Source organism: Sphingobium sp. PNB, from assembly GCF_019873065.1.
Taxonomy (GTDB): Bacteria; Pseudomonadota; Alphaproteobacteria; order Sphingomonadales; family Sphingomonadaceae; genus Sphingobium; species Sphingobium fuliginis.
This window is the reverse complement of sequence record NZ_JAINEZ010000027.1, coordinates 1-55503: the sequence shown is the minus strand read 5'-3', so window position 1 is coordinate 55503 and position 55503 is coordinate 1. Positions and strand designations below refer to the sequence as shown.

Here is a 55503-nt window from a genome sequence, read left to right as displayed (position 1 = left end):
CTGTCAGCGCCCAGATCGTCGATGAAGCTCGCATCCTCGGTCACCTTTTCGGCTTCGACGCCCAGATGCTCGACGACGATTTTCTTTACGCGATCCGCGGTCTCACTCATGAGTGGTCCTTCTTACTGGGTATCGTTGATGGTTCTGAATATTTGTTAAGGCATGCCCTAGAGGCAAGCCCAACGAGAGGCAAGAGGCAAGAAACAATCGGATGGCATCGCCCCACCTGCATTCGACTCCTCAGCCCCGATGGCACAAGGTTGCCCTTTTGCAAATGCCCAAAATTTTCGGCCGCGATGGAATAAAGCCGCAGCGTGGGACTTTGGGACCGACCGATCCTTCCCCCTCAGATCATCGCCATGCCGCCATTGACGTGCAGCGTCTGGCCGGTGACGTAACCCGCTTCCTTGCTGGCGAGATAGACCACGGCCGCGCCGATGTCCTCCCCCGCGCCCAGATCGCCCGCCGGAATCCTGGCGAGGATCGCGCCTTTCTGCGCGTCGTTCAGCGCGTCGGTCATGGCGGAGCGGATGAAGCCCGGCGCGACGCAGTTCACGGTGATGCCCCGGCTCGCCAGTTCCTGTCCCAGCGACTTGGACATGCCGATGATGCCGGCCTTGGACGCGGCATAATTGGCCTGTCCCGGATTGCCGGTGACGCCCACGACCGAGGTGATGGAGACGATGCGGCCGAAACGCGCCTTCATCATCGGCTTGGCGGCGGCGCGGGCCAGGCGGAAGGCGGCCTCCAGATTGACGGCGATCACGTCCGACCATTCCTCGTCCTTCATGCGCAGGATCAGGTTGTCGCGGGTGATGCCGGCATTGTTGACGAGGATGTCGAGCTTGCCGCCCAGCGCTTCCACCGCTTGGCCCACCAGAGCGTCGACCGCCGCCGGGTCGCCGAGGTTGCAGACGAGCGTCTTGTGGTCCCCGCCCAGTTCCGCGGCGAAGGCCTTCAGCTTCTCCTCATTGCTGCCCGAAAGGGCGAGCGTGGCGCCCTGCGCGGCGAGGGCCTTCGCAATGGCGGAGCCGATGCCCCCCGAAGCGCCCGTCACCAGCGCGGTCATGCCTGTCAGATCGAACATTCTAATCTCCCTTGAAGTTCGGCGTCCGGCGCTCGAAAAAGGCGTCGATCGCCTCATCATGATCCGCCGTCGCATGGGCCAGCGCCTGCATCGCGCCCGCCATTTCCATGATCTGGTTCAATTCCGCCGTCTGCGCCGCGCGCAGCAGCCGCTTGGTCATCCGCGTGGCATGGGGCGGATTGGCGGCGATCCTGTCCGCCACCCTGCGCGCCGCCGCCAGCAGGTCGGCGTCCGGCACCACCTCGCTCACCAGCCCGATCCGCAGCGCCTCTTCCGCGTCGATGGTCTCACCGGTCAGCGCCAGTTCAGTCGCCTTGGAGAAGCCGACGATGCGCGGCAGCAGCCACGCGCCGCCATCGCCGGAAACGATGCCCAGCTTGACGAAGGATTCCGCGAATTTTGCGGATTGCGCCGCGATCCTGACATCGCACATCAGCGTCAGGTCGCAGCCCGCGCCGATGGCCGGGCCGTTGACCGCCGCGATCACCGGCAGTTCGAGCGCCTGGAACAGCAGCGGCAGCCGCTGGATTCCCGCCCGGTAGTTGCGCCGCGTCTGCGCCGGCAGTCCCGCGCGCAGGCCGCCCGCATCGGGGCGCATCGCATTGAGGTCGCCCCCCGATGAAAAGGCGCTGCCCGCCCCGGTCAGGATCGCCACCCGCACCGACAGGTCGCGATCCGCCTGCTCGAACACCGCGCACAGGGCGTCGACCATCGCCGGATCGGAGATCGGGTTGCGCCGGTCCGGCATGTCGAGCGTGACCGTCAGGACGGCTCCGTCACGGCTGGTCAGGACGGGAGCGCTGCTCATGCCGCCGCTCACAGCGCGCCCAGCGCGGCCTCGATATCGTCCATCGTCACGACGCTGCGCACGGTGGCGTCGGGAGCGATGCGCTTCACCATCGGACCCAGCACCTTGCCGCCCAGTTCGACGAATTCGGTGACGCCCGCGTCCCACATGGCGGCGACGGATTCGCGCCAGCGCACGCGGCCCGTCACCTGCTCAACCAGCCGCAGCCTGATCTCGTCCGGATCGGCGATCGCGCTTGCCAGCACATTGGCATAGACCGGCAGCAGCGGCGTGTTGATCGCCGCCTTGCCCAGGGCATCCTCCATCGCCTCCGCCGCGGGCTGCATCAGCGGGCAGTGGAAGGGCGCGGAAACCGGCAGCAGGACGCCGCGCTTGATGCCATGGTCCTTCACCAGCGCGACGGCGCGCTCGATCGCGCCGCGATGGCCGGAAATCACCACCTGCGTCGGATCATTGTCATTGGCGACGGTGCAGACCTCACCCTCGGCAGCCGCCTCCGCCAATGCCTGCGCCTTTTCGATGTCGGCCCCCAGCAGGGCAGCCATCGCGCCCTCGCCCACCGGCACCGCCGCCTGCATCGCCCGCCCGCGCAGCTTCAGCAGCTTCGCCGTGGTGCCGATGTCGAACGCCTCCGCCGCGCAGAGCGCGCTATATTCGCCAAGGCTGTGCCCGGCGACATAATCGCCCTTCTCCGCCAGCGAAAAGCCGCCTTCCTTCTGCATCACGCGCAGGGTCGCCAGCGCATTGGCCATGATCGCGGGCTGGGCGTTTTCCGTCAGCGTCAGGTCGCTTTCCGGCCCCTCCGCCATGATGCGGAACAAATGCTGCGACAGGGCGTCATCGACCTCCTGAAACAGCTCCCTCGCGGCCGGGCTCGCATCGGCCAGCGCCTTGCCCATGCCGACCGACTGGCTGCCCTGACCTGGAAAAAGAAATGCCCTCATCATCCACCTTCTGACATGCGCGCCCCTGCAAAAGCGCAATTTTTCAAAGTCGTTACACTTTGAGACACAAATGCCGTTGAGGCACCCGGCCCATTTCGGCAGTTCTCGTTGGAGGACCGCCTTTAACGATGACGGAGTATAAGGAAAAGGTGCGATATCGCTTTGGATGGATCACGGGAACCGCGCTGGTCCTGTCGGGCTGCGCAGCCGGTCCCGATTATCGCGCCCCTGCCCCCGCAGCGCTCGGCGTGCCGGCGGCCTATAGCCAGGGCGGCGGCGCTCCGCTCGACGAAGCGGAGCTTGGCACCTGGTGGACGCGGCTCGACGATCCGGCGCTGAGCGGCCTGATCGACCGGGCGATCGCCCATAATCTGGACATCGTTCAGGCGCAGGCGCGTCTGCGCCAGGCGCGGGAGTCGCTGCGGCAGGCAAGGGCCGCCTTCCTGCCGCAGGTGAACGGATCGGCCAGCGGCGGGCGCAACTACAGCAGCCGGGATGCGGGCGGGCGGCTGGACCCCAGCGGCAATCCGATCGGCGGCGGCGGCTCCAACTGGTCGAGCAGCTATTCGGTGGGCGCCAGTGCAAGCTGGCAGGTCGACCTGTTCGGTGAACTGTCCCGTTCGGCGGAGGCCGCGCGGGCCGATCTTGCCGCATCCGGCTATGACCTGGCCAATGTGCGGGCGACGATCGTCTCCGAACTCGTCACCAACTATGTGCAGGCGCGTCTGGCGCAGGAGCAGTTGCGCGTCGCGCGGGAGACGCAGGCGATCCAGCAGGACAATTACAACATCGCCAACTGGCGGCTTCAGGCGGGCCTCGTCTCCTCGATCGACGCGGAGCAGGCGCGGGCGCAACTGGCGCAGACCAACGCCACCGTCCCGCAGCTTGAGGCGAGCCTTCGGGGCAGCCTCAACCGTATCGCCGTGCTGACGGGGCAGGCGCCCGGCGAAGCGACCCGAAGCCTTGAAACGCCGGCGCCGATTCCCGCCGCGCCCGCGCAGATCGCCACCGGCATTCCCGCCGACACGCTGCGCCAGCGGCCGGACGTGCGCTCGGCCGAACGGGCGCTGGCCGCCGCGACGGCGCGCATCGGCGTGGCGCAGGCGCAGCTTTATCCTTCCCTTGGCATCAGCGGCAATATCGGCACCACGTCCAACAGTTTCAAAGACCTGTTCAGCCTGGTCACCGGCGGCGTCTTCGCCAATGTGGCGCAGGTCATCTTCGACGGCGGACGCCTCGCCTCGCAGGTCCGTTCGCAACGGGCGGCCACCGACGCCGCCTTCGCCGCCTACAAGCAGGCGGTGCTGTCCGCGCTGGAGGATGTGGAGAATGCCATGGCGTCGCTGTCGAGCGCCCGCGCCCGCAAGACGGAGTTCGCGACCGCCTATGAAGCGTCGAACAATGCCGCGATACTGGCGCGCAGCCAGTACCAGGCGGGTCTGATCGATTTCCAGACGCTTTCCCAGAGCGAGAATTCGCTTTTGAACGCGCGCAACAGCCTTGCCGGCGCGCAATCCGACGAGGTCCTTGGCCTGGCCCAGCTTTACAATGCGCTGGGCGGCGGCTGGCAGAATATGGAAGGCCGTCCCCCCTCATGAGCAAAAAGACGAGCAATGATGTGACCAGCGATCAGGACATCAACGACTTTCTTGGCGCGCGGCCGGAAAAACCGTGGCGCAAATGGGTGGTCCGGGGCGCGGTGGGCGTCGCCCTGCTGATCCTCATCCTGCTGCTTGCGCGCTGCTTTTCGGGCGACGACAAGCCCAATTATGCGACGCGGGAAGTGCGCAAGGGCGACCTTACCGTCTCCGTGTCCGCCACCGGCAATCTGAAGCCCATCAATCAGGTCGATGTCGGTTCCGAACAGTCGGGCAAGATCACGGCGGTCTATGTCGATGTGAACGACCGCGTGACCAGGGGGCAGAAGCTGGCCGAACTCGACACCCGGCGGCTGGTGGATACGATCAACCAGAACCGCGCGCAGCTTTCCTCCTCGCAGGCCAGCGTGGCGCAGGCGGAAGCACAGGCGGCGCTGGCCAGGGCGACGCTCGACCGCCAGCTCAACGTGTTCAAGCTTTCCGGCGGGCGCGTTCCCGCCAGGACGGAACTGGACGCCGCCCGGGCCGACTATAGTTCCGCCCTCGCCAACCTCCGCTCCGCACAGGCGCAGGTTCGCGTTTCCCAGGCGCAGCTTTCCACGGCGCAGACCAATCTTTCCATCGCCCAGATCGTCTCGCCCGTGACCGGCGTCGTCCTGTCCCGCGACATAGAGCCGGGCCAGACCGTCGCCGCCTCGCTCAACGCGCCGGTGCTCTTCACCATTGCGGAAGACCTGACCCAGATGGAGGTCGAGGTTTCCGTCGACGAGGCGGATGTGGGACAGGTGAAGGAGGGCCAGAGCGCCAATTTCTCCGTCGACGCCTTCCCCGGCCGCACCTTTCCGGCGCGGGTGACGCGGGTCAATGTGGGCTCCAACAGCGCCAGCAGCAGCAGTTCCTCCTCCTCGTCGGGCGGCAGCGCGGCCAGCAGCACGACGGGCACCGTCGTCGCCTATACGGCAGTGCTGTCGGTGGACAACAAGGACGAGATATTGCGCCCCGGCATGACCGCGACCGCCGACATCGTGACGCAGGAACTGCATGACGTGCTGCTGGTCCCCAACAGCGCGCTTCGCTTCAAGCCCAGCGCGGGCAACCAGGGCGGCGGCATCACCAGCCAGATCGTCCCCGGCCCCCGCAGGTTCCGGCGCGGCGGCGCGAGCCGGCAGGTCAGTTTCGGCATCGGCAGCAGCCAGACCGTCTATGTCGTGGGCGAGGACGGCAATCCCAAGGCCGTGCAGGTGACCGTCGGCGCCAGCGACGGCGCGCGCACGGTCATCATGGGCGGCGACCTGAAACCGGGCATGCGCGTCATCACCGGGCAGCTTGCGGCGGGCCAGCAGGCGCCGGCGGAGGATCAGGCCGATGGCGGTTCGCAGGGCGGCGGGCCGCGCGACCGCAACCGCCGGACGGAAGGCGGCCGGTCCACCGACGGCAGCCCGGCCACTGTCGGGAAGCTCGGCAATTCGGGCGACGGAAAGGCCGAAACCGCGCCGGTCGCGCCATCGGCGCCGAAGGGCCAGGGCGGCGAGCCGCGCGGCACCGGCCGGCAGAGCGGAACCTGACGCGCATGGCCGCCGATCCGATCATCTCCCTTCGCGGCGTCACCAAGGTCTATGGCTCCGGCCCGACCGCCTTTCAGGCGCTGAAGGGCATCGACCTCGACATTGCGCAAGGCGATTTCGTGGCGGTCATGGGGCCTTCGGGCTCCGGCAAGTCGACGACGATGAACATATTGGGCTGCCTCGACGTGCCCTCCGGCGGGGAGTTCCTGTTCAAGGGCCGCCATGTCGAAACGCTCGACCGCGACCAGCGCGCCCTGCTGCGCCGCCGCTATCTGGGCTTCGTGTTCCAGGGGTTCAACCTGCTGTCCCGCACCACGGCGCTGGAAAATGTCGAACTGCCCCTGCTCTATCGCGGCGAGGACAAGAAGACCCGATATGAGGCGGGCATGGCGGCGCTCGACAAGGTGGGCCTGAAGGACTGGTGGGACCATACGCCCGCCGAACTGTCCGGCGGGCAGCAGCAGCGCGTCGCCATCGCCCGCGCCATCGTGACCCAGCCCGACGTGCTGCTGGCGGACGAGCCGACCGGCAACCTCGATTCCGAAAGATCGGTGGAGATCATGGAACTGCTGACCGACCTCAACCGCAATGGCGGCATCACCGTGCTGATGGTGACGCATGAGCCGGACATGGCGGCCTTCGCGCGGACCATCGTGCATTTCAAGGATGGGTTGGTGGAGCGGGTCGAGCAGGGAGTGACGGCGTGATGGCGATATTTTACCCCGTCATTCCCGCTTCCGCAGGGATGACGGAAATGAACGAAGGCGCGCGCTGAAGATGCTGGGCACCACCGTCATCCTCGCCTTTCGCGCGATCAACCGGCACAAGCTGCGCAGCTTCCTCACCACGCTGGGCATCATCATCGGCGTGGCGGCGGTCGTCACCATGGTCACGCTGGGCAATGGCGCGACCGCCGCCGTGCGCGAACAGATCAGCTCGCTGGGCGCCAATGTGCTGCAACTTCGTCCCGGCCAGGGGTTCGGCCGGGGCGGTGGCGGACCGCGCCCGCCCGACTTCAAGCCCGCCGACCTGACCGCCATCGAGAACCAGCTTACCGGCGTCCGCGCGGTCGCACCGATGGTGCAGTCGAGCGGCACCGCCATCTATGAAGGCAGCAACTGGTCCACCACCGTCTATGGCACCACCGCCGCCTATTTCGAGGTGCAAAGCTGGAAGGCCGACACCGGCCGCCTTTTCATGCCGGAGGAGGAGGAAGCGGGAAAACCCGTCTGCATCATCGGCAATACGGTGCGCACCAACCTGTTCCAGAGCAATGACCCCATCGGCAAGCGCATACGCATCAAGGGCGTATCCTGCCAGGTGATCGGCGCGCTCGCGACGCGGGGCCAGGGCGGCTTCGGGGATCAGGACGATGTGGTGGTCATGCCGATCAAGTTCGTCCAGCGCCGCTTCACCGGCGACCGCGACATCAGCCAGATCATGGTCGCGGTGGACGACGCCTATGACACCAGCACGGTCCAGACCAGCCTGGAGGAGCTGATGCGCGAACGCCGCAAGGTGAAGCCGGGCGCGGAAGATAATTTCAACGTCTTCGACACCAAGCAGATCAGCGACACGCTGACCGGCACCACCACCATATTGACGCAGATCGTGGCGGCGGTGGCGGCGATTTCCCTGCTGGTGGGGGGCATCGGCATCATGAACATCATGCTGGTGTCGGTGACGGAGCGCACCCGCGAGATCGGCATCCGCCTCGCCATCGGCGCGGTGGCTCGCGAAGTGCTGATGCAGTTTCTGGTCGAGGCCATCGTGCTGTCCTGCCTGGGCGGGCTGATCGGCCTGTTCCTGGCGCTGATCGCCTCGGTCGCGATCGCCCCGCTGATGCAGGTGCCCTTCATCTTCGATGTGAAGGTGAATCTGATCGCCTTTCTCTTCTCGGCCGCGATCGGTGTCGTCTTCGGCTATTTTCCGGCCCGCCGCGCCGCCGCGCTCAACCCGATAGACGCCCTGCGCCACGAATAGGCTATCGCTTGTTCATGGCGCAGGCAGGGCGCCGGTTCCGGGTCTGGGACCGGGTCCCGCCTTCGCGGGAAACATTCAATTCCTCCCTGCCCGTTACATTTTCTCACAATTTTTCCGGCTGCCGGCACAGTCCTGCGACAAGCGCCGCCTATCGCTCCCCCATGACGCCCGCAGGGCATTGCGAAAGGGAGATCATGATCAAGACCGCCATTCTGGGCCTATCGGCCTGCGCCCTGCTGTTCGGCCTGGGCGTCGGCCCCTGGGGCGGCGTCCCCGGTCCCCGGCCCGCACCCGTGCTGGAAGGCAAGGACCGTCCGATCCTGCTCCAGCGCATGGTCGTGACGGCAACGCCGCTTTCCGACTGACCTCATCCGCGCCTTCTACCCACCATCCTGCGCCAAAGGGGGTGCCGGCTGGCGATAAAGCAGAGGTGGCGGCAGAAACCTGAAGCGTGCGGCCTGCGTCCGATCCACCTGACGCAGCGCGCTCTGGAACGAAGCCCCGAAGCCCCTTCGGGGCTTTTTCCATGCCATGGCTCAGGCGGAAAATGGAAATACGCCTTCTTCGAAAAACTGAACGGACATTCATGCAAATCACTGGAAAAACAGGAATTATGAACCGATATTCAGACTAATTCCGCACCTGTTACAATTTCCGACATTCTTTGCTGACCGATGGCACAAGCCTGCGACAAATGCGTCCTACTTCTGCTTCAACGCCGGACAGCCGGCGGCAAGATCGAAGAAGAAGGAGCAAGTCCATGTTCAGGAAGTTTCTCGCGGCGCTGACCGCCACCACCATGATCGCAAGCCCCATGGTCGTCAGCCAGGCCCAGGCCGCGCCGCAGCGGGAAGTGCATCAGGTGGTGAAGCATGGCCCCCATGGCCGCACCGTCACCAAGACCACGGTGATCCGCAAGGACAATCATCGCCGCTGGGCCAAGGGCCAGCGTTTCGACCGCCGCCATGCGAGCAACTATCGCGTGATCGACAATTATCGCGGCTATCGCCTGCGCACCCCGCCGCGCGGCTATCATTGGGTTCGTTCGGGCAATGACGCGCTGTTGGTCGCCATCGCCAGCGGCATCATCGCATCGGTCGTCACCGGCGCGATCCGCTAAGGCCGAGACGCCCCGGAGCCGCGCTCCGGGGCGTCCTATACCAGCCCCGTCAGATAATAGACCGCGATCACCACGAAGACGGTGAAGGTCTTGATCAGCGTCAGGGCGAAAATATCCTTATAGGCCTGCCGGTGCGTCAGGCCCGTCACCGCCAGCAAGGTGATGATCGCGCCATTGTGCGGCAGGCTGTCCATCCCCCCGCTCGCCATGGAGGCCACCCGGTGCAGCACCTCGCGCGGGATGCCCGCCGCATCGCCCGCCGCCGCGAACTGTTCCGCCATGGCGGCAAGCGCGATCGACAGCCCACCCGAAGCCGAGCCGGTGATGCCGGCAAGCGACGTCACGGTAATCGCCTCATTGACCAGTGGATCGGGCACGGCCTTCAGCGCTTCCTTCACCGCCAGGAAACCCGGCAGCGCGGCGATCACCGCGCCGAAGCCATATTCGACCGCCGTATTCATCCCCGCCAGCAGCGCGCCGCCCACGGCCGCCTTCGACCCATCGGCAAAGCGCCGCGCCACTTGCGGGAAGGCGAAGAGCAGGATCGTCCCTATGCCCAGCAGCAGGGCGCCCTCCACCGCCCAGAGCGCGGCGACCTGAGCCACCTTCACCACGACGGGATCGGTCAGGCCGGCCAGCGACACGGCCACCTCCTCCCCCGCCACAAGGCGCGGGATCAGCATGGTCAGCGCCAGATTGCCCAATCCCACCACCAGCAGCGGCAGCAGGGCGATCAGCGGATGCACGGTCCGATCGCCCCGATCCGCGGCTTCCGGCTCGTTCACCAGGGTCTCCGGCGCGCCATAGCCCTCCCCCGCCGCCTGCATCGCGCGCCTGCGCCAGCCCAGATAGGTGAGGCCCAGACCCATGATGCAGACCGATCCTGCCAGACCCAGCACCGGCGCCGCCCAGGCGGTCGTGCCGAAGAAGCTGGTCGGGATGATGTTCTGGATCTGCGGCGTTCCCGGCATCGCATCCATGGTGAAGGTGATGGCGCCAAGACCGATGGTCGCGGGTATCAGCCGCTTGGGAATGTCGCCCTGCCGGAACATCTCCGCGGCGAAGGGATAGACGGCGAACACCGCCACGAACACCGAAACGCCGCCATAGGTCAGCAGCGCCGACACCAGCATGATCGCGGGGATCGCCTGGCCTGCCCCCACCAGCCCGATCACGGCGGTCACGATCGCGCGCGAGAAGCCGGAAACCTCTATCAGCTTGCCGAACAGCGCGCCGAGCAGGAATACCGGGAAATAAAGCTTCAGGAAGCTTCCCACCCTTTCCATGAAGACGCCGGAAAAGACCGCAGGCACGGCGGCGGGATCGGTCAGGAACACGGCCAGCATCGCCAGCAGCGGCGCCATCACGATGACGCTCATCCCCCGATAGGCCGCGACCATCAGCAATATCAGCGACAGGGCCGCTATTCCGACCGCCATAAGATACCCCCCTCCGTTCGGGCTGAACCTGTCGAAGCCCCGCCCGTCAATCCTTGCAACCGAGATTAAAGAAGAAAAGGGCTTCGACAAGCTCATCCCCAACGGTAAAATTGCGTGCCCCTGCTGCGCCGATCCGCCCTTGCCTTTCCCGCGCATTTCCGTCATAGGCGCCGCTTCGCACGACCCGGGGTGACTCGCGGTCGCGCGAATCAATGCTTGAGACGACAGCCGGAGGGGCGTTCCACATGGGGTGGGCGTCAGCGATCGGCCAACAGATGAGGCAATACCCATGGCTCTTTACGAGCATGTGTTCCTTGCGCGCCAGGATCTGGCACAGGCGCAGGTGGACGCTCTGGCGGAAACCGCCACCAAGATCGTCGAGGATATGCAGGGCAAGGTGACCAAGGTCGAGACCTGGGGCCTGCGCTCGCTGGCCTACAAGATCGCCAAGAACCGCAAGGCGCATTATGTGATGCTGAACATCGACGCCCCGGCCGGCGTCGTCGCGGAACTGGAGCGCCAGACCCAGATCAACGAAGACATCATCCGCTACATGACCATCAAGGTCGATGAGCTGGAGACCGGTCCGTCGGTCATGATGCGCAAGCAGGAACGCGCCGAACGCGGTCCGCGCGGCGATCGTGGCGACCGCAATGATCGTGGGGGCGATCGCGGCCCGCGCCGCGAGCGCGAAGAAGCCGCCGGCGAATAAGGAGATCTGAACCATGGCACGCCCGTTTTTCCGCCGCCGCAAGAGCTGCCCCTTCGCCGCCAAGGATGCGCCGAAGATCGATTACAAGGACGTCCGTCTGCTGCAGGGCTTCGTGTCCGAGCGCGGCAAGATCGTCCCCAGCCGCATCACCGCGGTGTCCGCCAAGAAGCAGCGTGAGCTGGCCCAGGCCATCAAGCGCGCCCGTCACCTGGGCCTGCTGCCCTATATCGTGAAGTAAGGGAGAAAGACCCATGGAAATCATTCTCCTTGAACGCATCGAGAAGCTGGGCGCCATCGGCGACGTCGTCACCGTGAAGGACGGTTACGCGCGTAACTACCTGCTGCCCAACAAGAAGGCGCTGCGTTCGAACGCCGCCAACAAGAAGGTCTTCGAAGCGAACCGCGCGAAGATCGAGGCCGACAACGCCGCTCGCCGCTCGGACGCCGAAAAGGCTGCCGAAGGCGTGAACGGCAAGCAGATCGTCCTGATCCGCCAGTCGTCGAACGCCGGCCACCTCTATGGTTCGGTCGCCGTCCGTGACGTCGTCGAAGCGCTGCACGCCGATGGCGTCACCAACGTCACCAAGGCGATGGTGGTTCTGGAGCGCCCGATCAAGACGCTCGGCGTGTTCGACGTCAAGGTCGCGCTGCATCCGGAAGTGGCCGTCACCGTCACGGTGAACGTCGCCCGCTCGCCGGAAGAAGCCGAACTTCAGTCGCAGGGCGTCGATGTGATGGCCGACCTGTTCGAAAAGGACGAAAGCGGCTTCACCGAAGATTACGATCCGAATGCGGAACCCGGCGAAATCGCCGTGGAAGCCGAAGAAGCTCCGGCCGAAGAAGCCTGAGTTTTCCTTTCCGGACGATAACAGGAAAGCCGCCCCTCACCGGGCGGCTTTTTGTTGTTGCCGGGCATATGCCTCGAATGGATGAGAGACTTTCCGGGTGGATTGGGAGGTCCGTGGAAACATCGCTTTCCAACCCGATCCGCGACGTGAAGCTCAGCCCCTCGCCTTGCGGTCCGGCGACAGGGCGATGATCGTCACGCCGGCCAGCGCCAGCGTCCCGCCGCCGATCATCACGGCGGTGATGGGGGTTCCGAAATAAAGCGAGGCGAACACCGTCGACATCACCGGCGCCGCCAGCATCAACGGCATGATCGTCGAGATCGGATAGCGCTGGAGCAGCCAGGCCAGCGTTCCCTGCCCGATGATCGTCGACCCAAGGCAGCTGAAGGCGAACCAGGCCGCCGGCACCCATCCGACATGCGCCAGGCCGGCGATGGCCGATCGTTCGAACATCAGCGCGAAGGGAGCGAGGGTCAGGGCGCCCATCAGGCCATTCCAGGCCTGGCCGTTCATCACGCTGACGCCAGCCAGCCTGCGCTGCACCAGCGTGGCGCCGCCCCAAGTCATCGCCGCGCTCGCCATCACCAGCACGGCAGGCACTTCGGTCAGGATGTGCGGATCGAAAACCAGCGCCGCGACTCCGGCAAAGGCCAGCATGACCCCCGCGACCTTGCGCGCGTTGAGCTTCTCCCCCAGCAGCAGCGCGCCCAGCAGCAGGGAGAAAGGCACGCTGAGCTGCCCCGCAATGGCCAGGGCGCCGACATTGGTGGCCATGAACAGCGCGATGTTCAGCAGCAGCAGGAACAGGCCGCCGTTCAGGAACCCGTAGAGCGCCAGCCAGCCCGTCCGCCCGGGCAGCGACCGGATCGCGGGCGCGCACAGCAGGAACACCACCCCCATTCGCAGCGCCACCGACAGCAGCGGCGCGGTGGCGTCCACCACCACCTTCATCGCGATCACGTTGAGCGCGAACATCAGGTTCACCAGCAGGGCCAGGACCATTCCCAGCGGTCCGAAGCGCCGCATGGCCTCTCCACCACCCTCCATCGCATGTCCTTCTTCCGGCCCGATCTTCAATTCCTGTTCAGACTCAGGCTGCTATTTGTTATTTGTGCACACTGGTATAGATTCCAGCCAGTGATGAAGGGAAGAGGATAACTGATGATTTCGAAATTCGTCGCGCTTGCCGCTGCCACGCTGATTGCGAGCCCCGCACTCGCCCAGGCGGGCGACGCCGCCAAGGGCAAGGCGGTTTTCGCCCGCTGCATGGCGTGCCACACGGTCGATCCGGGGGTCAACCGGCTGGGCCCTTCGCTGGCCGGCGTGGTGGGCCGGACGTCCGGCACGGTTCCGGGTTTCGCCTATTCGGCGGCGATGAAGAACGCCAAGATCCGTTGGGACGCAAAGTCGCTCGACGCCTTCCTGGCCAAGCCGACGGCGAAGGTGCCGGGCAGCAAGATGATCTTCGCGGGCCTGCCCAACCCCGCGGATCGCGCCAATCTGATCGCCTATCTCGCCACGGCGGGCAAGAAATGATCTGAAAACTATCCTATAGTGCAAAAATCATTGCGCTAGCCGCCCTGTCCCGCTATCTGTTGAGTCAAGCGATGCAGCAGAACTTCAGGGACAGGAGCGGATGCGATTTTCCGACGACAGGATGATGACGGGAGCGCAGGCATGAACGCCCGCGCTCTCGAAGGGGTGAAGGTGCTGGACCTTTCGCGGGTCCTCGCCGGCCCCTGGTCGACGCAGATCCTGGCCGATTTCGGCGCGGATGTGATCAAGATCGAGCTGCCCGGCCATGGCGACGACACGCGCGCCTGGGGGCCGCCCTATCTGACCGGCGCGGATGGCGAGCCGGAGATCGGCACCAGCGCCTATTATCTGTCCTGCAACCGCAACAAGCGTTCCGCCGCGATCAACCTTGCGACGCCGCAGGGCGCGGACCTCATCCGCAAGCTCGCCGCGCAGGCCGACATAGTGGTCGAGAATTTCAAGGTCGGCGGCCTGAAGAAATACGGCCTCGATTATGAGAGCCTTCGTGGCGTGAACCCGCGCCTCGTCTATTGCTCCATCACCGGCTTCGGCCAGACCGGCCCCTATGCCGATCGTGGCGGCTACGACTTCGTGGCGCAGGGCATGGGCGGCTTCATGAGCATCACGGGGGAAGAGGATGGCGGCCCGCTGCGCGCCGGCGTCGCCATGGCGGACCTGTCGACCGGCATGTTCGCCACCGTCTCCATCCTGATGGCGTTGCGCCATGCCGAACGGACCGGCGAGGGGCAGCAGATCGACGTGTCGCTGCTCGACACCCAGATCGCGATGCTCGCCAATCAGGGCATGAACTGGCTCGTCGGCAATGTGGTGCCCGGGCGTCTGGGCAACCGCCATCCGACCGTCGTGCCCTACAAGACGTTCGAGGTGGCGGACGGGGTGATGATCATCGCCATCGGCAACGACCGGCAGTTCCGCGCCTTCTGCACCGAAATGGGCCATTCGGAACTCGGCACCGATCCGCGCTTCGCCACCAGCGCCCAGCGGCTGATCAACCGCGAGGAAATCGAGGCGAAGGTGCAGGAGATCGTCCGCCCCTTCCCCCGCGACGCGCTGATGGCGCGCTTCGTCGCGGCGGGCGTGCCCGCCGGGCCGGTCAATACGATCAGGGACGTGTTCGAAGACCCTTTCATCGCGGCGCGGCAGACCGTCCACCGCTTCCGCCGGGAAGAGGATGGGGTGGAGATACCGACCGTCGCCTATCCGGGCAAGCTGTCCGCCACGCCCGCCGACTACCGATATTGCCCGCCCCGCGTGGGCGAACATAGCCGTGAGATATTGGGCCAGTGGCTCGGCCTCGACGATGCGGCGCTCGATGCGCTGGCCGCCGAAGGCGCGATCGCCCAGCGCCCTGCCCAGGAGGGAACAGAAGCATGAAACTCGACAATAGCGTTGCCGCCATCGTGACCGGCGGCGCATCCGGGCTGGGCGAAGCGACCGCCCGCGCGCTCGCCGCCAGGGGGGTGAAGGTCGCCCTGTTCGACTTCAACGAGGAGACGGGGAACAGGGTCGCGGCCGAAATCGGCGGCACCTTCTGCAAGGTCGACGTCACCGACGAAGCATCGGTCGATGCGGGATTCGAACAGGCCCGCGCCGCCCATGGGCAGGAACGGATCATCGTCAATTGCGCGGGCACCGGCAATGTCGTCAAGACCGCCTCGCGCGACCGCGAAACCGGCGCGATCAAAGCCTTCCCCACCGACCAGTTCGAACGGATCGTCCAGATCAACCTGATCGGCACCTTCCGCTGCTGCGCCAAGTCGGCGGCGGGGATGCTGACGCTGGAGCCGCTGGAGGACAATGCGCGGGGCGTGATCATCAACACATCCAGCGCGGCGGCGGTGGACGGCCAGATCGGCCAGGCGGCCTATAGCGCGTCGAAGGGCGGCATCGTCAGCCTTACCCTCCCCATGGCCCGCGACCTGATGGGCGAGGGCATCCGCGTCAACGCGATCCTGCCCGGCATTTTCGACACGCCGCTGATGGCGCGGGCGAGCGACAAGGTGCGCGACGCGCTGTCGGCCACGGTCCCCTTCCCCAAGCGCTTCGGCAAGCCGGAAGAGTTCGCCGCCATGGCGTTGGCGATGATCGAGAATGACTATTGGAACGGCGAATATGTGCGGCTGGACGGCGGCCTGCGCATGCCGCCGCGCTGAGGAGAGCGACCATGTCCGAGGAAGTGCAGCCTGAATATGTGACCTACAGGGTCGAGGACGGCGTCGCATGGGTGATGCTGAACCGCCCGCAATATAGCAATGCGCAGAATTACCGGCTGCTTGGGCAGCTCGACGACGCGTTCAAGCGCGCGGTCGAGGATGATGACGTGAAGGTCATCGTGCTGGGCGGCGAAGGCAAGCATTTTTCCGCCGGCCACGACATCGGCACGCCGGAGAAGGACAGCAACATGCCCCGGTTCCGCACGACCCTTTGGTGGGATCACCTCAACAAGGGCGGCGCGGAGCGGCAATATGTGCTGGAGCAGGACGGCTATCTCGGCCTCTGCCGCCGCTGGCAGGAAATTCCCAAGCCGATGATCGCCATGGTGCAGGGCGCCTGCATCGCGGGCGGGCTGATGCTGGCGTGGGTCTGCGACCTGATCGTCGCGTCGGAGGACGCCTTCTTCCAGGACCCGGTGCAGCGCATGGCCCAGCCGGGCGTCGAATATTTCGCCCATGCCTTCGAACTGCCGCCGCGCGTCGCCCGCGAACTGCTGCTGCTCGGCCGCCGCATGCCGGCCCAGCGCGCCTATCAGTTCGGCATGGTGAACGAGATTTTCCCGCGCGAGACGCTGCGCGAGGAAGTCGCGAAGATCGCCGCCGAAATCGCCCAGCATGACCGCTTCGGAATGGCGCTTACCAAGCAGGCGTTCAACTTCGTGGAAGACCTGCGCGGCAAGCGGCAGGCGATGGACGGCGTGTTCCACATGCACCATCTGGCCCATGCGCATAACCAGCTGATGACCGGCAATCTCGTCGGCGGGCTGGACGCCAAGGCGATGGCGACGGCCAACAAGAAGCAGGCCGGCGAAGGATGAGCGCGGCGGTGGAACTGGAAAAGACGGTGCTGGTCCTTCCCAGCCTCCCCGCGCTGCTTTCGGGCGCGGCGGATGCCGCACAGGCCTTCGTCGCCGCCGTCCAACCGCAGGTGAAGGCGCGCATCGCCAACGACAAGGGACAGGTCGACCGCGTGCTGGCCGATGTGGAGCAGCATGTCGTCCACGGCTTCGGCTGGTTCGCCTCCTATGCGGAGATGATGCGGGAGGTCGCCAACTGGGCCGCCCATCTCGACGCGCAGGGCGCGTTCGGGGAGGTCGAGGCGCTGCTCGCCCAACTCCTCTTCGCGGAATATGGCGCGCAGATGCTGGGCGGCATTTCCATGAACCAGGGCGAGGTGATCCGCGCCACCGACCTGACCGACGACCTGTCGACGCTCGACGCGCCTGCTTTCCGCACCCTTGTCCGTGAGGGCGGCGGGCAGGCGGTGAAATCGGCCATCGCCCGCCACCTTATTGCCCGGCGGGGTCATGCCACGCTGGAAAATTGCGGGTTGGACGAGATGTTCGACATGGTGCGCGAGCAGTTCTTCGCCTTTTCGAACGAGAAGGTCGCGCCCTTCGCCCATGACTGGCATCTGAAGGACGAGTTGATCCCCCTGCCCCTGGTCGAGGAACTGGGCGCAATGGGCGTGTTCGGCATGACCATTCCGGAAGCGTTCGGCGGGCTGGGCATGGGCAAGACCGCCATGTGCGTCGTGTCGGAGGAACTGTCGCGCGGATGGATCGGCGTGGGGTCGCTCGCCACCCGATCCGAAATCGCGGCGGAACTGATCCTGACCGGCGGCACCGACGGGCAGAAGGCCCATTGGCTGCCGCAGATCGCCAATGCATCGATCCTGCCGACCGCCGTCTTCACGGAGCCCGACACCGGCTCGGACCTGGGTTCGCTGCGCACTCGCGCGGCGCTGGCCGATGGCGAATATCGGGTGAACGGCAACAAGACCTGGATCACCCACGCCGCCCGCGCGGACGTGATGACGCTGCTGGTCCGCACCGATCCCGGCACGAAGAATTACAGCGGCCTTTCCATGCTGATCGCGCCCAAGCAGCGCGGCACGGTGGCCGATCCCTTCCCCACGCCGGGCATGAGCGGCGGCGAGATCGAGGTGATCGGCTATCGCGGCATGAAGGAATATGAGATCGGCTTCGACGATTTCAGCGTGCCCGCCCAGAACCTGCTGGGGGGCATTGAGGGGCAGGGCTTCAAGCAACTCATGGCGACATTCGAATCCGCGCGAATCCAGACGGCCGCCCGCGCCATCGGCGTGGCGCAGGCCGCGCTCGACATCGGCCTTTCCTATGCGCTCGACCGCAAGCAGTTCGGCCGCCCGATCTTCGACTTCCCCCGTGTCGCCAACAAGCTGGCGATGATGGCGGCGGAGATCATGGGCGCGCGCCAGCTCACCTATTTCGCCGCGCGCCGCAAGGATGAGGGGAAGCGCTGCGACCTGGAGGCAGGCATGGCCAAGCTGATCGGCGCCCGCGTCGCCTGGGCGGCGGCGGACAATGCGTTGCAGATCCATGGCGGCAACGGCTTTGCAACCGAATATCAGGTGAGCCGCCTGCTCGCGGATGCGCGCATCCTGAACATCTTCGAGGGCGCGGGGGAAATCCAGGCGCAGGTGATCGCACGACGGCTGCTGGACGGCGGGAATTGAGAAGGCGGCTCATGGCGAAAGGCGGCGGGGGGCGTAGACTCCCCTGAACCACGGTCCCGGCGGCCCACCCCCCTTTTCGCGAGCGCCTGGGTTTAAAGCCCCAGGCGGCTCCAGAACTCGTCGGGTTTGACCGGCGTCGCGGTTTCGGACGCGCGTTCGGGACGTGTCCAGGAGGAATGGGGGATGTGGATTTGCGGGCTGGAGCCGAAACGGCGTTGCCGGCGGGCACGAGTGGCATTCTGGGTCATCGTCTTCTCCTGTCGAGGAGGAACACGAAACCTTGCGTCGTCGCTTCAGTACCGTGCGCTTTAGCCGTTGGTGACGCGGAGCAAGCTGACATCCTTCAAAAGCCGCGGAGCGTTGCGCTCGGCAATATATCTACCCAATTTGTAGAGAGATGGAAGAAAGCTTTGCTTAAGACGGCGAGACCACAGGTTTCACGATATGGGGGACGCAGAATCCGTCCTGCGGGTGGAAGCGAGCCGTCCGGAACGAGGTAGGACGCCCGTCAGAACGCCACATTATAAAGGAACCAGCCCACGATCAGCAGGCTCGTCACAACACAGAGGCGATCACCAAAAATGTCGATCCGCGACATCGCTTACATCCTTCCTTGGTCGAGCGATCTCCGTCGCTTCGTTCATGAAGGATAAACCATCAGCGGGGACAAAGGAATAGCATAAGTGCGGCAGGCGGAGACATAAAAGCGCCGGATGGAAAAAGCAGAGGCTTGAACCGACGTCGTGCAAAAAGGCCCGGGCGTGGCCAGTTCTGATAAAATTCCAGCAATTCGCCTGAATTCAGGCCTTTACCGAAAATCCGCGCCGCGATGCTTCAGGAAGGAACGGGTCGCTTCCTCCGGTCCCCTATAGGCCTCCTGAAACTCCGCGCTCCAATATTTGAGGTCTTCCAGATCGATGCGCGCCCCGGAAACCGCGCAAAGGACGAACTGTCCCGGACGCACGACCTCAAAATGCGGCGTGTCGTAGTGCAGCACCGCCAATCCCTGAATGTCCGCCATCAGTCGCCGGTCAGGATGCGGTCGACAAGTTGCTTCACGGTCGGCACGAACCCGTTCGAATAGAAGGGGTCCTGCTTGAACTTGTAGGCGCCATGGCCCGCGAAGAGCAGATTCTTGTCGAGGTCGCCGCCATGAACGGCCTCCTGCAGCGATTTCTGGATGCAGAAGCTGCGCGGATCGGCCAGGCGGCCGGTCGAATTGGTCTCGCTGTCCATCCAGCTTGAAAAGGCGCATTGGCTGAGGCAGCCCATGCAATCGGTCTGGTCCTTGCGGATTTCGGCCTTTTCCTCCTCCGTCACGAAGACAAGCGTATTGTCCGGCGTCTTGAGCGCGGAGGTGAAGCCCTGCCCCACCCATTCGCGGGCGCGCAGAAGGTCGCCGCGCGTCACCCAGAAATTCTTGCCCTTCACGCCGGCGTCGAGCTGATGCGTATGGTCGCCGGCCTGTTCGGTGCTGAACGGAATCTGCCGTTCCGATCGGGCTTCCAGGGAGCGCAGGAAGGGATTGCGGACGGCCGAACTGTAGAAGCCGGTCGGCGAGAAGCGGTGGAGCAGCACGTCGCCCGGCTCCAGCTGCATCAGCCGTTCCTTCCACGCCTGCGGGATCGGGCTTTCCTGCGTCAGCAGCGGACGGGTGCCGAACTGGAACATGATCGCGCCCAGTTCCGGATTGTCGATCCAGTCGTTCCAGTCCTTGAGCGCCCAGACGCCGCCTGCCATGACGATGGGCACATCGTCGGAAATGCCCCCCTCCCGCATGGTGGCGCGCAAGTCGCGGACGCGGGGATAGGGGTCCTGCGGCACCTTGGGGTCTTCGGCGTTGGACAGGCCGTTATGGCCGCCCGCCAGCCACGGGTCCTCATAGACCACCGCCGCCAGCCATTCCGATGCCTTGGAATAGGCGCGCTTCCACAGGGCCCGGAAGGCGCGGCCGGAACTGACGATGGGCAGATAGTTGACGCCGTAGGAGGCGGCGATCTCCGACAGCTTGTAGGGCATGCCCGCGCCGCAGGTCACGCCCGCGACCATTCCCTTCGTCTTTTCCAGGACACCGTGGAGGACGCGCTGCGCACCGCCCATTTCCCAGAGCACGTTGATGTTGATCGCGCCCTTGCCACCGGCGATTTCGAAGGCCCGCTTCACCTGTTCGACCGCGCCGTCTATCGCATAGGCGATCAGTTCCTCATGGCGGTCGCGGCGGGTGCGGCCATGATAGATCTGGGGAATGACGTTGCCGAAGCTGTCATAGCTGTCCGCGTTGACCGCCGACACCGTGCCGATGCCGCCGGCCGCCGCCCAGGCGCCGGAACTGGCATGGTTGGAAACGGCTACCCCCTTGCCGCCTTCGACCAATGGCCAGACTTCCCGGCCGCCGTAAACGATGGGCTTCAACCCCTTGAACAACGCAATCTCCCGCGCAAAAATCCCGTGGCCCCCGACCACCTGAACGCCGCCCTATAGCAGCTTTACGGTCGGATGACGAATATTTGGGCGCGCCCTACCGCAAAATATGGGGGCTGGATAGTGCCTGACCGTAAAGGCCGGCATAGGCGTCCACCATGGCGGCTTCGGTGAAATCGCGGCAGGTGCGTTGGCGGTTCGCCTCGCCAAGCCTTTGCCGCAGACCGGGATCGCCGACGAGCGCGCCGAGCGCCGAGGACAGGGCTGCTTCGTCCCGGACGACGAACGGCCGGTTTTCGGGCGCGACCATGGCAGCGACGTCCCCCACATCGGTCGATGCGACGGGCAGGCCCGCCGCCATCGCCTCCACCAGCGAGATCGGGAACTGCTCGCTGTCGGAAGACAAAGCGAAGATGTCGAACAGGCCCATGAAGCGCCACGGTTCCGGCAGGAATCCGGCCATGCAGATGTCGGCCAGTCCGTGATCCCTGGCTTCCGCCGCTATGGCGTCGCGTTCCGGCCCCTCCCCCACCACCACAAGTTGCAGCCGGTCGCGATGCGGCGCGGCGGCGCGGACGAGGCGGCGGATGTTCTTGACCGGGCGCAGGCCCGCCACCGTCCCCACCAGCAGCTTGCCGGCCGAGCGGTCGAGGGCTGGAATGGCGTCCGGCACAGGCGGCAGGGCATAGCGCGCCGTGTCTATGCCGTTGCGGATCAGGTGGACCTTTCGCGGCGGCTGACGCCACACCTCGCGGGCGATGCCGTCGAGCCGGACGGACGGGACGACCAGCGCATGGGCGCGCTGAAGCGCCAGGCGGCGATAGAGGTTGCGCTGCGGCTTGAGGCCGCCCGCCTCATCCGCGTTGAAGCCGTCCTCATGATGGATCAGCGGCGGACCGCCATGGATGCGCCGCGCCATCACCGCATCCATCGCGCCCCAATTATAGCTGAGGATGAGGTCGTAGTCCGACAGGAAGGCCGCAATCGCCCGGAAACGCCCGAGGCCCGGCCTGCCGGCGAGTGGAGGAGGCTGGGGGAAATCGACCGGCGTGGCGGGGTCGATGGCGTCCCGCGCGCTCATCAATTGGGGCGCGGCGCTGACGATGCTGTGACGAGCGCGGTCGCCCCAAAGGTTCATCAGGCGCACGGCCCGCGCCTCCTTCCCGCCAAGCGAGAAGCTGCCGTGGACATGCAGCAGCCGGGGCGGCCCGTCGATCTGCCGAGGCCGGCCCGCGGCGAAACGCTCCATGCCGCTCAAGCCGCTTCAGCCATTCAGGACCCGCGCCAGCAGCCGGTCGATGGCGGCGACGGATTCAGGCTCGTCGAGAACGGGGGCGTGACCGACATTGGAGATGACCGCGCACTCCGCGCCGGGACCGATGTCCTCCACCATGCGGGCGGCGGTGGCCGCGGAGAGCAGGTCGGAGCGCTCGCCGCGCAGCACCAGCGTCGGAATTCCGCGAAAGGCCTGCATGACCGGCCACATGTCGACGCTCGCCTCGCTGCCCGCGACCCGCAGAGGCTCCGCTATGCGCATGTCATAGTCAAGCACGACGCGCCCCGCGCTGTTGAGGCGGTAGAGGCGCTTGGCCATGGCCAGCCATTGGTCGAGGCCATAGCCGGGATAGACGTCGCCGTTGGATTCCTCCAGCGCGCGGGCGGCGTGCACCCAGCTTGGATGCGACTGGCCGATGCCGACATAGGTGCGGATGCGCGCCAGCCCCGCCTCCTCCAGCGTCGGTCCGACATCGTTGAGCAGCGCTCCGGCCAGCCATTCGCGATGGGTCGCCGCGATCAGCATGGTGATGATGCCGCCCAGCGACGTGCCGATGGCGACGAAGCGGGTGATGGCCAGATCCGCCAGCAGGCGGCTGATGTCCTGCAGATAGGTGAGCGGGACATAGGTCATCGGGTCCTTCGCCTGCGCGCTTTCGGCGCGGCCGCGCAAGTCGGGACAGATGAGGCGCCATGGCCCGGCGAGGCGCGCCGCCAGCGGTTCGAAATCGCGGGCGTTGCGGGTCAGGCCCGGCAGGCAGAGCAAGGGAGGGCGGCCATCTTCGCCGCCAGCATAATCGCGATAATGGAGCCTCAGCCCATCGGGGGACCACCAGTATCCGTCGCTATAGCTGCTCAAGCTGCTTGATCCTTCCACCCTGCATCCCCCATATCGCCGCATGCGCCCTGCCCTGCAACCCGCCAAATTCAGCCCCGCGAACGAAATCGCCGCGCTGCAGCCCGATTTTGCCGATCCCGTCGCGGCGGCCGACTTTCCCCGGACCATCCTGCGTTTCCGCAATGACCGCTGGGCGAAGGCCGTGGGCCTGGGCGACCTGAGCGATGAGGAATGGCTGGCGCATTTCGGCCGGTTCCAGCCGCTGGAGGGATCGCTGCCCCAGCCACTGGCGCTGCGCTATCATGGGCATCAGTTCCGCGTGTACAATCCCGACATCGGGGACGGCCGCGGCTTCCTGTTCGCGCAGCTTCGGGACGGGGCCGGCCGGTTGCTCGACCTGGGCACCAAGGGTTCCGGCCAGACGCCCTACAGCCGTTTCGGGGACGGCAGGCTGACGCTGAAGGGCGGCGTGCGGGAGATATTGGCGACGGAGATGCTCGAGGCGCTGGGCGTCAACACCTCCAGGACCTTTTCCATCATCGAGACGGGCGAGGCGCTGGAGCGCAACGACGAACCTTCCCCCACCCGCGCGGCGGTGATGGTGCGGCTCAGCCACTCGCATATCCGCATCGGGTCTTTCCAGCGGGCGGCCTATTTCGACGACAAGGCGCTGCTGGAGCGGCTCGTCGACTATGCGCTGACGAAGCTCTACGGCGAGGCGCCGGGCGACAATCCTCCCGCGCAACTGCTGGGCCGGGTCGTGGAGCGCACGGCCGATCTGGCCGCGAGCTACATGGTGGCGGGCTTCGTCCATGGCGTGCTCAACAGCGACAACATCAATGTGACGGGCGAGAGCTTCGACTATGGGCCCTGGCGGTTCACGCCGCTTTGGGAAGCGGGGTTCACCGCCGCCTATTTCGACCATGCCGGGCTCTATGCCTTCGGACGGCAGGCGGAAGCGATCCACTGGGACGTGGCGCAGCTTGCCGTGTCGCTGCGTCCCCTGGTGGAGGCCGAACCGCTGATCGAGCAGCTGGAGCGCTTTCCGGCGCTCTATGCCGAGGCGATGGCGCGGCGCTTCTGCTGGCGGTTGGGGGTGGCGCCGACGGACGACGCCTCCACCATGATCGAAGCGGCGGTGCGCGGCATGATCGCGACGCAAAGGCCGATCGATCGCTTCTTCCAGGACTGGCGCGGCGGCGATCCCCGCGACGGCGGGCCTTATGCCGGCGAGGAATGGGCGGGATTTCGCGAGGCCATTGCCGGCTTCGAGGCGAGCGGGCCCCAGGATCATGCCTATTGGGCCGATCCGGCGCCCTGCTCCATGCATATCGATGAGGTGGAGGCGATCTGGAGCGGGATTGCCGAGCGGGACGACTGGACGCCGCTGCATGCGAAGGTGGCGGCGATCCGGCGCATGGGCGATGCATTGGGCGGCGCCCCTGATGTGCCCTGAATTCTCCTCCGCTGGCGGGCGGACGGGCTTTCCGTTACGTCGGCTTGCCGTTCCGCTCGCCACGCCCGCTTCCCCCTCCCCGAGGGAGGAGCAGCCGTTTGCCGCCCCTTCCCTAACGCCCCATTATCCTCCATATCGGTGCCATGTCCGCCAAGCTGACTTCGTTCGAACCCGCCACTGGTGCTCTTTTGTGGCAGGGGACTGCCAGCGACGTGGAGGCGGAGGTCGCCCGCGCCTGTGCCGCCTGGCCGAAATGGGCCGCCCAGCCCATCGCCTACCGCATCGAAACGCTGCGCCGCTTCGTCAATGTCGTGCGCGCCAATGAGGAGGCGCTGGCCGACCTGATCGCCCGCGAAACCGGCAAGCCCCTGTGGGATGCGCGGACCGAAGTGACGGCGGTGATGAACAAGGTCGACATTTCCGTCGCCGCCTTTTCCGAACGCACCGGGCAGAGACGGCTTGAAGCGGCGATGGGCGCGCGTCAGTCCGTGCGGCACAAGCCGCATGGCGTCATGGCGGTGCTGGGGCCGTATAATTTCCCGGCGCATCTGCCCAATGGACATATCGTTCCCGCGCTGCTGGCCGGCAATGCCGTCGTCTTCAAGCCGTCGGAAAAGACGCCGGCCGTGGGCGAGATGCTGGTGCGTTTCTACCATGAGGCGGGCGTGCCGGAGGATGCCGTCCGGCTGGTGCTGGGCGGACCCGACGAGGGCAAGGCGCTGGCCGCCCATCCCGATGTGGGGGGCATTCTCTTCACCGGGTCGGCGCAGACGGGCATCGCGATCAACCGGCAGTTCGCGGCCAATCCCGGCAAGATACTGGCGCTGGAAATGGGCGGGAACAACCCGATCGTCGCCTGGGATACGGCCGACATCGCCAGCGCCGCGACGCTGATCGTCCAGTCGGCCTTCCTGTCGAGCGGGCAGCGCTGCACGGCCGCGAGCCGGCTGATCGTCAGGGAGGAGCTGGCCGACACGCTGGTCGGAGAGGTCAAGAGGCTGGCGGACCGGCTGATCGTCGACCATCCCCATGCGGACCCCGCGCCTTTCATGGGGCCGGTGATCGACAATCAGGCGGCGGATCATCTGACGGAGAGCTTCCTCTATCTGATGAGCAACGGCGGCAAGCCCATCAAGCACATGGTCCGCACGACCAAGGGGCTGCCCTTCGTGACGCCGGCGATCATCGATGTGACCCCAATGGCGGAGCGGCCCGACGTCGAGCTGTTCGGCCCCCTGTTGCAGGTTGTCCGGGTGCCGGATTTCGAATCGGCGATCCGGGAGGCGAACAATACGCGCTATGGCCTTTCCGCCGCGCTGATCGGGGGATCGCCGGAACAATATAACCAGTTCTGGGCCAATATCCGGGCGGGCATCGTCAACTGGAACCGGCCGACCAACGGGGCATCCTCCTCCGCGCCCTTCGGCGGGGTGGGCATTTCCGGCAATCATCGGCCCAGCGCCTATTATGCGGCCGATTATTGCGCCTATCCGGTCGTGTCGGTGGAGATCGAGCAGCCGCGCGCATCCATCGGCATTGGCCTGAAGGACGTCGATACCAGCCTGATGGGCGATTGAGCGGCCGGGTGGTCTGGCAGCAGAGCGACGGGGCGACAGGATCAAATCGATCCTCCCCAAATTTTCCTTCGCCCTGGCCAACGCATTCTGAATTGAAACCGCGGGCTGTTTTCGCCATCTGCCCAACATGGCTGAAACTCCCATTGCCACTGTCACCCTTGTCGGCGCCGGTCCGGGCGACCCGGAACTCCTGACGCTGCGCGCCGCGCGGCTGATCGGCGAGGCCGAGGTGATCGTGCATGACGGGCTGGTTTCCGGCGAGATCCTGGCGCTCGCCTCCCCACAGGCCGAACTGATCTCTGTCGCCAAGCAGCGCAGCCGTCATTCGGTGCCGCAGGACGGGATCAATGCCCTGCTGGTCGAACTGGCGCTCGCCGGGCGCAGGGTCGTGCGGCTGAAGGGCGGCGATCCCTTCATCTTCGGCCGTGGCGGCGAAGAAATGGAAGCCTGCCGCGCCGCCGGGGTGCCGGTGGAGGTCGTGCCGGGGATCAGCGCCGCCATCGGCTGCGCCGCGCAGGCGCAACTGCCCCTCACCCATCGCGACGCGGCAAGCGCGGTCAGCTTCGTGGCCGGGCAATGCAAGGGGCTGACCGATCAGGACTGGTCCGGCCTGGCGGGCGCGGGGCGCACGCTCGTCATCTATATGGGCGTGGCGACGGCGACGGACATTGCCGACAAGCTGATGGCCGACGGCGTGTCGCCGGCCATTCCCGTGGCCGTCCTGGAAAACGGCACGCGCGCCGACATGCGGACGCTGCGCACCCTGCTTGCCGATCTGGGCGAGATGGTCGCGCGGGAGAAGGTGAAAAGCCCTGCCCTGATTGTGGTCGGGGAGGTTGCGGCCTATGCGCTGGCGCAGGATGTGCTGGCCGGCTGGGCCGCGCAGGAGACATTTGGGGCGGAGACTGACAAGTGAAGATTTTGACCGGCAATGACCTCGGCACCGGGGACGTGATCTGGTGGGCGGGCGACGGCTGGTCGCGGCAGGTCGGCGATTCCGTCGACGTGGGCGACAAGGGCGAGGATCTGGCCCGGGCGGAGGAAGCCGCGTTGCGGGTCGTGGGCGCCTATGTGATCGATGCGACCGTGACCGCAGAAGGCGTGCGCCCCGCGCATATCAAGGACCGCATCCGCGCGCTGGGGCCGACGGTGCGCCCCGACCTGACGCTGAAACCGAATGACGCCGATGCCGGCAACTGGGTGATCTGAACCATGTATCGTTACGACAGCTACGACCAGTCCATCGTCGACGCCCGCGTCGAGGAGTTTCGCGACCAGACCCAGCGCCGCCTGGCCGGACAACTGACGGAGGACCAGTTCAAGCCGCTGCGGCTGATGAACGGCCTCTATCTCCAGTTGCACGCCTATATGCTGCGCGTCGCCATTCCCTATGGTACGCTGAGCGGCCGGCAGATGCGCAAGCTGGGCGAGATCGCGGCGAAATACGACAGGGGCTATGGTCACTTCACCACACGCCAGAACCTGCAATATAACTGGATCAAGCTGGCCGATGCGCCGGATATCCTTGCCGAACTGGCGACGGTCGAGATGCATGCCATCCAGACCAGCGGCAATTGCATCCGCAATATCTCGTCCGACCAATATGCCGGGGTTTCGGCGGACGAAGTGGCCGACCCGCGTCCCTGGGCGGAACTGTTGCGCCAATGGTCCACCTTCCATCCCGAATTCACCTATCTGCCGCGCAAGTTCAAGATCGCGGTGATCGCGAGCGAGGATGACCGTTCCGCCATGCGCCTGCACGACATCGGCCTGAAGCTGGTGTCGCGCGACGGCCGGACAGGCGCGGAAGTCTATGCCGGCGGCGGCATGGGTCGCACGCCCATGGTTGCGCCGCTTATCAGGGACTTCGTGCCCGAAGATGAGATCGTCTCTTATCTGGAGGCGTGCCTGCGCGTCTATAATCGCTATGGCCGGCGAGACAACAAGTACAAGGCGCGGATCAAGATCCTGGTCCATGAACTGGGCGTCGAGGAATATAAGCGGCAGGTCGAGGAGGAGTTCGCCCATATGCGGACGCTGGGCCTCAACCCGCCGACCGAGGAACTGGACCGCATCCGCGCCTATTTCGCCGGCCCCGCCTATGAAACGGGCCTGGAGGACAGCATCGACCGCAGCGATCCGGCCTTCGCCCTTTGGGTGGACCGTCAGGTCGCGGCGCACAAGCAGCCGGGCTATGCCATCGTCAACATCAGCCTGAAGCCGCGCGGCGGCATTCCGGGCGATGCCTCGGCGGAGCAGATCGCGCTGGTTGCGGACCTGGCCGAACAATATTCGCTCGACGAGCTGCGCGTCACCCATGCGCAGAACCTGGTCCTGCCGCATGTGAGGAAGGCGGACCTCCACGCCATCTGGCAGAAGCTGGACGAGGCTGGCCTTGCCGAGGCCAATCTGGACCTGATCACCGACATCATCGCCTGTCCGGGCCTGGATTATTGCAGCCTCGCCAATGCCCGCTCCATCCCGCTGGCGCAGAAGCTGTCGGAACGGTTCGCCGTGGCGGACCGGCAGAAGGAACTGGGCGAGCTGAAGGTCAAGATTTCCGGCTGCATCAATGCCTGCGGCCATCATCATGCCGGCCATATCGGCGTGCTGGGCGTGGACCGGAAGGGCGTGGAGAATTTCCAGCTTTCGCTCGGCGGGTCGGGCGCGGAGGATGCGAGCGTCGGACAGATCACCGGCCCCGGCTTTTCGGAGGACGGCGTGGTCGACGCGATCGAGAAGGTCACCAACCTCTATCTCGAACAGCGGGAGGAAGGCGAACGCTTCCTCGACACCTATCGCCGTCTTGGCATGAAGCCCTTCAAGGAGGCGATCTATGGTTGAGTTCCTGTCCTTCCGCGAAGGCGAAACCGGCCAGGAACCGGCGGTCACGGTCGAATCCTTCACCGGCCAGTCCAATTCGACCGCCGTCCGGATCGAAGCGGGCGAGGATGCCCGCGAGTTGCTGCCCCATCTGGACAGGCTGTCGCTGGTGGAGGTGAACTTCCCGGCTTTCGGCGACGGACGCGGCTATTCGGCGGCGCGGATATTGCGCGAGGCCGGCTATCAGGGCGAACTGCGCGCCGTGGGCGACGTGCTGGTGGACCAGATCGTCGCGATGCGCCGCTGCGGCTTCGACAGCTTCCGGCCCGACAAGGCGCTGGACGATGCCGCCGTGGAGCGCGCGCTCCATCGTTATGACGACGTCTATCAGAAGACGATCGATGGCCGCCGCCCCATCTGGGCGAAACGGCACCCGGAGACTGTAAATGGCTGAACCCGCCCGCCAGCTCGACGTGATCGACGCCCGCCCCGCCTTTACCCAGGCGGATGCGGATGCGCTCAACGCGCGCTTCGAGGGCGTCGACACGCTGTCGATGCTCAAGACCGTCTTTGCCGAGGGGCTGGCAGGCAATGTCGCCGTCGTCTCCTCCTTCGGCACGGAAAGCGCGGTGCTGCTGTCGCTGGTGGCCAAGGCGGACAGGACCGTGCCGGTGATCTTCGTCGACACGCTCAAGATGTTCCGTGAGACGCTGGATTATCGCGAAACGCTGATCAGCACGCTGGGCTTTACCGACAGCCGGGCGGTCGTGCCCGATGCGGAGGTGCTGGCGAAGAAGGACGAGACGGGGCTGCGCTGGTCCTACGACCCCGACGGCTGCTGCGAAATCCGCAAGGTCGAGCCGATGAACCGCGCCAAGGATGGACTGGATGCGTGGATTTCCGGACGCAAGGCGTTCCAGTCGGTGACGCGCCAGAACCTGCCCCGTTTCGAGGTCGAGGACGGCCGGCTGAAGATCAACCCGCTGGGCGACTGGACGAAGGACGATCTGGAGGCCTGGTTCGAGGCGGAGAAGCTGCCGCGCCATCCGCTGGAGGCGCAGGGCTATCTGTCCATCGGTTGCGAACCGTGCACGTCCAAGGTGCTGCCGGGCGAAGATCCCCGCGCCGGGCGCTGGCGCGGGTGGGACAAGGTCGAGTGCGGCATTCACTCGCCGGTGACGCCGATCCCCTCTCCCGCGGCCGATCCGGACGATCCGGCCAACCAGCCGGTGTTCTGACCGAAAAGGCGGTTGCGTCGAGAATATCCCGACTCGTGGGAATATTGCGCTCTTCCGAATCCTCCCGTTGCGAAAAGAGCGCCCTATGGCCCCGATGATGGGCGCCGGCAGCCAATCCGCCGCCTACGGCAATCGAGACTTATGGCGCGGACCATGCGGGCGCGATATGATCGGCGGTCATGACAAACTGAGCGGAGGACGAGATATGGCCGTCGAGCTGAAGATATTGGCGTGGAGTTGCGTGCTGCTGCTGGTCCACATCTTCGCGGCGGCGCATATCAAGACGCGGCAATATGGCACCAAATGGAACATGGGCGCGCGGGATGAGGAATTGCCGCCGCTCGATCCCGTCGGCGGGCGGCTGGTGCGGGCGCAGGCGAATTTCCTCGAAACCTATCCGATCGCGATCATCGTGCTTCTGGGCGTGGTGATCGCGGGGAAAACCAGCGGAACGACAGCCCTTGGCGGGTGGCTCTGGCTGGGGGCGCGGGCGGTTTACCTGCCGCTGTACGGCATGGGCATTCCCATGGTGCGGACCATTGCCTATCTCGTCAGCCTGGTGGGGCTGGCGCTGGTGTTCCAGGCTTTTGTTTCGGGCTAGGATGTGTGGGGATGCAGCCATTGGCAGGCTGCAAATGGCGGTTTTCCGAGATTCCGGCGGTCACATATTTTTAGCACGCTGCGGCTTGTAAAGACCCCTGGTTCTATTCGTAATCCTCCAGATAGCTGCCCTCCGCCAGGTCGGAAAAGCGGGTGATCTTCGCGTCGAACTTCATGCGGATGCGCCCGGTCGAACCATGGCGCTGCTTGGCCACGATCACCTCGGCCAGGCCGTAGATGCGCTCCATTTCCTGCGCCCATTCCAGATGTTCGGGGCTTTCCTTGTTCCCCGGCTCCTTCGCGGCGACATAATAATCCTCGCGGAAGACGAACCAGACCATGTCCGCGTCCTGTTCGATGGAGCCCGATTCACGAAGGTCCGATAGCTGGGGCCGCTTGTCCTCGCGCTGTTCGACGGCGCGGCTGAGCTGGGACAAGGCCAGAACCGGGCAGTTAAGTTCCTTCGCCAAGGTCTTCAGACCACGGGAAATTTCCGAAATCTCGTTGACGCGATTGTCGCCCTTTCCGGTGCCCTGGAGCAGTTGGAGATAGTCGACCACGACGAAGCCGATGTCATGCCGCCGCTTCAGCCGGCGGGCGCGGGTGCGCAGCGCGGCGATGGTCAGGCCCGGCGTGTCGTCAATGAACAGCGGCAGTTCCTGCAATTCCCGCGCCGCACGGGAGAGGTTCTGGAAATCGGCGCGGCTGATCTTGCCCATGCGCAGCGCTTCGCCGCTGATGCCCGACTGTTCGGCCAGAACGCGGGTGGCGAGTTGGTCGGCGGACATTTCCAGGCTGAAGAAAGCGGTCTTCGCGCCCATATTCTTTTCCGGCGGAATGCCGTCGGCATTGTCGCGCAGCCAGCGCGAGGCGGCATTATAGGCGATGTTGGTCGCCAGCGACGTCTTGCCCATGCCCGGACGACCCGCGAGAATCATGAGGTCCGAATTGTGCATGCCGCCGATCTTTTCGTTCAGGCTGTTGATGCCGGTGGTGATGCCCGAAACATGCCCGCCGCTATTGAGCGCGCGCTCCGCGATCTGGACCGCCATGGTGGTGGCCGTGGCGAAGCTCTTGACCGACCCGGTCTCCCCCTCCCCCTCCGACACCTTGTAAAGCGCGACCTCGGCCTGCTCGATCTGTTCGCGGGGGTTTACGTCCTCGCTGGTATCCAGAGCGTTTTCAACGAGTTCGCGGCCGACATGGACAAGCTGTCGCAGCAAGGCAAGGTCGTAGATCTGCGTGGCGAAGTCGCGGGCGCCCAGCAGCGCCGCGCCATTGCCCGTCAGTTGCGCCAGATAGCCGACGCCGCCCAGTTCCTTGAGCGCCGGGTCCTGCTCCAGCATCGGTTTCAGCGTCACCGGGTTGGCGACCATGTCGCGCTCGACCAGCTTCATCACGGATTCGTAGATGCGGCCGTGCAGGGGCTCGAAGAAATGCTCCGGCTTGAGCTTGAGCTGCACATCCTCGGCAATGCGGTTGTCGATCATCAGCGCGCCCAGCAGGGCGGCCTCCGCCTCCACATTGCGGGGGAGTTCGGTGATGCCGGCTTCTGCGGCGGGGGTGATTTGCACGAGTTCGACCATTGTCCCCTCATCGCGCCGAGCAACCGCCCTTGCAAGGCGGAACGTTGAAAGCATTCGGAAAAGCTGTGGACAAGAGTCCCCCTTGCTTTTCGGCGCGTGTCGCCGCACTGACCATAGCGTCCATGGCCGATCCGCGCATCATCGATATCACGCTCGACGAGCGGACGATCCTCTGGCGCAATGCCGATGTGGAGCAGGAACGGCGCATCGCCATCTTCGATCTGCTGGAGGACAATTATTTCGAGCCGCAGCGCAGCCATGAGGACGGCTATGCCGGCCCCTACAAGGTGCACCTGCGTGTCGAGGAAGGCCGGCTGGTCATAGAGATACGTCGGGAAAATGGCGATCCGCTGGAGGCGATCATCCTGAGCCTGGGCCGGTTCCGCCGCCCGATCCGGGACTATTTCGCGATCTGCGACAGCTATTACCAGGCGATCAGCAACGCATCGCCACAGCAGATCGAAACGGTGGACATGGCACGCCGGGGCATCCACAATGCCGCCGCCGAGACGCTGATCGAGCGGCTGGACGGCAAGATCAAGGTCGATTTCGATACGGCCCGTCGCCTGTTCACGCTGATCTGCGTCCTGCACATCAAGGGGTAAGGGGCATCCGTATCATCAGTGCCGGCCATTTCATGGCCCGTTTTTGCTTGTTTCTTGCCGTCCTGGGTCTGATGGCCCTGGGCGGATGGCTCTATGCGCGCGAATGGGCGCCGGATCGGGAGGCGTTTCCGACCCAGGGCGTGTCGGTATCGTCGGACAATGGCTCCATCGACTGGGGCACGCTGGCGGCGCAGGGGGCGGATTTCGCCTATATCCGCGCCTCGCGCGGCGGGCGCTTGCGCGATCCGGCCTTCGAGGCGAACTGGGCAGGCGCGCGGGCGGCCGGGCTGCGCTATGGCGCGGCGCTGGATTTCAGCCTGTGCGCCAGGGCTTCGGAACAGGCGACAGGCTTCTTGACCATGGTTCCGCGGGACAATGCCGCGCTGCCGCCGGTGATCAGGCTGGCGTTCGAGCCGGGCTGCCGGGCGCGGCCGGGGCAGGACGCGGTGCTGTCGGAACTGAATACGCTGATCAACCTGATCGAGAGTCATGCGGGCACGCCGGTCCTGCTCAACGTCAGCGACGATTTCGACGCGCAATATGCCATTGCATCGGGGATCAACCGGACCTTATGGCTGGACCGCAATTTCTTCGCGCCCGATCGCGAGAAGCGCAAATGGGTGATGTGGACAGCCAATGATATGCGGCATATCGACGGCATCGACGGACCGGTGCGATGGGATGTGATGGCGCGATGAATGCGACGGAAAAGCTGATCGGCGCGGCGCGGACGGCGATGCGCCATGCGCACGCGCCCTACAGCCGCTTCGCCGTGGGCGCGGCGGTGCGGCTGACCGACGGGCAGATCGTGACCGGCTGCAATTTCGAGAATGCGAGCTACGGCCTGTCGCTCTGCGCCGAAACGGTGGCGCTGGCGGCGGCCAACGCGCAGGGCCGCCTTGCCGATGTGGAAGCGATCGCGGTCGTGGGCGGCGCCATCGGGCCGGACGGCTCCGTATCGGGAGACGCCATCGTCACCCCCTGCGGCCGGTGCCGCCAGATCATGAACGAAGCCGAGCAGATGGCCGGGCGCACGCTTGCCATTTACTGCGCGGCGCCGGAAGGAGACGCGCTGGCCGAACATCGCGTCGCTGAACTCCTGCCCCATGCCTTCGGCCCTGCCGATTTGGGCATCACCCCCAGAAAGAGCTGAACAGCCATGTCGATATTGTCGGATAAGTGGATTCGCGAACAGGCCCGGACCAGCGGCATGATCGAGCCGTTCGTGGAAAGCCAGCGGCGCGACGGCTGCATCAGCTATGGCCTCTCCTCCTACGGCTATGACGCGCGGGTGGCGGACGAATTCAAGATCTTCACCAATGTCGACAGCGCCGTGGTCGACCCCAAGGATTTCGCCGCCAACAGCTTCGTCGACCGCAAGACCGATGTCTGCATCATCCCGCCCAACAGCTTCGCGCTGGCGCGGACGGTCGAATATTTCCGCGTGCCCCGCGACGTGCTGGTGATCTGCCTTGGCAAGTCCACCTATGCGCGTTGCGGCATCATCGTGAACGTGACGCCGCTGGAGCCGGGCTGGGAAGGGCATGTGACGCTGGAATTTTCCAACACCACGCCGCTGCCCGCCAAGATCTACGCCAATGAGGGCGCGTGCCAGTTCCTGTTCCTTAAGGGCAACGAGCCGTGCGAGACCAGCTATGCCGACCGCGCGGGCAAATATATGGGGCAGCAGGGCGTCACATTGCCGCGCCTGTAACGCTGTGCGACAGTGGCGGCATGATGTGTGAGGCAAGCCCGCCATGCTGATGCCGTTCCGCAGGCGGAAGGCGCGGGACGATGCGCCCTCCCCCAGCGTGGGCGGTGACAGGCGCGTCTATGCCATAGGCGACATTCACGGCCGCGACGACCTTTTCGCCCAATTGCTGGACCGGATCGCTCTGGACGAGGCGGAGCGCGATCCCCTGCCCCGGCTGCTGGTCCTGCTGGGCGATCTGGTCGACCGGGGCCCGCAGTCGCGGCAGGTGGTGGAAAGGGCGATGGGCCTGGCGCGCTCGACCGGCGACGTCTGCTTCCTCAAGGGCAATCATGAGGAGATGTTCATTGCAGCCGCCCGCGGAAAGGCGCAGGCGGCGCGCCTCTTCCGCCGATATGGCGGGGTGGAGACGCTGGCCAGCTACGGCCTGGGGGCGGAGGACAGCGCGCTTATGAGCGACGAGGCGATGGTGCGGTGGATGCTGGCCCATGTCCCCCGCGATCATGTCGATTTCCTGGACGACTTTGCCGATATGCTGCCGCTTGGCGACTATCTCTTCGTCCATGCGGGGGTGCGGCCTCGCGTTGCGCTTGATGCCCAGATTCCTGCCGATCTGCGGTGGATCAGGGGCGATTTCCTGAACCATGGGCGACATTTCGGCAAGATGATCGTGCATGGCCACAACATCAGCGAGGATGTGGATGTGCAGCCCAACAGGATCGGCATCGACACCGGCGCTTTCCGCAGCGGCCGATTGACCGCGATCGGGTTGGAAAAGGACCGGCGCTGGTTTCTGCAGACCAGCGCCTGATCCGGGCTGAGCGCCATTTGTAATATTATGATAAGATAATCTCATTTCCCGCTGATTTCCTGATCCTTTATCGGTCGCATCCGATCGTTCCTGTCCGCCGCTCCGGAATGGATGGCGGGTCGGAACCTTTTCTTCGTTGGAAGATGTCGGAACGGCAAAAAGCCGTCTGCAACAGGGGAACAATCGATGCGCATTCGCCATGCACTGGCGGGGTTCGCCCTCGCCACATGCCTTGTTTTGCCCACGGAGCTGATGGCATCCTCGAAAATGGACGCCACCCTGTCGCAGCGGCACAAGTTCGACATCGCCCCGCAGCCGCTGAGCAGCGCCCTGCGCCAGCTTTCGACCCAGTCGGGCGTGCGCATCCTCTTCCCCTATGACGAGGTCGCGTCGATCCGCAGCCGGCGCGTGCAGGGCTGGCTGTCGACCGAAGACGCGCTGGAACGGCTGCTGGCCGGAACCGCGCTCAAGCATAGCGAGGCGGGCGTCGGCGTCATCGCCCTCGCCGTGCCGGCCAGCCGCACCGTCGCCCATCGCAGTCCGCTGGCGGTCCAGCTTGCGCAGGTCGGCGTGGCGGGGGCGTCGGCGGCCCCGGTTGCCATGGCGCCCGCCGATGGGGACGATGCCTCGGCCCCGATCATCGTCACGGGAACCCGCCAGACCACGCGCACCGTCGCGGAGAGCCTGGCGCCCATCGACGTGCTGAGCGCCAGGGACCTGGAGGCGAGCGGCAAGCAATCGGTGCGCGACCTGCTGGGCACGCTGGTGCCGTCGATCAACGTGTCGAACAGCGGCGCGGGCGCCAGCTTCGCCGTCAAGACGCTGTCGCTGCGCGGCCTTGCGGGCGACCAGTTGCTGGTGCTGGTGAACGGCAAGCGGCGCCACAATACGGCGACCCTGTTCATCAACGGCACGACCCAGAACGGCCAGTCGCCGCCCGACCTGGACCTTATCCCTTCCTCCGCCATCGAGCGGATCGAGGTGCTGCGCGACGGGGCGTCGGCGCAATATGGGTCCGACGCGATCGCAGGCGTGGTCAACATCCTGCTGAAGAACGATGCCAGCGGCAGCGCGTCCTTCCTGGGCGGGGCCACGGCGGACGGCGGCGGCGAACAGGGCCGGTTCCAGATCAGCAAGGGCTTCGGCATCGGGGACGGTGGCCATGTCCATTTCACGCTGGACGCCTTCCTTCAGGGCCGCACCTATCGCAGCGCGCCCAATCCGGGCCAGTTCTATGCGCGGGTGGGCCAGCTCTATTCATCGGCCACGGGTGCGCTCGACCCGCGTGAGGCGACCGTCGATCGCGACGTGAACCGGGGCGGGCAGCCGCAGGTGTCGGGCATCAACTTCGCCTATGACCTGTCGCTGCCGGTGAGCGATCAGGTCGAACTTTACCTGTTCGGCACGGCGTCGCGCCGGCATAGCGACGCCTGGCTGACCTATCGCTTCCCCGACGCGCCGAACAACATCCCCGAACTGTTCCCCAATGGCTACAGCCCGCATCTCCACATCTATGACGAGGACTTCCAGACTGCGGCGGGGCTGCGCGGCGACCTGTCCGACACATTCCATTACGATCTGTCCAGCAGCTTTTCCCGCAACTGGGTGAAATATCGGGAAAGCTCGGTCATCAACGCCTCGCTCGGTCCGGCCAGCCCGACCGACATGTATATCGGCGCCGTCACGTCGAAGGAGTGGACCACCAATCTCGACCTTCAGAAGACGGTCGATCTGGGCCTGGCCGAACCGTTGCTGGTGGCGCTGGGCGCGGAATATCGCTGGAACGGCTATGCCATCGGTGCGGGCGACCCCGTTTCCTATATCGACGGCGGATACCGGTCGACCACCGGCCCCAATGCCGGTGTGCTGCGGACATCCGGGTCGCAGGGGGTGACGGGTTTCCCCCTCTCCTCCGCCGGGAAATGGAGCCGCGACAATTGGAGCGCCTATCTGAACCTGGAACAGCAGGTCGTGGAGGGGTTCGAGGTCGCGCTGGCCGGGCGGCATGAGGATTATTCCGACTTCGGCACCACCGACACCGGCAAGGCGTCGGTGCGGATCGAGCCGGTGCGCGGCCTGGCGCTGCGCGGCACGGCCAGCACCGGCTTCCGCGCGCCGACCCTGCAACAGCAGCATTATTCCTCCGCCAGCACGATCAATGTCAGCGGCGTGTTGCTGCCCGTATCCGCGCTGCCGGTCGATTCCGCCGCGGCCGTCGCGCTTGGCGCCACGGCGCTGAAGCCGGAAAAGTCCAGAAACCTTTCGGCCGGCATCGTCCTCACGCCGACACCGCGCCTCAACATCACGGTCGACGCCTATCAGATCAAGATCAGGGACCGCATCCTGCTGTCCGAAACCCTGCAGGGACCGCTCGTGCGCAGCGTGCTGGCGGCGGCGGGCATCACATCCTCGGCGGGCGGCTTCTACTTCTCCAACGCCGCCGACACCCGGACGCGGGGGCTGGACGTGGTCAGCACCTGGCGGGCGGCCCTGGGCGACTGGGGCAATGCGCTGTTCAGCCTGTCGGCCAATTTCAACAAGACCGTCTTCACCCATGTCGATGCCGTGCCGCCGGTACTGGCCAATTCCCAGCTGGTGCTGATCGGCCGGTCGAAACAGGGCGACTTCACCAAGGGCACGCCGCGCGACAAGTTCATCGCCAACATCCTCTGGACCAAGGGCCCTGCCAGCCTGAACCTGCGCGCCACGCGCTACGGCAAGGTGACGATGGCCCATCCGAACACGCCTTCCCTGGATGCGGAAATCGATCCCAAGGTCATCTTCGACCTGGAACTGGGGATGGAACTGCGCAAGGGCATCAAACTGACGGCCGGGGCGAACAATCTGTTCAACAGCTATCCCGACAAGCTGCCCACTTTGCTACAGGGCAACGGCTTTTCCCTTTACAACCAATATTCGCCCTATGGGACCAGCGGCGGATTTTATTATGGGCGGTTGAATTTCGAGTTTTGAGCGAAGCGGCCATGGGGATGCGTTAGCCTGTTCTTGCGGTGCCATTGGGGCCGGCTTTGGCCCTTTTAAGGCCTTCCTCCTCCCTTGAGGAAGAAGGACAGGAAACCTTGGCGAAGAAGGGGGCTGGGTTGATTGGCAAGGGGAAAGCGGGCCTGCTGCCCGCGCGATCCCCTGGATCGCGACCCCCTCACCCAGCTACGACTAGGCAGCAAGCTGCCAAGTCTGCGCAGCCCTCTCCCTCAAGGGAGAGGGATAAAGCGGGTGTCCGATACCACCCTTCCTTCAGCTATCCTATTGCCACCGCCTGTCCTTCGCCGCCTTCTCCTGCGCGGCATCGAGGGGGGAGCCGTCCATCAAGGCATCGACAGTCGCCATAAGACGCGCATCGCCCGAGGATGCCTGCCGATAGGCCCCTTCCCGTCCCGCGCCCGGCACGAGCTGCTGCACCTGCCAGCCTTGCCCCTCGCGGCAGGCGACGCCCGACAGGGCCTGCCCTTCGAAGCTGCGGCACCATCCTCCGCCCTTGCGCCGGAAGCTGAGGCCGATGCGGATCGGCGCTTCCTCCTGCGCGGAAGCGAGCTGGGTTTCGAGCGCCGACGCCAACTCGCCCTGTGCGACCATCGTGCCCCGCTCTATTGAAATCGGACCGTCGCTCCCGCCGGAAAAATGCCCGACGCCAAGCCCCAGCAGCAGGCTCGCGGCGATGGCGCCGCCCATGGCCCAGACGCGCCGACGCGCCTGGACCGGACGGGCGAACGGGACGACCTTCGCATCCTCCTGCAACAAGGTCCGCATCGCGGCCGGCACAGGCTCGGCTTCGATGGGCGCATAATGACCGGCCAACCGCTCCCGCAGGCGAACATGCATGTCGAGCCGCGCGGCCAGCGCCGGATCTTCCGCCACGGCACGTTCGACGCGCCGCCGGTTCACCTCGTCCAGTTCGCCGTCGACAAAGGCGATCAGCATGGCTTCGTCCATGTCCGTCATGCCGCTTCCCCCAGCAGTTCGATCAAAGCGCCGCGCCCGCGCACCAGCCGCGAGGTCAGCGTGCCCATCGGAATGTCCAGCACCTCCGCCGCCTCCCGGTAGGACAGCCCCTCCACCAGCACGAGCGCGATAGCCTCCCGCTGCTCGTCGGGCAGGCTTTGCATCGCGCGGTCGACATCGGACAGCATGACATGCGCCTCCACATCGCGGTCGCCCGCATGGCCGACATGCTCGCCCGCCTCCTCCGGCGCGAAGGTGCGGGCGGCGCGCTGCCGGGAGCGGCCCTCGTCGATCCACAGATTGCGCATGATCCGATACATCCAGCTATCCAGTCTCGTCCCCGGCTGCCATTGATCGCGTGCCCGGAGCGCCTTTTCCAACGCCGCCTGGCAGAGATCGTCCGCATCGGCGCGATGCCGCGACAGGCTGGCGGCAAAGCGCCGCAGCCGGGGCAGGATCGCCAACAGATCGCTTTCGAACGACATCCGGTCTCCATTCAGCTTCCTGAAGGATGAAACGGCTGCCGCCGCACGTTTCATCCCTGAGCATGGATCTTGTATCGGAAATTTTTTCGCAATGAATCATTTTGAGAGCGAAAGGACCGGAAGGCAGTCTGATGGTGGAAGTGCCGGCGGTGGAGAGGTCGAGATGAAATTCGCGCGTCGATGGATCGTTGCCGGCCTGCTTCTGACCGCACCGGGCGCGCAGGCCCAGTTGCTGCCTTCCCCGAGCAGCACCCTGGGTCAGGTGAGCGGCCAGGCAGGCGGCATCGTGCCGCATGTGATGGATCGGGTGGAGGGAACGCTGGACCAGGCCGGGCTCGACCGGCTGCCGCCTGCCCGGCTGGCCGACCGGCTGTTGGCGGCGCGGGCGGCGCGGATCGACGATCTGGTGCGGCGGCATGCCGATTCGGTGGAACTGGACGATCGGCGCGAACCGGCGCGGCGCGGCGTCATATTGCTGACCGGGGCGCGGCCGGAAAGCGTCGCCGCGCTGCGTTCCGCCGGCTATGGCGTGGAAGATGCCGCCATAGAGGGGCTGGACCTTGCCGTGACCCGCCTGACCGTGCCGCAGGGCCGCAGCCTGTCGCGTGCGTTGAAGCAGGTCCGGTCCCTCGCCCCGGAAGCGCAGGCCAGTGCGGACAATCTCTATTTCCCCAGCGGCGCTTCCATGGGTCTTGCCGCCGCCGCGCTTGCGGAAAACGCGTCGGTGCGGGGCAAGGCGGCGGGGCTGATCGACGGCGGGGTGGCCCGGCACCCCAGCCTGACCGGCCCGGTCGAACAGCGGGGTTTCGCCCGAGGGGCTCCCCGCGCCAGCGCGCACGGGACGGCGGTCGCCTCCCTCATCAGCGGCACGGGCAGCATAAGGGGCGGAGCGCCCGGCGCGCCCTTGCTGGTGGCCGATGTCTATGGCGACGACCCGGCGGGCGGCAGCGCCTTCGCAATGGCGCGGGCGCTTGGCTGGATGGCGGCGCGCGGGGCCGATGTCGTGACGGTGAGCCTGGTGGGCCCGGACAACCCCCTGCTGGCCGGCGCCATCCGACTGGCGCGGGAACGTGGCGTGTCCGTGGTCGCGGCGGTCGGCAATGACGGGCCGGCCGCGCCGCCCGCCTATCCGGCATCCTATGCCGGGGTGATCGCCGTCACCGGCATTGACGGGCGGGGCCGCGTCCTGCCCGAGGCGGGGCGGGCCCGTCATGTGGATTTCGCCGCACCAGGGGCGGACATGAATGCGGCCCGGGCCGACGGCGGCAAGGGTAAGGTCCGCGGTACATCCTTCGCTGCGCCGCTGGTGGCGGGACGGCTGTTCGCCAAGGGCAGCGTGGCGGCCCTGCGGGCGGAGGCGAAGCGGGGCTCCGGCCTTAGCATCATTTGCGGCAATTGCAGAAATAATGATTGATTTTCAACGATTTGAAAGTTTTTCCGACATTTTGGGATTAAATCCGATCGCCGTCGCGTTGTCCTGTCATCGGATCGACAACGAACAAGGAGACGATCGATGAAAGTCAAGTTCCTGATTGCAACCGCCGCTCTTGCCGCCCTGACGGCCGCGCCCGCCTCTGCCCAGTTGCTGGGCGGCGGTGGCGGCGGCATGCTGGGCGGTGGCCTGGGCGGCGCGCTGGGTGGCGCGGGCGGATCGTTGGGCGGCACGCTCGGCGGATCGGGCGGCGTCGGCCTCGACCGCAGCATCGACCTGGAGAATGGCCGCGTCGGCGCCAGCGGTTCGGGCCATGGCAGCGGCAGCGGTTCCGCCTCCGGATCGGTCAGCCGCCATGGCAAGAGCCGCAGCGGCAGCGCTTCGGGCTCCGCCAGCGGATCGGCAGGCGGCAGCCTGACGGCCGACACGCTGGGGACAGGCGATGTGCGCAATGCCGTGGGCGGCCTGCGCGACCAGGCCGGCAACACGGCCGGCGCGGCGCGGGACCGGGCCGCTGGAACCGTCGCCGAAACCAAGGACCGCGCCAGCGCCACCGCAGGAGCAGCGCGGGACCGCGCCGCCAACGCGGTGAACCGGACCCGTTCGGCAGCAGGCAATGCCGCCGGCAGCGCCGCGGGCGCGGCCAACGGTGCGGCGAACGGCGCGAGCGGCCTGGGGTCCGTCGATGCTTCCGGACAGCTTTCGGGCAGCGGACAGGCTTCGGGTTCGGCCAGCTCGGCCGCTTCGGATCAGGCGGCCAACTGACCTCGCCCGGAGGCGACATATCCCCGACCGGCTTTCAGCCGCATTGCCGCCTCACCGCCTGATCGAAGGCCGGCGACCCTTATCGGGCCGCCGGCCTTCCCTCTTTCTGAACGAAACACTAAAAGCCTTTGATATAAATGGTTTAAGATGATGGCGCTTTTCATGGCGCGCCTGAATGTCTACACCGTCATTTCATATGGGTCCGGCCGGCAGTGCCGAATGGAGCCAAGGGTCGCCATAGGTGCGTCGCGGCACCAGATATTGAAGAGATACGGGACTGAATGTCCGTTTCGGATTCCGATTTCGCCTCCAAGCGGCTGCATGACCGCCAGCGTCGGCTGCTGAAGGCGCGCATGCGTCATCCGGATTATGGCGAGATCGACATCCTCGTTCGCGACGTGTCGGAAATGGGCCTTGGCGGGCGGTGCGAGCTCGACCTTGCCGTGGGGGAAAGCGTCGTCATCCTCCTGCCCGACTGCCGACCGGCGCAGGGAAAGATCGCATGGCGGAAGGGACAGAGCTTCGGCGTGCATCTGGAGGCGCAGATCAATCCGGAGGTGGTGAAAAGTCGCACCCCCGCCGATCGCCCGGCTGAGGGGTATCAGGTGCCCGAGGCGTTCCGGCCATCGGCGGAGACGAAGCGGCCCGGATTCCGGACGCGGTTACAGGGGCCGGACACCAACAATAAATGGCGGTGATTTCGCTTCTGCCCTGAGCAGACGATCGGCATTCGGCCGTTTGGATGGCGTGACGCTCATTTGCCCGAAAGCATTGAGCGGCGTTTCTAGAGCGGATTCCGATCCGATTGCGTCGGCTCGACTGCTCTAAGTTTTTGTTTTGTCGCGTTTTCCGAGTCAGCAGATGATTCCATCTGCTTGGAAAACGCTTCAGGAGCCCGTCCCATAGAGGCGCAAAAAGGAAAAAGGCCGCCAATCCTGTCGGGATCGCCAGCCTTTTCTTCCTGTGGCAATGGCTCGGATCAGGCGACTTTGGTCGCGAATTCCTCTGCCTCGTCCGGATCGCGCAGCACATAGCCGCGGCCCCAGACGGTTTCGATGTAATTCTCCCCACCGCAGGCCAGCGCCAGCTTCTTGCGCAGCTTGCAGATGAAGACATCGATGATCTTGAGTTCGGGCTCGTCCATGCCGCCATAAAGGTGGTTCAGGAACATTTCCTTGGTCAGCGTCGTGCCCTTGCGGAGCGAAAGCAGCTCCAGCATCGCATATTCCTTGCCGGTCAGGTGGACGCGGTTGCCGTCCACCTCCACGGTCTTGGCGTCCAGGTTGACCGCCAGCTTTCCAGTGCGGATGACCGACTGCGAATGGCCCTTGGACCGGCGCACGACCGCATGGATGCGGGCGATCAGTTCCTCGCGGTGGAACGGCTTGGTCACATAATCGTCGGCGCCGAAGCCGAAGGAGCGGACCTTGCTGTCCATTTCCGCCACGCCGGACAGGATCAGCACCGGCGTCTGCACCTTCGCCGCGCGGAGCTTCTTGAGCACGTCATAGCCATGCATGTCCGGCAGGTTCAGGTCCAGGCAGATGATGTCGTAGTCGTAGAGCTTGCCGAGGTCGAGACCCTCTTCGCCAAGGTCGGTCGTATAGACGTTGAACCCCTCCGTCGTGAGCATCAGCTCGATCGCCTTCGCGGTCGTCGGTTCGTCTTCGATTAGCAGCACGCGCATGTGAAGCCCCTTTGCGTAGCAGTCCCGTTCACCCCCAGAGAACGACGGCCGCTCCAATTCATTAACCAAAAAACTTCTGAAGGACAAAGGTTAATTTTTCGCTAACCGGCAGGAATCCGCGAGTCGTGGGATTTTGAATCTGTTTTCAACATTTTGCAGCCGAAATGATTCAGATGGAGTCAAGATGGATTCACCTGTGGAACGAGTCCTCAACAGCCATGATGGCGGGTAAGGAAATCGAGCACGGCGTCCACCCGGGCCGGCCGCAGACGCGATGGCGGCGTGACCAGGTGGATGCCGAATGGCGGCGGCCGCCAGTCGACCAGAATCTCCTCCAGTTCGCCTGACGCAAGCGCGTCCCCGACAATGAAATCGGGCAGCCGGGCAATGCCGACGCCGGTGCGCAGCGCGGGCAGCATCGCCTCTCCGCTGTTGACCGTCAGCCGGGCGCGCACCTGCACCACGACATTCTGCTGGCCGGGGCCGGAAAAGCGCCAGACGTCGGGCGTCGGGGTATTGGAATAGCAGAGGCAATCATGGCTGCCGAGGTCGGACGGATGGGTGGGGCGCCCCCTTTCCGCCAGATAGGCGGGCGACGCCACGACATGCAGCTTGACGTCGGCCAGGCGCCGGGCGCGGAGCGAGCTGTCCGGCATGTCGGCAATGCGGATGGTCGCATCCAGGCCCATTTCCACCAGGTCGATGCGCGCATCGGACAGGTGGAGGTCGATGTCCACCTGCGGGTTCTGCTTCGTGAATTCGGCGACCAGCGGCGCGACGCGAAGCAGGCCGAAGGTCATCGGCGCCCCCAGCCGGACCGTGCCGGAAAGTTCGGCCGTTTCGTCCCTCGCCGCTTCCTCCGCCGCCTGCCCTTCCGACAGGATGCGCGCCGCATGCTCGGCCAGCCGCTTGCCGCTTTCGGTAAGGGCCAGGCGGCGGCTGGTGCGGCTGAACAGGCTGGTATCCAGATGCTGCTCCAGCCGCGTCACCGCCTTGGACACGGTGGCCTTGGAAACGCTCAGCGCCTTGGCCGCGTCGGTGAAGCTGCGATGCTCGACCACGGCGGCGAACATCGCCCATGCCTCGAAATCGGGAAGACGCATAAGGAAACAATCCGTTTCAATGCTGCTTATTCAAGAAACGATCCTGATCGCTAGATTGGCGGAAAGCAAGCCGGAACCTTCCGGCAACGCAATCGAAAGGCCTGAATATGAGCACGACAGTCGGGAGCCGCATCGAACGCCGCCCCTTCGCGTCCCTCGGTCATGCCGACCATGGCTGGCTGAATGCGCGGCACCATTTTTCCTTTGCGGACTATCATGATCCCGCCCGCATGAACTGGGGCGCGATCCGGGTCTGGAACGATGATGAAATCGGCCCCCGCTCCGGCTTTCCGCCGCATCCGCATGCGGACATGGAGATCATCACCTATGTCCGCAAGGGCGCGATCACCCATCAGGACAGCCTGGGGAACAGGGGCCGGACCGAGGCCGGCGACGTCCAGGTGATGAGCGCGGGCACCGGCATCCGCCATGCCGAATATAATCTGGAAGAAGAGACGACGACGCTCTTTCAGATCTGGGTCATGCCCCGCCGTCGCGGCGGCCAGCCGAGCTGGGGCGCCAAGCCCTTTCCGAAGGGCGACCGGTCCGGCAAGCTGGTGGTCCTGGCAAGCGGCCATGCCGAGGATGTGGAAGCGCTGCGCATCCGCGCCGACGCCCGTCTGCTGGGCGGCACCGTCAGGGCGGGCGAGAGCGTGACCTACGACAGTGCCGAAGGACGTCATCTCTATCTGGTTCCGGCGACCGGCCGGATCGAGATCGACGGCCAGATCTTCGAGGCGCGTGACGGCGCTGCGATCATCGGCGGCGCGCCCATCACCATCAAGGCGATCGAGGACGCCGAAATCGTCCTGGTGGACAGCGAATAAGGTCCGTCCCCTTCCCCGGACGGGCCGAAAGGCCGCCCGCGCTTCTCCCCCCTCCCTCTGCGCGGGCGGCCGATTTTTTCGAAACCTTTTTACGATCAACGCATTAGACGAAATGGAGATACTCATGGCAAAGGTTCTGGTTCTCTACTACTCCTCCTACGGCCACATCGAGACGATGGCGAAGGCCGTGGCGGAAGGCGCGGCGGCTGCCGGCGCGCAGGTCGACATCAAGCGCGTGCCGGAGACGGCGCCGCTGGAAGTGGCGCAAGCCGCTCATTTCAAGCTCGATCAGGAAGCGCCGGTCGCCACTGTCGCGGAGCTGGCGGATTATGACGCGATCATCATCGGCACCGGCACCCGTTTCGGCCGCATGTCGAGTCAGATGGCGGCCTTCCTCGACCAGGCAGGCGGCCTTTGGGCGCGCGGCGCGCTGAACGGCAAGGTAGGCGGCGCTTTCACCTCGACGGCCAGCCAGCATGGCGGGCAGGAGACCACCCTGTTCTCGATCATCACCAACCTGCTGCATTTCGGTCTGGTGATCGTCGGCCTGGACTATGGCTTTGCCGGACAGATGGGCGTCGACAAGGTCCGCGGCGGATCACCCTATGGCGCCACCACGCTGGCGGATAGCGACGGCAGCCGGCAGCCTGGCGAGGAAGAACTGGAGGGCGCACGCTATCAGGGCCGGCGCGTTGCGGAAACGGCACTGAAACTGCACGGATAACGCATCGCTGCGCCGTCTGTACGGTGCAGTCGTTGAGAGCCTTGGGTCGCAAGGCATCAACGCAAATGGGGGGCCGGCGCATGGGACTGCGCGCCGGCTCCCTTTATTTTCGGGTTTTGCGGGAAGTGGCCAGTGCAAGACCTTCCTTCTCCCTTGAGAAGGATAGGAAGGCTTGGCGACGAAGGAGTTCAGGCGGATCTGGACGAGGGGGAGCGGGCCTGCGGTCCGCGCGATCCCCTGGATCACAACCCCCTCACCCAGCTATGACTAAGGCAGCAGGCTGCCAAGTCTGCGCAGCCCTCTCCCTCAAGGGAGAGGGCTAAAGTGGGTATCCGCTTTCCACCCTTCTGCTCGCTCAGTCTTCAATAAGGCTAGGCGACCTCGATCGGCGCGACCTCATAGCCCACTGCCCGCAGGGCGGCGATCAGGCGTTCCAGATGGGCGCCGTCCCGCGTCTCGCATTCCACGTCGAGGCTGAGGCCCTTGGCAGGCAGATTGGTGAATATCCGCTGGTGCGACAGTTCGAGGATGTTGACCGCTTCTTGGTCGAAGATCCGCGCCACATGGAACAGCGCGCCCGGCCGATCCTGCAGGATGATGCGCAGCCGCGCCAGCCGGCCCGAGCGCGCCAGGTCGCGCAGCAGCACATTGGCCAGCAGCCGCGTATCGATATTGCCGCCGGTCAGGATCAGCCCGACGCTGCGCCCGGCGAACAGTTCCTTGTGCGTCAGCAGCGCCGCGAGGCCGGCGGCGCCCGCACCCTCCACCACCGTCTTCTCGATCTGGAGCAGCAGGCTCACCGCTTCCTCCAGATGGCGCTCGCTGACCAGCAGCACATCGTCCGCCAGCCGCTCGACGAAGCGGCGGGTGAGTTCGCCCGGTTCCCTGACGGCAATGCCCTCCGCCAGCGTATCGCCGTCACAGGGCAGGTTGGCGCCCTTGATATAGTCGTACATCGACGGATAAAGCTCCGCCTGCACGCCATAGACCTTGATGTCGGGCTTCATCGCCTTGGCCGCGGTCGCCACCCCCGAAAACAGGCCGCCGCCGCCGATGGGCACGATCAACGTGTCGATCTCCGGCGCGTCCTCCAGCATTTCCAGCGCGACCGTGCCCTGCCCCGCCATGATGTCGGGTTCGTCGAACGGATGGACGAAGGTCAGGCCCTGCTCGACCTCCAGCAGCCGCGCATGGGCATAGGCGTCGTCGAACTTCTCGCCGAACTGGACGACGGTGGCGCCATGCCCCTGTGTCTGCGTGACCTTCACCGTGGGCGTGGTGTTGGGCATGACGATGGTGACCGGCACGCCCAGCCGCTTGCCGTGATAGGCCAGGCCCTGCGCGTGATTGCCCGCGGACGCCCCGATCACGCCCTTCCGCTTCGCCTCCTCATCCAGCTGGAGCAGGCGATTGAGCGCGCCGCGTTCCTTATAGGCGGCGGTGAACTGGAGATTTTCGAACTTCAGATAGACTTTGCAGCCGAACATGGCCGACAGCGTCTGGCTGACCAGCGTCGGCGTATGCACGACGGAGCCGGAAATTCGCACCCGCGCCGCGAGGATGTCGTCGACGGAAATGGGCAGCGGCACGGCGCTCTCTATCTTGCTCAGCGTGTTCATGGCGCGCCACCTAGCTTAAAATTGCTTCGGAAGGAACTGGCACTGACCGAAAACTCTGCCTATGGCTTGCGGGCGCGCATCCAACTGATCGAGGCATATGGCTAAAATCGCGTTTATCGGCCTGGGCGTCATGGGCGGCCCGATTGCGGGGCATCTGGCGAAGGCGGGGCATGAGCTGACCGTCTACAACCGTTCCATCGGCAAGGCGAAGCGTTGGGCGGAGGCCTATGGCGGCGCCGTCGCGGTCAACCCGGCCAAGGCCGCGGAGGATGCGGAGATCGTCATCAGTTGCGTCGGCACCGACGACGATCTGAGCCAGATCACCCTGGGCCGCGACGGCGCCTTTCGCTCGATGAAGCCGGGCGGCCTGTTCATCGACCATACGACGGTGTCGGCGCGGATCGCGCGGCAATTGTTCGTGGAGGGCGAGAGCCGGGGGCTGCATTGCGTCGACGCGCCGGTGACTGGCGGTCAGGCCGGGGCGGAAAAGGGCAGCCTTGCAGTCATGTGCGGGGGCAGCGAGCCCGCGGTCGCAGCCGCCCGGATCGTGATGCAGGCCTATGCGCCGCGCATCGTCCATGTCGGGAAGGCAGGCGCGGGGCAGACCGCCAAGATGGTGAACCAGATCTGCATCGCGGGCGTTGTGCAGGGCCTGGCCGAAGCGCTGCGTTTCGCGCAGGCGGCTGAACTGGACCTCGACACATTGTTCGAGGCGATTTCCGGCGGCGCGGCGCAAAGCTGGCAGATGGACAAGCATTGGAAGACGATGGCGGCGGACAGTTTCGATTTCGGCTTTGCGGTGGATTGGATGCGCAAGGATCTGGGGCTGGCGCTGGAGGAAGCGCGGGCCAATGGCGCCACCCTGCCGGTGACGGCGCTGATCGATCAATTCTATGCCGACGTGCAGGCCATGGGGGGCCACCGGCAGGACACCAGCGCGCTCGTTCGGCGGATCACGCGGGCATGAACAAGGCCGGCATGACCAGCAGCGCCGTCCGCCCCGGGCTTGACCCAAGGACAATGCGCCGCGGCGGCAAGCGCCGCGCGAACGGATGCAGGATTGCCGTCGCCCTTGCCCTGACGCTGCCCGTCCCTGCGCTGGCTTCGGGCATCATCGACAATGTGAACGGCATCGCGCTGGATGCCAATGGCCGCGTGGTGCGTTTCCGGGCGCTCACCATCGACGATGAGGGCAAGGTGGATAAGCTGTTGCCCGACCGCTATCGGGAGCCGGAGCAGCCGCGCCCCCGGAAGCGGAAGAAGAACGAGCCGGAGCAGGCACAGCCCAGCCGCCCCGACTTCAAGCTGGACGCGGGCGGCAAGACGCTGATCCCCGGGCTGATCGACGCCCATGGGCATGTGATGGGCTATGGCCTGTCGCTGATCACGCTGGACCTTTCGGAAACCAAATCGCTGGCGGAGGCGCAGGCGAAGATCAGGGCCTATGCCGCCGCCAATACGGGCCGGAAATGGATCATCGGCAAGGGCTGGAATCAGGAGCTTTGGGGCCTGGGCCGTTTTCCGACGGCGGCTGAGCTGGATGCTGCGGTCAGCGACGTTCCGGTCTGGCTGGAACGGGTCGACGGCCATGCGGGCTGGGCCAATTCGCTGGCGATCAAGGCGGCGGCCGTCACCGCGGCGACCAAGGCGCCACCCGGCGGCCGGATCGAAATGGCGGCGGGAAAGCCTGCGGGCGTGTTCGTCGACAAGGCGATGGATTTGATCACGCGCGTCGTGCCCCCGCCGGCGCCCAAGGATCGCGACATCGCGCTGGAGAAGGCGCAGCAGGCGCTGCTGCGGCAAGGCATTACCGGCATTGCCGACATGGGCACCAGCATCGACGACTGGCAGGCCTTTCGCCGTTCGGCGGACCGCGGCGCGCTGCGGGTGCGGATCATGTCCTATGCCTATGGCCTTGAGAATATGGTGCTGATCGCCGGGCCTGAGCCGACGCCCTGGCTCTATGACGATCATCTGCGCATGGGCGGGGTCAAGCTGATCCTGGATGGCGCGCTTGGATCGCGGGGGGCCTGGCTGAAGGCGGACTATGCCGACGCGCCGGGACAGCGCGGCCTGGCGATGATCCCGTCCACCCAGCTTCGCAACATCATGAGCCGGGCGGCGATGGACAATTTCCAGATCGCGGTCCACGCCATCGGCGACGCGGCGAACAGCGAAGTGCTGGATGCGGTGCAGGAACTCAGCGAAACCTACAAGGGCGACCGGCGCTGGCGCATCGAGCATGCGCAGATCGTCGATCCGGCGGAACTGCCGCGCTTCGGGCAATATGGCATCGTCGCGTCGATGCAACCGGTGCATCAGACCTCCGACTGGCGCATGGCCACGGCGCGGCTGGGCGAGGCGCGGCTGAAGGGCGCCTATGCGTGGAAGGCGATGCTGGACAATCGCGTGCCGCTGGCCTTCGGGTCGGATGTGCCGGTGGAAAGCCCCAATCCCTTCCCCGGCATCGCCGCCGCCATGACACGGGAAGATGCATCGGGGCAGCCGGCGGGCGGATGGATACCGGAACAGCGGGTAAGCTTCGAGGCGGCGCTGGACGGTTTCACCAGGACGGCAGCCTATGCGGGCTTCGCGGAAAAGCGCTTCGGCAGTCTGGTGCCGGGGCAGCGGGCGGATTTCCTGCTGATCGACCGGGATATTTCCACGTCAAGTCCGGTCGAGCTTCGCGGGACGCAAGTGCTGGAGACGTGGATCGGCGGCAAGCGGGTCTATGTGAAGGGGCAGTAGCGGCGGCCAACATGGCGTCATCCCGTTCAATGCCGGCCGTTCAATACTCGCCGCTCAATGCTGGGACGACGACAGGATCAAAGCACAGCCCCCGCCGCGTTGAACGCTTCTTCCTCCGTCTCCGGCAGCGGCGGCTGGACCGGCTTGTCGCAGCCCTCTTCCTTCATATGCGCCCGCAGCGCGTCCTTGCGCCCCAGATTCCATCGCGCCAGCGGTACGCCAAGGGGCCGGAACTCCGCGCGGTCGAACAGCTCCACCACATAATTCCTGCAGAGATTGTCCACCTGCTCGAGCGTCAGCATGCCGAGGTTCATCACCATCGGCTTGCCCGGCACGCCGTTGCGTCCCCGCACCAGGTCCGTCACGTAAAGCCCGCCGCGCGGGTCGACCAGCACGACATCGGCCCTGGAAGCGTCGATCATCCTGTGGCTTGCGGCATAGGGCGCAACGAAGCCGTGCGTCCGCCACACGAGAAAGGCGCTGCTGAGCAATGTTATGGCCGCGCCCAGGAACATGGGGCGCATGGCGCCGGTCCGGAAACGCGCCCAGCCAAGGCCCGCCAGCAGGCAGAAAGGCCCGATGAAGCCATGGGCGTAGCGATAGCCCCAGCCATAGCCCTGCGCCAGGGCGAGGGCGCATCCGGCGAAGCAGCCCAGCGCCAGCGGCAGCGCGATCTCCTGCCCCCGGATCGCCTTGCGCCAGCGCATCGCGAAGACGCCCAGCGTCGCCAGCGGCACCATCAATATATTGTTCCAGGCGGCAAAGCGGCTGAGATTCACCAGCGGCTGCCAGCGGTCGCCCAACCGCTCGAACAGGCTGCCCACCTTGTCCGCCACGCCTGCGGAAGGACGCACGTCGGTCGGCTGCCCCAGCACATGCGTCAGGAAGGCGGGCCATAGCTTCGCCCAGACTATGACGATGGCAGCCAGCACGAGGATGTGGAAGATCGCGACCTTCCACCGTTTCCCAAGCAGCATCCAGAGAATGAAGGGCGCGATGAAGATCGGCGGGAAATGCCATTGGTGCAGCCCCGCCGCCGCCAGCGCGACCACCCCGGCGCTCAGATGCCCGATCAGCCCGCCGCGCAGCACCAGCGCCAGCCAGATCATGTTGAGCGCGAAATGCCCGGTCATGGCGTAGGGCGTCATCGCCGTGACCCAGAGCTGTGCCGAAGACAGGCCCAGCAGCATCGTCACCCAGACCGCGTCGGGCCTGTCGGGGAAAAGGTGCAGCGCCACCCGCCACAGCGCGAACAGCCCCGCCATCAGCAGCACCGGCCCGGCCAGATTCGGGTCGCCCAATTGCCAGAACAGCGCCTGGATCGCGCTGTTCACCGGCAGATAGGCCGCGGTCCAATAATCCGCCGCGCCGAAGGGGGAGAAAAATTCGGGCATGATCGCCCGGCGATAGGCCTCCCACTCCATCGGGATCGGGCGGGCCAGGAAACCCTCCCGCATATAGGCGGCGGCGAAGCGGGCGACCTCCTCGTCGCGGGAGATGGAATAGTCCTGGAACAGCCAGTAATGGCCCGCCCAGGCGATCAGGCCGAACAGCAGCACCAGCGGCACCATTATGCGCGCGCGCGGCGCAGGCAGGCGCCAGCCCAGACCCTCCGCAAAGGGGGCGGCCAGCGTCAGCAGCAGCAATGCGCCCAGAAGCGCCGGAAAATCCTGATCGAGGAACAGGATGACCGCCAGGCTGATGCCCTGCCTGTAGGTCACATGCCAGAGGAAGGTCGCGCCCAGCCAGAGCGTCAGCCCGATCGCGCCCGCAAGGAGCAGACGGGTGGCACTGATGGGGCGCAACCGATTGAACATCAGCCTTCCTGCGGCAGCAGCGCCCGATTGACGAAAATGCCGTCCATCTCGACCAGCAGGGGGAAATGCCCCTTATTGTTGGCGAAGAAGGCGGAGGGGACGAAGCCATGCTCCGCCAGCCAGTCGATCATCGCGCGATAGCCGGTCCCGCCTTCATAGATCGGCCGGACCCCGAGTTCGGTCTGCACCCCCGCCATGTCGTGGAGCGCATCGCCTGCGCCTTCGCAGACGGACAGGTCATGCCCCTGCGTATCCATCTTGAGAAAGGGTCGGGTGAAGCCATGGGCGCGCTTCAGTTCGGGCAGCAGGCTTTCCAACCGGCGGCATTGCATGTCGACCGAGCGCGTCACCCTGTTGCGTTCGGCGAAGATCGCGTCCTGTTCCCCGGACGGCGTCTTCAGCGAACTGAACTGGTCGGCCGCCATGATGTTGAAGCTCGCCATGCCGTCGAAATCCGACAGGGCCATGTTGAACACATGCCATTTACGGTCGGACGAGGCATTCCGTTCCAGTTCGGAGAAGATGTCCGGATTGGGTTCGAAGGACAATATCGTGCCGTCGAAGCCCGCATCCTTGCGCAGCATCGTCGCATATTGGCCCCGGTTGGCGCCGACATCGAACACGCAATCGACCGCAAAGGCGCTCAGGAAACGGCGCAGCGCCTGGATTTCCGGATATTGATGCACCCGTCCCGCCAGCGCCAGCCGCACCGCCAGCGCCCGGTCGCGCAGTTCCCGGACATGGCGGCTCATTTCCCGGTCACGCTGCGGTAGATGGCGATGGTGGCCAGCGCCATGTCCTTCCAATTGCCCATTGAATCTCCATAGGTGCGCGCGCGCGCTCCCAAAGCCTGCCTGATGGCCGCGCTTTTTACGAGGGGCAAGAGGGCTTGCGCAAGCGCGGGCGCATTTCCCGCCGGGGTCCTGACGGCGACTTCCTCCGGCAGGCCGGCGAACATGCCTGCGTCCGACGTGACCATCGCCTTGCCATGGTGCAGGGCCGACAGGAAAGCGCCGCTGCTGTCGATATGCCGATAGGGGAAGACCAATATGTCCGCCTTCGCCATATGGGCGTCGAGCCGTTGTTCGGTCAGGAAAGCGAGATCGGCGATCAGCCGCTCGCCAAAGCCGGCGGCATGGACGCTGTCGAGCAGCGGGGCGATGTCCATGAACGGCTTGCCCGCCAGCACCAGTTCGAAACGATGCCCGGCGCGCCAGAGCGACAGGCACGCCTGCAGCAGCAGGTCGACGCCCTTATAGGGGCGGATCGTGCCGAAGAAGAGCAGGCGCGGCAGGACAGCGTCGGGCACCTGCGCCAGATCCTCCGTCCCGGCCGTCGCAAGTCGCATCGGCGGATGCGGCGTCACATGGATGCGTTTCGGATCGATGCCCTGCCGCTCCAGCGCGGTCCGCGTCGTCCCGCCATGGACGATCAGCGCGTCGAACATGTCGAGCAGGCCGCGATAGCCCCTGCCCTGCACCCCGGCGTCGGCATGATAGGCATCGGCATTGTGCACGGTATGGACCAGCGCGGTCCTGCCCTTCAACCGCCGCAACATGATCCGGTCGGCGGGCGCAAGCGGCAGCCATTGCATGTGCGCCACATCGGCCCTGGCCAGTGGGGCAAGGTCGCCCAGCGCGCAGCTGAGCCCATATTCCGCGGCCTTGAGCAGGCGGAAGGCCCGACCTTCGCCGATGCGCTGGCGCAGGGTCTCGCTCCGGCGGAAGAAGCGCGGCTCATAGCGATAGCCCTGCGGCACGATGGCATCCGTCTCCCGCATCGGTCGACCGAGCAGGGTGACGTCCACGCCCTCTGCCGCCATAGCCGCGCAAAGGCTGTCGTCATAGCGGCCGGTGAAGAGCGACGGATCGCACATCGCGACCTTCATGCGCGCTTCCCCATCAACTGGCGCAGGGAAAGGCCGTGGATGAATGCGGCGGCGAACAGGGTCAGCGTGTAGAGGATCAGGAACAGCAGGTCGAACCGCTCCGGCGCGAATATCCGGGCCAGCGGCACGCTGAGCAGCGAACCGGCGAGGAAGGGCAAGGACCGGCCGAGCAGCAGCGTGAACCGTCCCAGCGCGCCCTGCACATAGACGGACACGCAGATCAGGGCGAGCGCCAGCAGCGCCCCGCCGATCAGCAGCAGGTCGATCCGGTCGATCGCCGCGCGGCCGTCGAACAGCTTTGCGAACAGCCATTCGCCCAGCAGCAGCAAGGCCGCCGAAGCGGCGAGCGCGAAGAAAAGCGCCGCGCCAAGCGCCCGCACCATCAACTGACGCAGCCTTACGCCGTCGCCTGCATGAAAAGCGCGGGTGATCCGGGGCAAGGCCGCCTCCACGGTCGCCCTGACGAGCATGGAAAGCGAGCGGGACATCTTGAAGAAAAAGTCGAAGATCAACATCGGCCGCGCATCATGGGTCGCGGCGGCGATGGTGAAATAAGGCGCGTTATAGGCGAGGATTTCGGAAATGGTGAAGGCAGCCGATGCGCCGATGTCCCGCAGATAATGGCGCCTGACATGGCCGCCACCGACCCTGAAGGACAGCCAGTGCCGCGCCTCCATGCCGAGGCGCCGATGCACCAGGGCGATGGCATAGCCGATCACCGCCGCACTCACGCAAAGTTGCAGGGCGACGGAGACGCGCGGGTCCAGTCCTTGCAGGATGAACAGCAGCAGCGCGATGGTCATTACCCGGCGCAGGCAATCCAGCGCTTCCCAGAGGAAATTGCCGTCCACCGCCGCAAGCGCCCTTTTGGCGAGCAGCGCCGGCAGGTTGAGACAGGCGGAGAGGAAGAAGAGCAGGAACAGCAGCGGCATGCCCGTGCGCAATCCGCCCGCCGCCAGTGAAACCGACAGGATCGCCAGGCCGCCGACGATCAGCAGGCCAAGGAACAGGAACAGGACGCCCATTTCCTCCAGCCGGAATCCGCCCGCCCCGTCCTGGCCCGGTCTTGAATTCCCCGGCCCCAAATTCGCCGGCCCCAGATTCCCCGACCCCACATTCCCCAACCAATGCCGCCG

At 65.6% G+C, this 55503-nt stretch carries 56 protein-coding genes (1 of these 56 only partly in view); 35 read left to right on the top strand and 21 right to left on the bottom strand.

Translation table 11 applies throughout. The annotated features are described in order from the left end of the window. From K7W03_RS11460 to fabD, 4 genes are all read right to left on the bottom strand, one after another. Positions 1–110, bottom strand: partial view of an acyl carrier protein gene (locus K7W03_RS11460; protein ID WP_007689016.1) — the 5' end (the start) only. 124 nt of this gene lie to the left of the window's left edge; only the first 110 of its 234 coding nucleotides appear in the window; its start codon is at positions 108–110; the stop codon falls past the left edge of the window. 236 nt (positions 111–346) lie between these two features. Then, entirely contained in the window at positions 347–1087 is a 741-nt protein-coding gene (gene fabG / locus K7W03_RS11455) for a 3-oxoacyl-[acyl-carrier-protein] reductase (RefSeq protein WP_025549370.1), read from the bottom strand. A gap of 1 nt (position 1088) precedes the next feature. Beyond that, complete coding sequence (locus tag K7W03_RS11450) at positions 1089–1895, bottom strand: crotonase/enoyl-CoA hydratase family protein (protein ID WP_037482652.1); 807 nt, start codon at positions 1893–1895, stop codon at positions 1089–1091. An 8-nt stretch (positions 1896–1903) separates the two neighbouring features. Beyond that, the gene (fabD, locus tag K7W03_RS11445; protein ID WP_222886363.1) at positions 1904–2839 is read right to left on the bottom strand and encodes an ACP S-malonyltransferase; all 936 of its coding nucleotides are present in this window, start codon (positions 2837–2839) and stop codon (positions 1904–1906) included. A gap of 128 nt (positions 2840–2967) precedes the next feature. Here fabD and K7W03_RS11440 point away from each other — a divergent pair, with 128 nt between their 5' ends. The 6 genes from K7W03_RS11440 (at position 2968) to K7W03_RS11415 (ending at position 9105) form a co-directional block, all read left to right on the top strand. Beyond that, positions 2968–4437: an efflux transporter outer membrane subunit gene (locus tag K7W03_RS11440; protein ID WP_222886361.1), complete on the top strand. Its 1470-nt coding sequence runs from the start codon at positions 2968–2970 to the stop codon at positions 4435–4437. Then, positions 4434–6002, top strand: coding sequence for an efflux RND transporter periplasmic adaptor subunit (locus tag K7W03_RS11435; RefSeq protein WP_099185886.1), 1569 nt, complete (start codon positions 4434–4436; stop codon positions 6000–6002). Before K7W03_RS11440 ends, K7W03_RS11435 begins: the two co-directional genes overlap by 4 nt. A gap of 5 nt (positions 6003–6007) precedes the next feature. Next, positions 6008–6709: an ABC transporter ATP-binding protein gene (locus K7W03_RS11430; RefSeq protein ID WP_025549375.1), complete on the top strand. Its 702-nt coding sequence runs from the start codon at positions 6008–6010 to the stop codon at positions 6707–6709. A 70-nt stretch (positions 6710–6779) separates the two neighbouring features. After that, a complete protein-coding gene (locus K7W03_RS11425) occupies positions 6780–7985 on the top strand; it encodes an ABC transporter permease (RefSeq protein WP_025549376.1) in 1206 nt (401 codons plus the stop codon). Positions 7986–8179: 194 nt separating this feature from the next. Then, on the top strand, positions 8180–8350 hold the full coding sequence (locus K7W03_RS11420; RefSeq protein WP_193666756.1) for a hypothetical protein: 171 nt from the start codon (positions 8180–8182) through the stop codon (positions 8348–8350). Positions 8351–8745: 395 nt separating this feature from the next. Next, positions 8746–9105 carry an RcnB family protein gene (locus K7W03_RS11415; RefSeq protein WP_025549377.1) on the top strand — a complete coding sequence of 120 codons (360 nt, stop codon included), beginning with the start codon at positions 8746–8748 and terminating at the stop codon, positions 9103–9105. A 35-nt stretch (positions 9106–9140) separates the two neighbouring features. Here the strand turns inward: K7W03_RS11415 and K7W03_RS11410 are convergent, their stop codons facing one another. Next, positions 9141–10544 carry a GntP family permease gene (locus tag K7W03_RS11410; RefSeq protein ID WP_025549378.1) on the bottom strand — a complete coding sequence of 468 codons (1404 nt, stop codon included), beginning with the start codon at positions 10542–10544 and terminating at the stop codon, positions 9141–9143. Between the two features lie 289 nt (positions 10545–10833). Here K7W03_RS11410 and rpsF point away from each other — a divergent pair, with 289 nt between their 5' ends. From rpsF to rplI, 3 genes are read left to right on the top strand one after another with little or no spacing between them, the layout of a single operon-like run. Further along, entirely contained in the window at positions 10834–11256 is a 423-nt protein-coding gene (gene rpsF, locus K7W03_RS11405) for a 30S ribosomal protein S6 (RefSeq protein ID WP_025549379.1), read from the top strand. Positions 11257–11269: 13 nt separating this feature from the next. After that, a complete protein-coding gene (gene rpsR / locus K7W03_RS11400) occupies positions 11270–11494 on the top strand; it encodes a 30S ribosomal protein S18 (RefSeq protein WP_004212076.1) in 225 nt (74 codons plus the stop codon). Between the two features lie 13 nt (positions 11495–11507). Next, on the top strand, positions 11508–12104 hold the full coding sequence (gene rplI, locus K7W03_RS11395) for a 50S ribosomal protein L9 (protein ID WP_025549380.1): 597 nt from the start codon (positions 11508–11510) through the stop codon (positions 12102–12104). Between the two features lie 153 nt (positions 12105–12257). On the opposite strand, the gene K7W03_RS11390 is transcribed toward rplI, so the two are convergent. Beyond that, on the bottom strand, positions 12258–13130 hold the full coding sequence (locus tag K7W03_RS11390; RefSeq protein ID WP_226870069.1) for a DMT family transporter: 873 nt from the start codon (positions 13128–13130) through the stop codon (positions 12258–12260). A 135-nt stretch (positions 13131–13265) separates the two neighbouring features. On the opposite strand from K7W03_RS11390, the gene K7W03_RS11385 reads away from it, so the two are divergent. The 5 genes from K7W03_RS11385 to K7W03_RS11365 all read left to right on the top strand — a co-directional run bounded on the left by K7W03_RS11385 (position 13266) and on the right by K7W03_RS11365 (position 18371). Beyond that, positions 13266–13640, top strand: a complete 375-nt coding sequence (locus K7W03_RS11385; protein ID WP_025549382.1) for a c-type cytochrome — start codon at positions 13266–13268, stop codon at positions 13638–13640. 141 nt (positions 13641–13781) lie between these two features. Then, entirely contained in the window at positions 13782–15035 is a 1254-nt protein-coding gene (locus K7W03_RS11380; RefSeq protein ID WP_025549383.1) for a CaiB/BaiF CoA transferase family protein, read from the top strand. After that, positions 15032–15814: an SDR family NAD(P)-dependent oxidoreductase gene (locus K7W03_RS11375; protein ID WP_044661898.1), complete on the top strand. Its 783-nt coding sequence runs from the start codon at positions 15032–15034 to the stop codon at positions 15812–15814. Before K7W03_RS11380 ends, K7W03_RS11375 begins: the two co-directional genes overlap by 4 nt. An 11-nt stretch (positions 15815–15825) precedes the next feature. After that, positions 15826–16692, top strand: coding sequence for an enoyl-CoA hydratase (locus tag K7W03_RS11370; protein ID WP_222886360.1), 867 nt, complete (start codon positions 15826–15828; stop codon positions 16690–16692). Further along, positions 16689–18371, top strand: coding sequence for an acyl-CoA dehydrogenase family protein (locus tag K7W03_RS11365; RefSeq protein ID WP_222886359.1), 1683 nt, complete (start codon positions 16689–16691; stop codon positions 18369–18371). The genes K7W03_RS11370 and K7W03_RS11365 overlap by 4 nt, the downstream gene beginning before the upstream one ends. Before the next feature lie 92 nt (positions 18372–18463). Here the strand turns inward: K7W03_RS11365 and K7W03_RS11360 are convergent, their stop codons facing one another. The 5 genes from K7W03_RS11360 to K7W03_RS11340 form a co-directional block, all read right to left on the bottom strand. Continuing rightward, positions 18464–18619, bottom strand: a complete 156-nt coding sequence (locus K7W03_RS11360) for a hypothetical protein (protein ID WP_167706572.1) — start codon at positions 18617–18619, stop codon at positions 18464–18466. Positions 18620–19179: 560 nt separating this feature from the next. Continuing rightward, complete coding sequence (locus tag K7W03_RS11355; RefSeq protein WP_061936289.1) at positions 19180–19392, bottom strand: DUF2093 domain-containing protein; 213 nt, start codon at positions 19390–19392, stop codon at positions 19180–19182. Then, entirely contained in the window at positions 19392–20795 is a 1404-nt protein-coding gene (locus K7W03_RS11350; protein WP_025549388.1) for an NAD(P)H-dependent flavin oxidoreductase, read from the bottom strand. The genes K7W03_RS11355 and K7W03_RS11350 overlap by 1 nt, the downstream gene beginning before the upstream one ends. Positions 20796–20889: 94 nt before the next feature. Further along, positions 20890–22041, bottom strand: coding sequence for a glycosyltransferase family 4 protein (locus tag K7W03_RS11345; protein ID WP_222886358.1), 1152 nt, complete (start codon positions 22039–22041; stop codon positions 20890–20892). A gap of 15 nt (positions 22042–22056) precedes the next feature. Beyond that, the gene (locus K7W03_RS11340; RefSeq protein WP_025549390.1) at positions 22057–22926 is read right to left on the bottom strand and encodes an alpha/beta fold hydrolase; all 870 of its coding nucleotides are present in this window, start codon (positions 22924–22926) and stop codon (positions 22057–22059) included. Positions 22927–22966: 40 nt separating this feature from the next. On the opposite strand from K7W03_RS11340, the gene K7W03_RS11335 reads away from it, so the two are divergent. The 8 genes from K7W03_RS11335 to K7W03_RS11300 all read left to right on the top strand — a co-directional run bounded on the left by K7W03_RS11335 (position 22967) and on the right by K7W03_RS11300 (position 30600). Next, on the top strand, positions 22967–24361 hold the full coding sequence (locus tag K7W03_RS11335) for a protein adenylyltransferase SelO (protein ID WP_222886357.1): 1395 nt from the start codon (positions 22967–22969) through the stop codon (positions 24359–24361). Between the two features lie 143 nt (positions 24362–24504). Then, positions 24505–25938, top strand: a complete 1434-nt coding sequence (gene astD, locus K7W03_RS11330; RefSeq protein ID WP_222886356.1) for a succinylglutamate-semialdehyde dehydrogenase — start codon at positions 24505–24507, stop codon at positions 25936–25938. Between the two features lie 127 nt (positions 25939–26065). Beyond that, the gene (gene cobA, locus K7W03_RS11325; protein ID WP_044661891.1) at positions 26066–26854 is read left to right on the top strand and encodes a uroporphyrinogen-III C-methyltransferase; all 789 of its coding nucleotides are present in this window, start codon (positions 26066–26068) and stop codon (positions 26852–26854) included. Next, positions 26851–27147: a DUF2849 domain-containing protein gene (locus tag K7W03_RS11320; protein ID WP_044661890.1), complete on the top strand. Its 297-nt coding sequence runs from the start codon at positions 26851–26853 to the stop codon at positions 27145–27147. The genes cobA and K7W03_RS11320 overlap by 4 nt, the downstream gene beginning before the upstream one ends. A gap of 3 nt (positions 27148–27150) precedes the next feature. Beyond that, complete coding sequence (locus K7W03_RS11315; protein ID WP_222886355.1) at positions 27151–28782, top strand: nitrite/sulfite reductase; 1632 nt, start codon at positions 27151–27153, stop codon at positions 28780–28782. Beyond that, complete coding sequence (locus K7W03_RS11310; RefSeq protein ID WP_044661888.1) at positions 28775–29215, top strand: DUF934 domain-containing protein; 441 nt, start codon at positions 28775–28777, stop codon at positions 29213–29215. Before K7W03_RS11315 ends, K7W03_RS11310 begins: the two co-directional genes overlap by 8 nt. Next, positions 29208–29999, top strand: coding sequence for a phosphoadenylyl-sulfate reductase (locus K7W03_RS11305; RefSeq protein ID WP_025549397.1), 792 nt, complete (start codon positions 29208–29210; stop codon positions 29997–29999). The genes K7W03_RS11310 and K7W03_RS11305 overlap by 8 nt, the downstream gene beginning before the upstream one ends. Before the next feature lie 205 nt (positions 30000–30204). Beyond that, positions 30205–30600 carry an MAPEG family protein gene (locus K7W03_RS11300; RefSeq protein WP_025549398.1) on the top strand — a complete coding sequence of 132 codons (396 nt, stop codon included), beginning with the start codon at positions 30205–30207 and terminating at the stop codon, positions 30598–30600. A gap of 103 nt (positions 30601–30703) precedes the next feature. On the opposite strand, the gene K7W03_RS11295 is transcribed toward K7W03_RS11300, so the two are convergent. After that, positions 30704–32185 (bottom strand): replicative DNA helicase, encoded by a 1482-nt coding sequence (locus tag K7W03_RS11295; protein WP_025549399.1) that lies wholly within the window; start codon positions 32183–32185, stop codon positions 30704–30706. Positions 32186–32307: 122 nt separating this feature from the next. Between K7W03_RS11295 and K7W03_RS11290 the strand changes: the two genes are divergently transcribed. The 6 genes from K7W03_RS11290 to K7W03_RS11265 all read left to right on the top strand — a co-directional run bounded on the left by K7W03_RS11290 (position 32308) and on the right by K7W03_RS11265 (position 38285). Then, positions 32308–32790, top strand: coding sequence for a UPF0262 family protein (locus tag K7W03_RS11290; protein ID WP_025549400.1), 483 nt, complete (start codon positions 32308–32310; stop codon positions 32788–32790). 32 nt (positions 32791–32822) lie between these two features. Then, positions 32823–33488, top strand: a complete 666-nt coding sequence (locus K7W03_RS11285) for a glycoside hydrolase family 25 protein (protein ID WP_222886354.1) — start codon at positions 32823–32825, stop codon at positions 33486–33488. Next, complete coding sequence (locus tag K7W03_RS11280) at positions 33485–33943, top strand: cytidine deaminase (RefSeq protein WP_025549402.1); 459 nt, start codon at positions 33485–33487, stop codon at positions 33941–33943. The genes K7W03_RS11285 and K7W03_RS11280 overlap by 4 nt, the downstream gene beginning before the upstream one ends. 6 nt (positions 33944–33949) lie before the next feature. Then, positions 33950–34504, top strand: a complete 555-nt coding sequence (gene dcd / locus K7W03_RS11275) for a dCTP deaminase (protein WP_044661884.1) — start codon at positions 33950–33952, stop codon at positions 34502–34504. A 43-nt stretch (positions 34505–34547) separates the two neighbouring features. Continuing rightward, positions 34548–35312, top strand: coding sequence for a metallophosphoesterase (locus K7W03_RS11270; protein WP_222886353.1), 765 nt, complete (start codon positions 34548–34550; stop codon positions 35310–35312). A gap of 186 nt (positions 35313–35498) precedes the next feature. Continuing rightward, complete coding sequence (locus K7W03_RS11265; RefSeq protein WP_222886352.1) at positions 35499–38285, top strand: TonB-dependent receptor plug domain-containing protein; 2787 nt, start codon at positions 35499–35501, stop codon at positions 38283–38285. Between the two features lie 291 nt (positions 38286–38576). On the opposite strand, the gene K7W03_RS11260 is transcribed toward K7W03_RS11265, so the two are convergent. Both K7W03_RS11260 and K7W03_RS11255 read right to left on the bottom strand, forming a co-directional pair. Continuing rightward, positions 38577–39272 (bottom strand): anti-sigma factor family protein, encoded by a 696-nt coding sequence (locus tag K7W03_RS11260; RefSeq protein ID WP_044661881.1) that lies wholly within the window; start codon positions 39270–39272, stop codon positions 38577–38579. Then, on the bottom strand, positions 39269–39757 hold the full coding sequence (locus tag K7W03_RS11255) for an RNA polymerase sigma factor (RefSeq protein WP_222886351.1): 489 nt from the start codon (positions 39755–39757) through the stop codon (positions 39269–39271). The genes K7W03_RS11260 and K7W03_RS11255 overlap by 4 nt, the downstream gene beginning before the upstream one ends. 91 nt (positions 39758–39848) lie before the next feature. Between K7W03_RS11255 and K7W03_RS11250 the strand changes: the two genes are divergently transcribed. The 3 genes from K7W03_RS11250 (at position 39849) to K7W03_RS11240 (ending at position 42652) form a co-directional block, all read left to right on the top strand. Further along, the gene (locus K7W03_RS11250; RefSeq protein WP_222886350.1) at positions 39849–41171 is read left to right on the top strand and encodes a S8 family serine peptidase; all 1323 of its coding nucleotides are present in this window, start codon (positions 39849–39851) and stop codon (positions 41169–41171) included. A 99-nt stretch (positions 41172–41270) separates the two neighbouring features. Next, positions 41271–41954: a hypothetical protein gene (locus K7W03_RS11245; protein ID WP_099185902.1), complete on the top strand. Its 684-nt coding sequence runs from the start codon at positions 41271–41273 to the stop codon at positions 41952–41954. 281 nt (positions 41955–42235) lie between these two features. Continuing rightward, positions 42236–42652: a hypothetical protein gene (locus K7W03_RS11240; protein WP_048575340.1), complete on the top strand. Its 417-nt coding sequence runs from the start codon at positions 42236–42238 to the stop codon at positions 42650–42652. Between the two features lie 281 nt (positions 42653–42933). Here the strand turns inward: K7W03_RS11240 and ctrA are convergent, their stop codons facing one another. Both ctrA and K7W03_RS11230 read right to left on the bottom strand, forming a co-directional pair. Beyond that, the gene (gene ctrA, locus K7W03_RS11235) at positions 42934–43641 is read right to left on the bottom strand and encodes a response regulator transcription factor CtrA (protein ID WP_025549663.1); all 708 of its coding nucleotides are present in this window, start codon (positions 43639–43641) and stop codon (positions 42934–42936) included. A gap of 209 nt (positions 43642–43850) precedes the next feature. Continuing rightward, a complete protein-coding gene (locus K7W03_RS11230; RefSeq protein WP_044661877.1) occupies positions 43851–44744 on the bottom strand; it encodes a LysR family transcriptional regulator in 894 nt (297 codons plus the stop codon). Between the two features lie 107 nt (positions 44745–44851). Between K7W03_RS11230 and K7W03_RS11225 the strand changes: the two genes are divergently transcribed. Together K7W03_RS11225 and wrbA are read left to right on the top strand one after the other, a co-directional pair. After that, positions 44852–45571, top strand: a complete 720-nt coding sequence (locus K7W03_RS11225) for a pirin family protein (protein ID WP_222886349.1) — start codon at positions 44852–44854, stop codon at positions 45569–45571. Positions 45572–45695: 124 nt separating this feature from the next. Further along, positions 45696–46295: an NAD(P)H:quinone oxidoreductase gene (wrbA, locus tag K7W03_RS11220; protein WP_061936259.1), complete on the top strand. Its 600-nt coding sequence runs from the start codon at positions 45696–45698 to the stop codon at positions 46293–46295. A 371-nt stretch (positions 46296–46666) separates the two neighbouring features. On the opposite strand, the gene K7W03_RS11215 is transcribed toward wrbA, so the two are convergent. Then, a complete protein-coding gene (locus K7W03_RS11215; protein ID WP_044661875.1) occupies positions 46667–47914 on the bottom strand; it encodes a threonine ammonia-lyase in 1248 nt (415 codons plus the stop codon). A gap of 97 nt (positions 47915–48011) precedes the next feature. Between K7W03_RS11215 and K7W03_RS11210 the strand changes: the two genes are divergently transcribed. Both K7W03_RS11210 and K7W03_RS11205 read left to right on the top strand, forming a co-directional pair. Beyond that, positions 48012–48881 carry an NAD(P)-dependent oxidoreductase gene (locus K7W03_RS11210; RefSeq protein WP_222886348.1) on the top strand — a complete coding sequence of 290 codons (870 nt, stop codon included), beginning with the start codon at positions 48012–48014 and terminating at the stop codon, positions 48879–48881. Between the two features lie 53 nt (positions 48882–48934). Next, the gene (locus tag K7W03_RS11205; RefSeq protein ID WP_222886362.1) at positions 48935–50662 is read left to right on the top strand and encodes an amidohydrolase; all 1728 of its coding nucleotides are present in this window, start codon (positions 48935–48937) and stop codon (positions 50660–50662) included. Positions 50663–50739: 77 nt separating this feature from the next. Here the strand turns inward: K7W03_RS11205 and K7W03_RS11200 are convergent, their stop codons facing one another. From K7W03_RS11200 to K7W03_RS11185, 4 genes are all read right to left on the bottom strand, one after another. Continuing rightward, positions 50740–52479 (bottom strand): MFS transporter, encoded by a 1740-nt coding sequence (locus tag K7W03_RS11200; protein ID WP_222886347.1) that lies wholly within the window; start codon positions 52477–52479, stop codon positions 50740–50742. After that, on the bottom strand, positions 52479–53231 hold the full coding sequence (locus K7W03_RS11195) for an FkbM family methyltransferase (RefSeq protein WP_222886346.1): 753 nt from the start codon (positions 53229–53231) through the stop codon (positions 52479–52481). Before K7W03_RS11195 ends, K7W03_RS11200 begins: the two co-directional genes overlap by 1 nt. Further along, positions 53228–54367 (bottom strand): glycosyltransferase family 4 protein, encoded by a 1140-nt coding sequence (locus K7W03_RS11190; protein WP_222886345.1) that lies wholly within the window; start codon positions 54365–54367, stop codon positions 53228–53230. The genes K7W03_RS11195 and K7W03_RS11190 overlap by 4 nt, the downstream gene beginning before the upstream one ends. After that, on the bottom strand, positions 54364–55503 hold a 1140-nt coding region (locus tag K7W03_RS11185), incomplete at its 5' end, for a hypothetical protein (protein ID WP_226870067.1). The genes K7W03_RS11185 and K7W03_RS11190, both read right to left, overlap by 4 nt.

Excerpts from the sequence above, each read along its gene's own strand:
- K7W03_RS11365 (WP_222886359.1), top strand. The coding sequence starts at position 16,689 with ATGAGCGCGGCGGTGGAACTGGAAAAGACGGTGCTGGTCCTTCCCAGC.
- K7W03_RS11190 (WP_222886345.1), bottom strand. The coding sequence starts at position 54,367 with ATGAAGGTCGCGATGTGCGATCCGTCGCTCTTCACCGGCCGCTATGAC.
- K7W03_RS11270 (WP_222886353.1), top strand. The coding sequence starts at position 34,548 with ATGCTGATGCCGTTCCGCAGGCGGAAGGCGCGGGACGATGCGCCCTCC.
- K7W03_RS11420 (WP_193666756.1), top strand. The coding sequence starts at position 8,180 with ATGATCAAGACCGCCATTCTGGGCCTATCGGCCTGCGCCCTGCTGTTC.
- K7W03_RS11360 (WP_167706572.1), bottom strand. The coding sequence starts at position 18,619 with ATGACCCAGAATGCCACTCGTGCCCGCCGGCAACGCCGTTTCGGCTCC.
- fabG (WP_025549370.1), bottom strand. The coding sequence starts at position 1,087 with ATGTTCGATCTGACAGGCATGACCGCGCTGGTGACGGGCGCTTCGGGG.
- K7W03_RS11245 (WP_099185902.1), top strand. The coding sequence starts at position 41,271 with ATGAAAGTCAAGTTCCTGATTGCAACCGCCGCTCTTGCCGCCCTGACG.
- fabD (WP_222886363.1), bottom strand. The coding sequence starts at position 2,839 with ATGAGGGCATTTCTTTTTCCAGGTCAGGGCAGCCAGTCGGTCGGCATG.
- K7W03_RS11380 (WP_025549383.1), top strand. The coding sequence starts at position 13,782 with ATGAACGCCCGCGCTCTCGAAGGGGTGAAGGTGCTGGACCTTTCGCGG.
- K7W03_RS11280 (WP_025549402.1), top strand. The coding sequence starts at position 33,485 with ATGAATGCGACGGAAAAGCTGATCGGCGCGGCGCGGACGGCGATGCGC.
- K7W03_RS11230 (WP_044661877.1), bottom strand. The coding sequence starts at position 44,744 with ATGCGTCTTCCCGATTTCGAGGCATGGGCGATGTTCGCCGCCGTGGTC.
- K7W03_RS11430 (WP_025549375.1), top strand. The coding sequence starts at position 6,008 with ATGGCCGCCGATCCGATCATCTCCCTTCGCGGCGTCACCAAGGTCTAT.
- K7W03_RS11425 (WP_025549376.1), top strand. The coding sequence starts at position 6,780 with ATGCTGGGCACCACCGTCATCCTCGCCTTTCGCGCGATCAACCGGCAC.
- K7W03_RS11260 (WP_044661881.1), bottom strand. The coding sequence starts at position 39,272 with ATGACGGACATGGACGAAGCCATGCTGATCGCCTTTGTCGACGGCGAA.
- K7W03_RS11305 (WP_025549397.1), top strand. The coding sequence starts at position 29,208 with ATGGCTGAACCCGCCCGCCAGCTCGACGTGATCGACGCCCGCCCCGCC.
- K7W03_RS11415 (WP_025549377.1), top strand. The coding sequence starts at position 8,746 with ATGTTCAGGAAGTTTCTCGCGGCGCTGACCGCCACCACCATGATCGCA.
- K7W03_RS11200 (WP_222886347.1), bottom strand. The coding sequence starts at position 52,479 with ATGTTCAATCGGTTGCGCCCCATCAGTGCCACCCGTCTGCTCCTTGCG.
- dcd (WP_044661884.1), top strand. The coding sequence starts at position 33,950 with ATGTCGATATTGTCGGATAAGTGGATTCGCGAACAGGCCCGGACCAGC.
- K7W03_RS11195 (WP_222886346.1), bottom strand. The coding sequence starts at position 53,231 with ATGAGCCGCCATGTCCGGGAACTGCGCGACCGGGCGCTGGCGGTGCGG.
- rplI (WP_025549380.1), top strand. The coding sequence starts at position 11,508 with ATGGAAATCATTCTCCTTGAACGCATCGAGAAGCTGGGCGCCATCGGC.
- K7W03_RS11370 (WP_222886360.1), top strand. The coding sequence starts at position 15,826 with ATGTCCGAGGAAGTGCAGCCTGAATATGTGACCTACAGGGTCGAGGAC.
- K7W03_RS11385 (WP_025549382.1), top strand. The coding sequence starts at position 13,266 with ATGATTTCGAAATTCGTCGCGCTTGCCGCTGCCACGCTGATTGCGAGC.
- K7W03_RS11355 (WP_061936289.1), bottom strand. The coding sequence starts at position 19,392 with ATGGCGGACATTCAGGGATTGGCGGTGCTGCACTACGACACGCCGCAT.
- wrbA (WP_061936259.1), top strand. The coding sequence starts at position 45,696 with ATGGCAAAGGTTCTGGTTCTCTACTACTCCTCCTACGGCCACATCGAG.
- K7W03_RS11225 (WP_222886349.1), top strand. The coding sequence starts at position 44,852 with ATGAGCACGACAGTCGGGAGCCGCATCGAACGCCGCCCCTTCGCGTCC.
- K7W03_RS11295 (WP_025549399.1), bottom strand. The coding sequence starts at position 32,185 with ATGGTCGAACTCGTGCAAATCACCCCCGCCGCAGAAGCCGGCATCACC.
- rpsR (WP_004212076.1), top strand. The coding sequence starts at position 11,270 with ATGGCACGCCCGTTTTTCCGCCGCCGCAAGAGCTGCCCCTTCGCCGCC.
- ctrA (WP_025549663.1), bottom strand. The coding sequence starts at position 43,641 with ATGCGCGTGCTGCTAATCGAAGACGAACCGACGACCGCGAAGGCGATC.
- K7W03_RS11435 (WP_099185886.1), top strand. The coding sequence starts at position 4,434 with ATGAGCAAAAAGACGAGCAATGATGTGACCAGCGATCAGGACATCAAC.
- K7W03_RS11215 (WP_044661875.1), bottom strand. The coding sequence starts at position 47,914 with ATGAACACGCTGAGCAAGATAGAGAGCGCCGTGCCGCTGCCCATTTCC.
- K7W03_RS11410 (WP_025549378.1), bottom strand. The coding sequence starts at position 10,544 with ATGGCGGTCGGAATAGCGGCCCTGTCGCTGATATTGCTGATGGTCGCG.
- K7W03_RS11265 (WP_222886352.1), top strand. The coding sequence starts at position 35,499 with ATGCGCATTCGCCATGCACTGGCGGGGTTCGCCCTCGCCACATGCCTT.
- K7W03_RS11205 (WP_222886362.1), top strand. The coding sequence starts at position 48,935 with ATGCGCCGCGGCGGCAAGCGCCGCGCGAACGGATGCAGGATTGCCGTC.
- cobA (WP_044661891.1), top strand. The coding sequence starts at position 26,066 with ATGGCTGAAACTCCCATTGCCACTGTCACCCTTGTCGGCGCCGGTCCG.
- K7W03_RS11300 (WP_025549398.1), top strand. The coding sequence starts at position 30,205 with ATGGCCGTCGAGCTGAAGATATTGGCGTGGAGTTGCGTGCTGCTGCTG.
- K7W03_RS11255 (WP_222886351.1), bottom strand. The coding sequence starts at position 39,757 with ATGTCGTTCGAAAGCGATCTGTTGGCGATCCTGCCCCGGCTGCGGCGC.
- K7W03_RS11210 (WP_222886348.1), top strand. The coding sequence starts at position 48,012 with ATGGCTAAAATCGCGTTTATCGGCCTGGGCGTCATGGGCGGCCCGATT.
- K7W03_RS11310 (WP_044661888.1), top strand. The coding sequence starts at position 28,775 with ATGGTTGAGTTCCTGTCCTTCCGCGAAGGCGAAACCGGCCAGGAACCG.
- K7W03_RS11315 (WP_222886355.1), top strand. The coding sequence starts at position 27,151 with ATGTATCGTTACGACAGCTACGACCAGTCCATCGTCGACGCCCGCGTC.
- K7W03_RS11375 (WP_044661898.1), top strand. The coding sequence starts at position 15,032 with ATGAAACTCGACAATAGCGTTGCCGCCATCGTGACCGGCGGCGCATCC.
- K7W03_RS11250 (WP_222886350.1), top strand. The coding sequence starts at position 39,849 with ATGAATCATTTTGAGAGCGAAAGGACCGGAAGGCAGTCTGATGGTGGA.
- K7W03_RS11240 (WP_048575340.1), top strand. The coding sequence starts at position 42,236 with ATGTCCGTTTCGGATTCCGATTTCGCCTCCAAGCGGCTGCATGACCGC.
- K7W03_RS11335 (WP_222886357.1), top strand. The coding sequence starts at position 22,967 with ATGCGCCCTGCCCTGCAACCCGCCAAATTCAGCCCCGCGAACGAAATC.
- K7W03_RS11450 (WP_037482652.1), bottom strand. The coding sequence starts at position 1,895 with ATGAGCAGCGCTCCCGTCCTGACCAGCCGTGACGGAGCCGTCCTGACG.
- astD (WP_222886356.1), top strand. The coding sequence starts at position 24,505 with ATGTCCGCCAAGCTGACTTCGTTCGAACCCGCCACTGGTGCTCTTTTG.
- rpsF (WP_025549379.1), top strand. The coding sequence starts at position 10,834 with ATGGCTCTTTACGAGCATGTGTTCCTTGCGCGCCAGGATCTGGCACAG.
- K7W03_RS11290 (WP_025549400.1), top strand. The coding sequence starts at position 32,308 with ATGGCCGATCCGCGCATCATCGATATCACGCTCGACGAGCGGACGATC.
- K7W03_RS11440 (WP_222886361.1), top strand. The coding sequence starts at position 2,968 with ATGACGGAGTATAAGGAAAAGGTGCGATATCGCTTTGGATGGATCACG.
- K7W03_RS11345 (WP_222886358.1), bottom strand. The coding sequence starts at position 22,041 with ATGGAGCGTTTCGCCGCGGGCCGGCCTCGGCAGATCGACGGGCCGCCC.
- K7W03_RS11390 (WP_226870069.1), bottom strand. The coding sequence starts at position 13,130 with ATGCGGCGCTTCGGACCGCTGGGAATGGTCCTGGCCCTGCTGGTGAAC.
- K7W03_RS11285 (WP_222886354.1), top strand. The coding sequence starts at position 32,823 with ATGGCCCGTTTTTGCTTGTTTCTTGCCGTCCTGGGTCTGATGGCCCTG.